The following is a 56229-nucleotide window of genomic DNA, read 5'->3' as shown; positions in this document are numbered from 1 at the left end:
CAGGGTCAGCGCGCCGTCGCCGGCGCCCACTTCGATGATGGGTCCCGTTGTGCGCGAGACGATGTCGACGATGTCGGCGATCACGCGACGGTCGCACAGGAAGTTCTGGCCGGTCTCATGCCGGCCGTGATGAGGGGAAGACACGACAACTCCGCGAGTAGCAGTGACAGCTGCTGCGGCGGCGGATGTGTCGTCGAGGAGCAGATCCGCCGCTAGGCGGTGCGCAACCTCATACCTGAGACCAACATGTCGGCGACGGTAACCAGCCCGGCGTTGGCGTTCAACTCATTTTCAGTGCCGCGGCGACGATCGGCTTCGCCCACGCCGGCGTGGCCGACAGGTCAGGCGGGCCGACGATGTCGCGGCGCACCACGTGCAGCACCAGGACTGGCTGCGGCGCTTGACCGGCGGAGGGGTCGGCCGGGGCGGAGTTGTCGTACACCCGCAGCTCGGTCAGCAGCGGCAACAGCCGCACCAGGTTCAAACGGCTGTGCCGCCACCGCCGCCGGATGTCGGCTTCGGGAATGTCGTGGCCGCCGGCGCGCACTCGCTGCTGCACGCGCTCGATGTGCGCCTCGGGGTTGGGCAGGCCGACGTAGAAGACCCGCACCTCGATGCCCTGCGATGCCGCCTGCGCCAGCAGCCCGGCCATCGTCGAGCCGCCGAGCGTCGTCTCGAACGCGAAGTCGAGCCCCTCGGCGATCGCCCGTTCGAGCAGTCGCTTGCCCTGGCGCCACGCGGCGGCGTTGGCCTGCACCTGATCGAGCCCGGGATTCGCGGCCATCAACGCCCGCGCCGTTTCGTCGGGGTTGTAGTAATCGGCGCCGGCCGCGCGAAACATCGCACCGCCGATGCTGCTCTTCCCGGCGCCGTTGACGCCGGCGAGCACATAGAGCCGCGGCAGGTCAGCCCCGCCGCTTCGGCCGCGCCGCCTTCACCGCGGCGCGGCCCAGCTGCTGCGGCGTCGCATCGAACGCGGCAGCCATGCCCGCCTTGGCCTTTGGGGTCTGCATGCGGGCCAGCAGCTCGTCGAACTCGTCGCTGAGCTCATCGAGCGCGGGCGCCCCCGCCTTCGTCAGCGCCTCGAACTCGGCGTAGGACAACAGCACCGCCTTCGGCGTGTTGTGCTTGGTGATCGCGACCGCACCGCCGAGCGCCGCCTGCTCCAGGACAGCGCCGAACTCGTTCTTGAAGCGGGTCGCGGCGACGGTCGGCACGTCGACCAGGTCGCCGTCACGGTTGCGGTACGTCAGCGTGGACATACGGCCATTCTAGCCATTTTGGCTATTTTGTCCTACGACAGCGTCGCCCGCATACACAAGGTGACGTACGGCAGCGCCAGCCCGCTGTTGTTGGCCAGGGCCGGATGCGTCGCAAGCAATTCCCGCACCTTGTCCAGCGTGCGGGTGCGCACCTCCGTCGGTGAGGTGATGCAGTAGCTGCGCGATGCAACCAGATCGATAAGCGCTTGCGGCGTCAGGTAATTCGTCCACTCGACCTGATGCTGCTCTAAACCCGTGAATGGTTCGGGCAGGGTGACCTCGTGGTCGGAGGCGTCGTCGTGGCCGATGATGCGGCCCAGCTCCTTCACCCAGCCCATTCGCTCGTCGCGGGTGTTCCACACCAGGCCCAACCGGCCGCCGGGCCGCAGCACGCGCGCCACTTCCTTGACCGCGCGGTCGCGATCGAACCAGTGCCACGCCTGTGCCACCAGCACCGCGTCCACGCTGTCGTCGGGCAGCGGAATCTCTTCTGCGGTGCCCAGCAGCGCCGGTGTATCCGGCAGCGACTGAGAGAGCACCTCGAGCATCTCCGGGATCGGATCAACCGCCACCACCGACAGCCCGCGCTCGACCAGGCGCGTGGTCAGCTTGCCGGTACCGGCGCCGAGATCGAGCACGTCGCGCGCATCCGGTGGCAGTAGCCAGTCGATGGCCTCCGGCGGATAGGACGGCCTGCCGCGCTCATATGCCGCGGCTTCCGCTCCGAACGACAATGACCGCTGCTGGCTCGAGGTCACCGCTCCGCTAACTCCAATGTCCGACGGATCAGCTTGCCGACCGCCTCCGTCTCGACCAGGAAGCCATCGTGGCCGTAGATCGAGTCGACGACGTTCAACTCGCTACAACCCGGCAACAGCTCCGCCAATTCCTCCTGCAGCCGCAGCGGGTAGAGCCGGTCCGACGTGATGCCCCCGACGATCGTCGGCACCGGACAACTCCGCAGCGCCGCCTCGATGCCGCCGCGCCCTCGGCCGACGTCATGACTCGACAGCGCCTCCGTCAGCGCGACGTAGGTGCCCGGGTCGAAGCGCGCCGCCAGCTTGGCGCCCTGATGCTCCAGGTAGCTCTGCACCGCGTAGCGGCCGCCATTGACCGGGTCCTCGTCGCCCTGCGGGGAGTTGCCGAACCGGGAGTCCAGCTCCTCCTCGCCGCGATATGTCAGGTGCGCGAACCGGCGCGCGATCTCCATCCCCAGATACGGGGCGCGGCCGGTGCCGTAGTAGTCGCCGCCCTGCCAGTCCGGATCGGATTTGATCGCGGCCACTTGCGTGCTCTGCGTGCCGATCTGATCGGCCGTGGCCCGAGCCCCGACCGCCAACACCAGCGCGGCCCGCACGCGATCGGGGTAGCCGATCATCCATTCCAGTGCTCGCGCACCGCCCAGCGATCCGCCGACCACCGCGGCCACGTCGGTGATGCCGAAAGCCTTGAGGGCGGCCACATCAGCTTCCACCTGGTCGCGCACCGTCACGAGCGGAAACCGTGAGCCCCAAGGCTTTCCGTCCGGTGCGATCGAGCTCGGGCCGGTGGACCCGCGGCAGCCGCCGAGGATGTTGGTGGCGATCGCGCACCACCGCGTGGTGTCGATCGGCGCGCCAGGGCCTGCCACGCCGTCCCACCATCCCGGTGTCGGGTGATCGGGTCCGGCGGGACCGGTGATGTGCGAGTCACCGGTCAGCGCGTGCAGCACCACCACCACGTTGTCGCGGTTGGGCGACAGCTCGCCCCACCGCTGCACCGCGATGGAGACCTCTGGCAGCACGGCGCCGTTCTCCAGCGTCAGCGGGCCGATGTCGACGACGCCGATCTCGCCTTCGGCGGGCAAGCTCAATCTGGGAGACACGTCGAAGACCGTCATCAGAACGACGCCACCGTCTGCGGATCCTGGGTTGCCGAACTGAACGGCTTGGCTGCGGCGAAGCCCTGCTCGAGGTCGGCCAGGATGTCGTCGATGCCCTCGATACCGACCGCGAGCCGCACCAGGCCGGGCGTGACGCCGGTGGCCAGCTGCTCTTCGGGGGATAGCTGCGAGTGCGTCGTCGACGCCGGATGAATGACCAGCGAGCGGACGTCGCCGATGTTGGCGACATGGCTGTGCAATGTCAGCGCGTTGACGAACGCCTTGCCCGCCTCCACGCCGCCGGCCAACTCGAACGCCAGCACCGCGCCGGTTCCCTTGGGGGCCAACTTGCGTCCCAGCTCGTACCACGGCGACGTGGGCAGACCGGCATAGTTCACCGACACCACGTCGGGATGTCCGGCCAGATACTCGGCGACGCGCTGCGCATTGGCCACGTGCCGCTCAACGCGCAGGCTCAGCGTTTCCAATCCCTGCGCGATCAAGAACGCGTTGAACGGTGAGGCCGCCGCACCCACATCGCGGAGCAGCTGCACCCGGGCCTTCAATGCGAACGCGGGCGGACCGAGTTCGGCGTACACCACGCCGTGATAGCTCGGGTCGGGTGTGGTGAAGCCGGGGAAGCGCCCGTTGGTCCAGTCGAACGTGCCGCCGTCGACGATTACGCCGGCGATCGCGGCGCCGTGACCGCCCAGGTACTTCGTCGCCGAGTGCACCACGATGTCGGCGCCGTGGCTGATCGGCTGGATCAGGTACGGGGTGGCGACGGTGTTGTCGACGATCAACGGCACCCCGGCCTCATGGGCCACCGCGGCGACGTTCGGGATGTCGAGGATGTCGTTCTGCGGGTTGGAGATCGTCTCGCCGAAGAACGCCTTGGTGTTCGGCTGCACGGCCGCGCGCCACGAGTCCAGGTCGTCGGGGTTCTCCACGAAGCTGACCTCGATGCCCAGCTTGGGCAGCGTGTAGTGGAACAGGTTGTACGTGCCGCCGTAGAGCCGGGGGCTCGAGACGATGTGGTCGCCCGCCGAGGCCAGGTTGAGGATCGCGAACGTCTCCGCAGCCTGGCCCGACGCGACGAACAACGCGGCGACGCCGCCTTCGAGCGCCGCGATGCGCTGCTCGACCACGTCCTGCGTCGGGTTCATGATCCGGGTGTAGATGTTGCCGGGCTCCGTCAGCCCGAACAGCGCGGCCGCGTGATCGGTGCTGTTGAAGGTGTACGACGTCGTCTGATAGATCGGTAGCGCCCGGGCATTGGTGGCGCTATCGGGCGTCTGACCAGCGTGGACCTGTTTGGTCTCGAACGCCCACTGTTCTGGCGTGCTCATGCGAAACGGACCTCCGTCTGTCTTCTCTGGGGGCCCGTCACAACGGACCCGCGCTTGCCGGCAGCCGTCAACGGCTACTCAACCTGGTCATCACCCGGGGCACCCCACCGCGGTTGGAGGGTTGCCGGCCAGCAAGCCGGGGCTTGACGCTGGCGCTCATGACCGACCAGCAGAATATCGCACGCCGTGGAACACATGCCACTCGGTTGTGTCGGCCAGCCCGCCACTGGCGCACGATCCACGACTAACGTGGCGGGCGACACGCGAAGAAATTCTCACCATGACGCCGGGAGACACGATGAATGCCGAGCAGCCGTCCATCATCTACACGCTGACCGACGAAGCGCCGCTGCTTGCGACGTACAGCTTTCTGCCGATCATTCGCACCTTCACCGAACCGGCCGGCATCGACATCAAGACCAGCGACATCTCGGTGGCGGCCCGGATCCTGGCCGAGTTCTCCGATTACCTGACCGACGAGCAGAAGGTGCCGGACAACCTGGGCGAGCTGGGCCGGCTGACCCAGTCGCCCGACGCCAACATCATCAAGCTGCCCAACATCAGCGCGTCGGTGCCGCAGCTGCGCGCCGCGATCTCCGAGTTGCAGGAGAAGGGTTACGCGGTTCCCGACTACCCGGCGGAGCCGAAGACCGACGAAGAAAAGGTGATCAAGGAACGCTACGGCAAGGTGCTCGGTAGCGCCGTGAATCCGGTTCTGCGGGAGGGAAATTCGGACCGCCGCGCCCCGAAGGCGGTCAAGGAGTATGCGCGCAAGCACCCGCACAGCATGGGTGAGTGGTCCCAGGCGTCGCGCACCCACGTGGCGACCATGAAGCACGGCGACTTCTACCACGGCGAGAAGTCGATGACGCTGGACCGCGCGCGCAACGTCCGGATGGAACTGAAGACCAAACAAGGCGGCGAGCCCGGCAAGATCGTAGTGCTCAAGCCCGAGGTGAAGCTGGACGAGGGCGACATCATCGAGAGCATGTACATGAGCAAAAAGGCTCTGTGCGACTTCTTCGAAGAGCAGATCCAGGACGCCTACGAGACCGGCGTGATGTTTTCGCTGCACGTCAAGGCCACGATGATGAAGGTCAGCCATCCCATCGTGTTCGGCCACTGCGTGAAGGTGTTCTACAAGGAGGCCTTCGAGAAGCACCAGAAGGTGCTCGACGAACTGGGTGTCAACGTCAACAACGGAATGTCGGACCTCTACAACAAGATCGAGGCGCTGCCGGCGACGCAACGCGAAGAGATCATCCGAGACATTCATGCGGTCCACGAACACCGCCCGGAGTTGGCCATGGTGGACTCGGCACGCGGCATCACGAACTTCCATTCGCCCAGCGACGTCATCGTGGACGCGTCGATGCCCGCGATGATCCGCGCCGGCGGCAAGATGTACGGCGCCGACGGAAAACTCAAGGACACCAAGGCCGTCAACCCCGAGTCGACCTTCTCCCGGATCTACCAGGAGATGGTGGACTTCTGTAAGACGCACGGCCAGTTCGATCCGACGACCATGGGCACCGTTCCGAACGTCGGCCTGATGGCGCAGAAGGCCGAGGAGTACGGGTCGCACGACAAGACGTTCGAGATTCCCGAGGACGGGGTCGCCGACATCGTCGACATCGACACCGGCGAGGTGCTGATGTCGCAGAACGTCGAGGAAGGCGACATCTGGCGCATGCCCGTCACCAAGGACGCCGCGATCCGCGACTGGGTGAAGCTGGCCGTCACGCGCGCGCGGGCGTCGGGAATGACCGCGCTGTTCTGGCTGGACACCGAGCGCCCGCACGAGGTCGAGCTACGCAAGAAGGTCAAGGCATACCTCAAGGAGCACGACACCGAGGGCCTGCACATCCAGATCATGCCGCAGGTCTGGGCCATGCGGTACACGCTCGAACGGCTGATCCGCGGGCAGGACACCATCGCCGTCACCGGAAACATCTTGCGCGACTACCTGACTGACCTGTTCCCGATCCTGGAACTGGGCACCAGCGCCAAGATGCTGTCGATCGTGCCGTTGATGGCCGGCGGCGGCATGTACGAAACCGGTGCGGGCGGTTCGGCGCCCAAGCATGTTCATCAGCTGGTCGAGGAGAACCATCTGCGCTGGGATTCGCTGGGCGAATTCCTCGCGCTGGGCGCCTGCTTCGAGGACTTGGGCAGAAAGACGGGCAACGATCGGGCCGAACTTCTCGGCAAGACGTTGGACGGCGCGATCGGCAAGCTGCTGGAGAACGACAAGGGCCCGTCACGCAAGACCGGTGAGCTCGACAATCGCGGCAGCCAGTTCTATCTCGCCCTGTACTGGGCGCAGGAACTCGCCGAGCAGACCGAGGACAAGGAGCTTGCCGGCCGGTTCGCCGCGCTGGCCAAGACGCTGGCCGAGAACGAGGACACCATCATCTCCGAACTCACTGGGGTACAAGGCAAGTCGGTGGACATCGGCGGCTACTACTACCCCGATCCCGAGAAGACCACGGCGGTGATGCGGCCCAGCAAGACGTTCAACGAGATCCTGGAGTCAGCACGCGCCTGACGTCGGGGTGGCGAATATGGCCAAGGTCAAGGTCGACGGTACGGTCGTAGAACTCGATGGCGACGAGATGACGCGTATCATCTGGAAGCTCATCAAAGAGACGTTCATCTACCCGTACCTCGACATCGAGCTCGACTACTACGACCTGGGCATCGAGCACCGCGACGCCACCGACGACCGGGTGACCGTCGACGCCGCCAACGCCATCAAACGCCACGGCGTCGGCGTCAAATGCGCGACCATCACCCCCGACGAGGCCCGCGTCAAGGAGTTCAACCTCAAGAAAATGTGGCTGTCGCCCAACGGGACGATCCGAAACATCTTGGGCGGCACCATCTTCCGCGCGCCGATCGTGATCAAGAATGTGCCGCGGCTGGTTCCTGGCTGGACCAAGCCAATCATCATCGGCCGTCACGCGTTCGGCGACCAGTACCGTGCCGACAATTTCAAGGTTGACAAACCCGGCACGTTCACCGTCACCTTCACGCCCGACGACGGTAGCGAGCCGATCGTGCACGAGGTCGTCAACATCCCCGAGGGCGGCGGCGTGATGATGGGGATGTACAACTTCAAAAAGTCCATTCAGGACTTCGCCCGGTCGACGTTCAACTATGGGCTGCAACAGAATTACCCCGTCTACCTGTCGACGAAGAACACCATCCTCAAGGGCTACGACGGGATGTTCAAAGACGAGTTCCAGCGCATCTTCGATGAGGAATACAAGCAACAGTTCGACGCGGCCGGGCTGACGTACGAGCATCGGCTGATCGACGACATGGTGGCCTCCTGCCTGAAGTGGGAGGGCGGCTACGTGTGGGCGTGCAAGAACTACGACGGCGACGTGCAGTCCGACCTCGTCGCGCAGGGCTACGGCTCACTGGGCCTGATGACGTCGGTGCTGATGACCCCGGACGGTAAGACCGTCGAGGCCGAGGCTGCGCACGGCACCGTGACGCGGCATTACCGGCAGTACCAGCAGGGCAAGCCGACGTCGACCAATCCGATCGCGTCGATCTTCGCGTGGACGCGCGCGCTGCAACACCGCGGCAAGCTGGACAACACGCCGGACGTCGTCGCGTTCGCCCACACCCTCGAGGAGAGCGTCATCAGCACCGTCGAGAGCGGTCAGATGACCAAGGATCTCGCGTTGCTGATCGGCGAGGAGCAGCCGTGGCAGACCAGCGAGGAGTTCCTCGACACCATCGCCGGCACCTTCAAGAAGGCGCTGGACTAGGGGGTCAGCCGATGGCGCGTTTCGGGCCGGCGTATTGATCGACGAAGTCGATGATCAACTCGCTGATCCGGCCCGGCGCCTCGAACATCGGCACGTGCCCGACGCCGTCGAGATGCGTCACCTTGGTGTTCGGCGGCAGGTGCGTGGTGAAGTGGCGGGTGAACCGCGGATGCGGCAACACCCGGTCCTTTTCACAGATGACCAGATGCGTCGGCGTGCGGCTGTCGGCCAGTTCCAGCAGGCCGGGCAGACGCAGCGCCTTCACCAGCATCTGGTAGTAGGCGGGGCAGTGGGCGACGTCGTCAAGCACGTCGCGCAGGTCCGGGTCGGACAGGCCGTCGGGTTTGGCACTGATCGGCAGGTACGCCAGCCGCCGGGTGATTGGCAGCTTCATGACCCGCTGGCCCAGCAGCATTGTCACCAGCCACAGCGGCATGCCGGCCAGGAACTTGCCGATGATCTCGAACTTGGCCGGGGCGAACTGCGTCCAGCCGCCGGCCGGTGCGATGCCGGTCAAAGTGCGGGCCCGTCCCCGTCGCTCCAACTCGAACGCAACCCAGCCGCCCAGCGAGTTGCCGACGATGTGCGCGGTGCCCCAGCCCAGCGCGTCGAGACGGCGCTCGATGTCGTCGGCCAGCGAGCCCGAGTCGAGGAACAGCGGGCCCCGCGGGCCGCCGTTGTGGCCGGCCATGGTGGGGGCGAACACCTCGTAGCGGCCGGTTTCGGCGAGCTGGGGCGCGACATACTTCCAGACGCTCTGCGAGAGGATGAACGGGTGCAGCAGCAGGATCGGTTCACCGGAGCCGAGGTGGATCGGTGCGCGTTCGGTCATGCTGCCCGACATTAAGGCGATACCGCCGGTACCGCAAGGAGCCCTGTGATCATCAGCACCATCAACGTCAACGGCATCCGGACCGCCATCAAGCAACGGTCGTCGGAGAACCGGGGTTTGTTGGCGTGGCTGGCGCAGACCGACGCCGACGTGGTGTGCCTGCAGGAGACCCGCGCGTCGGACGACCAGTTGGCTGCTGCTGTGGCGCCCGCGGTGGCCGACGGCTGGCACCTGGCTGCGGCGTGTGCGCAGCTGAGGGGTCGCAACGGGGTGGCGGTGCTCTCTCGGCGACCGATTGATGCGGTGCGCGTCGGATTTGGTGACGACGAATTTGCTTCGCACGGAAGGTATTTGGAGGTGGACGTGGCCGGGTTGACGGTGGCCAGTGTCTACGTCCACACCGGTGAGGCGGGCACCGAGCGGCAGCTGGAGAAGGAGCGGTTTCTGACCGGGCTGGCGTCGCGAATGACGGCGCTGGCTTCGGACCGCGACGCCGTCGTATGCGGCGATTGGAACATCGCCCATACGGAACACGACATCAAGAATTGGCGCGGGAACGTCAAAAAGTCCGGGTTCCTGCCCAGCGAGCGGCAGTGGCTGTCGGATCTGCTGGCGTCCGGCTGGGTCGAGGTGATGCGCGTCATGCATCCGGACCAGCCGGGGCCGTACTCCTGGTGGAGTTGGCGGGGGCGGGCATTCGACAACGATGCCGGCTGGCGCATCGACTATCAGCTGGCCAACCGGCGGTTGGCGGCGCGTGTCGTGTCCGCGCGGGTGGAGAGGCCCGAGGCGTACGCGCTGCGCTGGTCGGACCACGCCCCCGTCACCGTCAAGTACGCATGAAAAGATCGAGACATCATGAGTGACAGCACCCGAGCCCGCGTCTTCTCCGGCGCGCAACCGACCTCCGACTCGCTGCATCTGGGCAATGCGTTGGGGGCGGTCACGCACTGGGCGGAGCTGCAGGACGACTACGACGCGTTCTTCTGTGTGGTCGACCTGCACGCCATCACCATTCCGCAGGATCCGGACACGCTGCGGCGCCGCACGCTGGTGACCGCCGCGCAGTACCTGGCGCTGGGCATCGACCCCGCGCGCAGCACCGTCTTTGTGCAGAGCCACGTGCCCGCCCACACCGAATTGGCTTGGGTACTGGGCTGTTTCACCGGTTTCGGGCAGGCCTCGCGGATGACGCAGTTCAAGGACAAGTCGCAGAAGCAGGGCGCCGAGGCGACCACCGTCGGCCTGTTCACCTATCCGGTGCTGATGGCCGCCGACGTGCTGCTCTACGACACCGATCTGGTGCCCGTCGGCGAGGATCAGCGTCAGCACCTGGAGTTGGCCCGCGATGTGGCACAGCGGTTCAACGCCCGCTTCCCCGACACGTTCGTCATCCCCGAGGTGATGATCCCCAAGGCCACCGCCAAGATCTACGACCTGCAGGACCCGGTATCGAAGATGAGCAAGTCGGCGGCCACCGAGGCCGGGCTGATCAGCCTGCTCGACGACCCGAAGGCGTCGGCCAAGAAGATTCGCTCCGCGGTCACCGACAGCGAACGCGAGATCCGCTTCGATCCCGAGGCCAAGCCCGGGGTGTCGAACCTGCTGACCATCCAGTCGGCGGTCACCGGCACCGACATCGACAAACTGGTCGAGGGCTACGCCGGGCGTGGCTACGGCGATCTGAAGAAGGACACCGCCGAAGCCGTCGTCGAATTCGTCACGCCGATCAAGGCGCGAGTCGACGAGCTGCTCGCGGATCCGGCCGAACTCGAGGGCATTCTGGCGCGCGGTGCGGAGCGGGCGCGCGACGTGTCTGCCAAGACGTTGAAGCGGGTATACGACCGGTTAGGGTTCTTGCAGCAACGTTCATGAGCGCGGGAGGCTGGTATGACGGAACCGGCCAAACCAGGTCTGCTCGATCGTTTGCGGACCCGCTTCGGCTGGTTCGACCGGGTGATGCGGGCGCAGGAGCGCTACGACGATGCCAAGGGCAACTTCTACGCCGCGGGCATCACCTACTTCACGATCTTCGCGTTGTTCCCACTGCTGATGGTGGGGTTTTCCGTCGGTGGCTTCGTGCTGGCGGGGCGACCCGAGCTGATGGCCGACATCGAGTCGCGCATCCGGTCCACGGTCTCCGGTGATTTCGGCCAGCAACTCGTCAAGCTGATGGATTCGGCGATCGATTCGCGCGGCACCGTGGGAGTCATCGGGTTGGCGGTGGCGGCGTGGGCCGGGCTGGGCTGGATGGCCAACCTGCGTGAGGCGTTGAGCCAGATGTGGCTGCAACGCCATGAGCCTGTCGGGTTTGTGCGCACCAAGCTGTCCGATCTTCTGGCGCTGGTGTCGACGTTCTTGGCGTTGGTGCTCACCATCGCGCTGACGGCGCTGGGCGATCCCGATCTCATGTCCGCGGTGCTGAGATGGTTTGGGGTGCAAGACTTCTCGGCGTTGGCCGTGGTTCTGCGGATTGCGTCGCTGGTGATGTCGTTCGTGGTGTCGTGGCTGCTGTTCACGTGGATGATCGCCCGGCTGCCACGCGAGTCGGTGAGTTTCGTCAGCGCGATCCGCGCAGGGCTGCTGGCGGCGGTGGGTTTCGAGATCTTCAAGCAGGTGGCGTCGCTCTACCTGCAGAGCGTGGTGACCGGCCCGGCCGGCGCGACGTTCGGGCCGGTGCTGGGCATCATGGTGTTTGCGTACATCACCGCGCGGCTGGTGCTGTTTGCGACGGCGTGGGCTGCGACGTCGGCCGAAAACCTTGCTGCCGCACCGGTTGAACCGCCCGCGCCGGCGCAGATCACGGTGCAGGTGCGCCAACGGCCGGCCGTGTCAGGCGCCCTGGCGGGGGCTGCCATGGGAGCGCTTGGTGCGCTGGGCCTTTCGCGGCTGACCAAGCGCCGTCAGTGACTGACCAATTTCAGGCCGACGATGCAGCCGACCACCCCAAGCATCAGCAAAACCTTGACCAGTGACGCCGATTCGGCGCCGGTAGCCATCGCGTAGGCCACGGTGAGCACCGCGCCGATGCCCACCCACACCGCGTAACTCGTGCCGACGGGCAGGGTACGCATCGCGACGGCGAGCCCGATCATCGACAGGATCAGGGCAACTCCGAACACCACTGACGGCATTAGTCGGGTGAAGCCGTCGGACTTGCTCAGCGCCGTTGCCCACACCGCTTCGAGGACGCCGGACACGACGAGAATGAGCCAAGCCATCATGCACCTCCGTGGCACCGTCTTGTCGCTGTCCGGGTACGGTGCGCCTCGTCCGGGGTCATGTGCTGACAACTCCCACGGTAGCAAAGCCGTAACATCGCTGGCTGTGACGGTGGCAACCGCGTGGTGCCGGGCGATGGGCATCGATGTGCCTCTCGTGAACGCCCCGATGGGCGGCGCGGCCGGGGGAGCGCTGGCGGCCGCGGTGTCGCGGGCGGGCGGGCTCGGCATGATCGGCATGGGCAGTTCGGCGACGGCGTCTCAGCTGACGGCGGAGCTGGCGCACGTCGCCGACTTGGGGCGCCCGTTCGGGATTGGCTTGGTGCACTGGGTGATGTCGGAGCGTCCCGAACTGTTCGAGGTGGCGCTGGACGCTCGGCCGGCGCTGCTGTCGGTGAGCTTCGGCGACGACTGGGCCTGGGTATCGCGTGCGCATGATGCGCGCGTCAGGGTGGTGACGCAGGTGGCGACGGTCGATGCCGCACGACGGGCCGTCGATGCCGGCGTCGACGTGCTGGTGGCCCGCGGCCTGGAAGGAGGCGGGCACGGCGAACCCCGTGTCGGCACACTGCCGTTGCTGTGCGAAGTGCTTGACGCGGTTGACGTTCCGGTGCTCGCGGGGGGTGGGATCGCCTCTGCGCGGGGGCTGGCTGCGGTGTTGGCAGCGGGGGCGTCGGCGGCCTGGCTGGGCACCGTCTTCACCACGTGTACGGAAGCGTTGACGCCGCCCGAGGCGCGCTCGGCTGTCTTGGCCGCTGACGGGGACTCCACGATGACCACCCGGGCATTCGACATCGAGCAGGGATACCATTGGCCCCCAACGATTCCCGAACGCGTATTACGCGACTCCTCCAGAGAGCCGACGCGCGTCAACGCCGGACAGGGCGTCGGCATGGTCGTCGACACCCGTCCGGTCGCAGAGGTCATTGCACAATTGAACGACGGCGCAGGGGAACTACTGCGGCGCTGGAATCACTAACGGATCAGAACGGCGGCGGGTCATCGTCGTCGTTGCCGGGTGGGTGCGGGCCGAACAGTAAGGCTCTGTGAGCTTCTCGCGCGGCTTCGCGGGCACGTTGGTTTTGCTTGCGTTCGGCGGCGATGTACGCGGCCCGGTTTTGCGCGTAGGTGCGACGGCGTTTGGGCATCATCGCGGTGCGCTCACCACAGCGGTCATCGACTACCCCTGTGGGAAGAGCGATTTCACCCGTCGGCTTGCAGAGGCCTGGGAACAACATCGCCGAACCCGGTGTGGTGACATAGGTTTCCCCCAACGGGGAGGTCACTATGACGGTGCCGTCGCGCAATTGTTGATCGCGCCAACCGCAGAACGTTTTCATCAAATGATGTAGGCGGCAATAACATTTCAAGTTCGACGCGTGAGTCGGTCCGCCCTTGTTGTAGGGGATCGTATGGTCCAAATCGCAGTCCACGGCCGGATGCTCGCAGCCGGGCCACCGGCAGGTGATGTCGCGGCAGCGGACGAAATCGGCCAACGCCTTCGACGGGGTGTAGCCAGGTTCGGGCGGTGCATCTTCTGGATGAATCAGCGGTACCACCTTGGCCGACTTGGCCAGTTCGCTTACCAGTTCGGCTGGGAACGTCCAGTCACAGTCGATGGTCGCGGCAGGCGCGTCATCAGTGCCATCGACGGTGCCTTGATCGGCGACCACGTAGATCACCGCCGGGCTCGCCGCCGGCTTGGCCCCCGCCGCACAATCGGCGCGACCGCATTCACAGGCCAGCCGATCGCTACCGGCTGCCAGCGCGCCCATGGCGTCGGCGCGGCGCTGGGTCTTGGTGCGTGGATCCTCGCGACACACTGTGGCGGCCAACGCATCGAGGCGCTTGTCGAGGGCCTGCCCATCCAGGCTGCGCAGCCACCCGCGGATCTCGGCGACGCCGTCGCCGCTGTCCCAAATGTCGACGGCGCGCTTGCGGATCTTGTCCTTACGTCGCCGCACCGCATCGCGGTCGTGGCGGGCCACGATCTTGTCCACCCGTGCCGAGAGCTGTCCCTGTGAAAGCGATCCCCAGCGGGGCACCTTCCTCGCCAGTTCGGCATCGACGGCGGCCAGGATGTCGCGGTCGACGATCAGATCGGTGCGGTACACGATCGTGGCGAACCGGGAAAAGTCCAATTCTCCGGCGCGGAACAACCGACCCACCTGCGGTAGCCGCTCGCGTAACGCCAGCCCGTAGTCGAGTGAACTGAGCGCCAGGCCACGGCTGATGTTCAGCGCGGCGGCCACCTCGGCGGAGACGGATTCTCTGAGATTGACGATCCACTCCTCATTGCCGCCCACGTTGCGCAGCCGCAGCGCATACAACTCCGCGACGCCGTCGAACCGCGCGGCGGCCGCCCGGTTCTCCGCACGCGAAGCTTCGCAGATCCGCTCCACCAGGGCATTCGACTCAGGGGTCTCCGTCGGGCAACTGGCCTCGAACCCCTCCTCTAGCCGGGCAATCGACTCCGGCGAAGGCACCTTCGGCCGACCATGTTCGAACATATGTTCGATATTGCCACGCCCCACCGACAAGTCGTCTTGCCGCGACACTGACTAGCTGAGTGCCAGCCATTCGCCGTCGGCCATCACCGCTGTGACCTGGTGATACTGGTCCAGGACCACGAGGTTGGCCGCATATCCGACCTGCAGACTGCCCACGCTGCTGAGCCCGAGCGCACGAGCCGGGGTGGTGGCTGTCATCCGGGTCGCGGCGACGAGCGCCTCGTCCGTCGCGCCCAGGGTCTCGACGGCCGCACGGAACAGCTGATCCATGGTCGCGGTGCCGCCGGCGATGGTCGCAGTCCCGCGCACCCGCGCGATCCGGTCGACGACATCGATGTCCACCGTGCCGAGCCGGAACGAACCGTCGGGCAGGCCGGCGGCCGCCATGGCGTCGGTGATCAGTGCGACCCGGTCCGGGCCTGCGCTGTGGATGACTTGGCGGACGAGGGAGAGGTGCACATGCACGCCGTCAGCGATGAGCTCCACCGTCACCCGCGGATCTTCCAGCAGCGCCAGCGCAGGGCCGGGATCGCGGTGGTGCAGCGGCCGCATCCCGTTGAACACGTGGGTGCCGACGGTCGCACCCATTTCGATCGCCTGTCTTGTCAGGTCGTAGCTTGCGTCCGTATGACCCACGGCCACAACAACATTGGCGTCGGTCAGAAAACGGATCGCTTCCAGCGCGCCGGGCAGTTCCGGTGCCAGCGTGACCATCCGGATGGCGCCGTCGGCGGCCTCCAGCAGAGTGTCGATCTCCGCAAAGTCGGGTGCGCGCAGCAGTGCCGGGGCATGCGCGCCGCAGCGGGCCGCACTGAGCCACGGGCCTTCGAGGTGGATTCCCGCCACGGAGCCTTGGCGGGTCATCGGGGCGAGAACACGGACCTGGCGGAGCAGGTCCGGCGGTGACGCGGTGACCAGGCTGGCCATCGTCGTGGTGGCACCGTGTGCGCGGTGAAACTCCGCCGCCCGCTGCACCTCATCCGCAACCCCGTCGGTATAGGAAAAGCCGCCGCCGCCATGCACGTGCATATCGATAAACCCCGGCACCACAACACAATCCGGGAACTGGTCGTCGGCAGCAGAAGGCGGTGCGCCGGAGCCGCAATCGATGATCCGGCCCGACGCGATGGACACCCACCCCGGGCGACAAACGCGGTCGGCAACGACGACGGCTCCCGCGGCAATGACCGTCACAGCGTCTCCGTCACCTTGCGCAGCCCGCGTGGCTTGTCGGGATCCCCGCCGCGGGCGATTGCCAGATGCAGCGCAAGTTGTTGCAGTGGAAGGATTTCCAGCATCGGCGACAGCTCCTCGGGTACGCCGGGAGGCAGCGGGATTCCGCCGGCTAACGACTCCAGGGCCGATGCGTCGCCGACACCGAAGACATCGGCGTTGCGTTCGGCCAGCCGCTCGAGCACCGGCAGCATCGCCTGTCCGCCTGGGCCGTCGGGAACAATCGCCAGTACGGGCACTTGCGGATCCACCGTCGCCAACGGCCCGTGCAGCAGGTCGGCGCCCGAAAATGCTTGCGCTGAAAGGTAAGAGGTTTCCATGAGCTTCAAGGCCGCTTCGCGGGCGGTGGCGTAGGAGTAGCCGCGGGCGGTGGTGATCAGTCGTTGTGCGAAGCGATAGCGTTGCGCTACAGCGCGAACCAGCTCGTCGTAGGCCAGCACCTGCGCGCCGAGCTCGGGCAGCTCCGATGCGGCAGTTCCGTCGAGCAACAGATACAGCGCCAGCAACTCGGCGGTGTATGACTTCGTCGCGGCCACCGAGCGTTCCGGCCCGGCCAGCACGTCGATATGCAACTCGGCAGCGGCGGCCAAAGGCGACGAGGGATTGTTGGTGACGGCCACCGTCAGTGCACCCTGCTTGCCCGCGACCTCCAAGGACTGCACCAGGTCCGGTGAGCCGCCGGATTGGCTGACGGCTATGTAGAGCACGTCGCGCAGATCGGGGCGGGCGCCGTACACCGTCATCGTCGACGGGGACACCAGGCCGGCGGGCAGCCCGTGGTGGATTTCTACGAGGTACTTGGCGTACAGGGCGGCGTGATCACTGGTGCCGCGGGCCACGAGCAGGACGAATCGCGGTGCGGCCTCGGCGATTCGGGCGGCGGCGGCGCGGATGACGGCCAACCCCTCCCCGAGTAGCCGCTGCCACACCTGCGGCTGTTCGGCGATCTCGGCAGCCATCAGCTGACCGGGCGTCGATGCCACCGTGTCTCCTTATATCGTCTTATATCGTCGGACTCGTCGGGCAACGTCAGTGCCCATCTTCCCCCCGGCAGCGGTTGAATGGGTGACCATATGCGCATGCCGTTGATCGGCGCGGCCGCCGCCATCCTGTGGGCCCCGATAGCTGCGGCGCTCATCGCCGTCATCTACCGATTCCCGGTGCCGTTCGGTGGGTACGCGAGCGGACTCGACGGAGCGTTGACCGCCGCGTTGGCGTCGGTCTTCTATTTGGTGCTGGGCGGTGTCGTGGTGCTCGGCGCGTTGGGTGCGGTGGCCGGCGCGCTCCTGACCAGAAGATGGCTGACGGTACTCGCTGGGTTTGCGATCGCCGTCGTCGCCGCATTGTCGTTGGCGTTGCTGGAGTATGTCATCGGGCCGTGGTAGGCCGGAAAGCTAGATGGCGCGGCAGTTTAACGACCGGGCCGCCATGATGAGACTGAACACGATGATGGAGCCGATGACGGCTACGCCCACCCGCACCGGGAGCGCATCGGCAGAGGGCAGCACTGAGGCGGCCTGAGCGGCGGGGTCGGCCTTGGGCACCAATGATGGATCCGGCTCGATGAGCGTGCCCACCTTGGTGCCCGGCTCCGTGGCAAAGCCGTAGTCCAATAGGCGCGCGGCCTGCTGCCACGGCGCGATCGGTTGCCGCGTACCCCGCAACAGCACCGCGACCAGGCGGCGGCCGTCGCGTTCGGCGGCACCGACGAACGTCTGACCCGCATCGTCGGTGAAACCGGTCTTGCCGCCCAGCGCGCCGGGATAGTTGAACAGCAGCTGATTGTCGTTGTGCACCTCGTACGGCGGGTTGCCGTCGCGGCCTGGGAAGTCGAACTCGCGGGTGGCGACGATCTCGGAGAAGAGGGGATCCTGCCAGGCATAGCGGTAGAACAGCCCGATGTCGTATGCCGACGTGCTCATGCCGGGGCCGTCGAGACCCGACGGCGTGGCCACCCGGGTGTCACGCCCGCCGAGCTTGCCCGCCAGCACGTTGATCTTGCGCAGGGCGGTGTCCATCCCGCCGAGCTGCACCGCCAACGCGTGCGCGGCGTCGTTGCCGGAGTGCATCAGCAGGCCGTGCAGGAGATCTCTGACGGTGTAGAAGCCGCCGGGCGCGACCCCGACCTTGGTGCCCTCGGCCGCGGCGTCCTCGGGCGTGCCTGCGACGAGCCTGTTCAGCGGGAGTTCCTTGATGGCGGCCATGGCGGTCAGCACCTTGATCACGCTGGCGGGGCGATGACGGCCGTGGGGATCCTTGGCGGCGATGACGTCGCCGGTGTCCAGATCGGCGACCAGCCAGGCCTCGGCAGAGACGTCGCCGGGGACCGGCGGGGTGCCGGACGCGGTGATGACGCCGCAGCCGGAGAGTGCTTCGCCGCCAAGTGGTTTGGCGGGTACCGGCAGGGGAGACGGTGGGTCTTGGCCGGGCTTGGGGACCTCCGACGCGTCGACGGCGGGCGGAGTGGTGACCTTGTACGGGCAGGGATCCTGAGCGGCGTTAGGTTCGGCGGTTGCCACCGCCGGCGCGGCCAGCACCGCCATCGCTGCGAACAGCGCGAAACCCCGCGCCGAGATCCTCCGTAAGCTCGCCATCGTTTGCGCAGATTAGGCGATCGACAGCCAGTTTTCGCGAAGGCACGCTGTTACTAGTGTTACTAAAGTTAAACGATGTTGATCTCCGTCGGGCACGGCGCGCTTCGCAGAGAGGCGCTTACTGGGCCCCGCGGGAGGATAGCTGGTGGCGCGTCGAGCAATTCGCGGCCTACGCGGCCCACACCCGCACGCGCCGGCCGAGGGTGCGCAATTGCGCGACGGTCAGGTGTTCTGGTCGCGCTCCAATTCGTAGCGCAGCGGCCGGAACAGGCCGCGTTTGAGTAGCGCGCGCAATGGCGCCGGACCCGAAACGTATTGGCACATCTGCTCACCCGGCACTCGGGCAAGCCTCAGGAGCCGCCAACCGGGCATCCGCGCCAGCAGCTCTTCGCGGTGCATGCCGGTGCCGACCATACTGCTGAGCCCGACCATGATCAGCCGGGCACCGGGGGCGGCCACGCGCGTGACACTTTGGGCGTAGGCGTCTCGGCGGTTCGGCGGAATCATGTGGTAGCAGCCGCCGTCCATCAACAGCGTGAAATCCGTTCCGATGTCGAGTTCGTCGAGCCGTGTCACGTCACCTTGGACGAACCGCACCGCCGCTCCGCGCTCCGCGGCGCTGCGGCGTGCGACGTCGAGCGCGTAGCCGACCATGTCGACGCCGACGGTGTCCCAGCCGTGCGTGGCCAGATAGATGGCGTTGCGGCCCGTCCCGCAGCCGAGATCGAGGGCCCGGCCCGGGGTCAACTTGCCGGGCCCCTCAACGAGTTCGACGAGACGATGGTCGGGCATGGCCGACGGCTGCGCGCCGAGGCCGAGCCGATACGACAGCGAACTGGCTGCCCGCAGTGCTGACGTCAACATGGTGCGAAGGCCACCGCCGGATTGCCGATGCACCCCATCCACAACTTGCCGCCGGTCTCGACGAGGCCGGTGACCATGCCGAACTCGGGATGGTGGGTGCGCAGGCCCGTGACGGCCTGACCGGTGTCTGGATCGAAGGCGACCGCCCACACCTCGGGCTTGATCTGGGGCAGTAGGCGGTCGGGCAGCTGCCACAGCAGCTTGCGCAGTGCGGGTGCTCGAGGCGCGAGCCGCTCTGCGGCGGCGTTGACAGGGGAGACCATCGCGCACCAGATGCGGCCGTCGGGGCCGGTGGACAGGTTGTCGGGGTGGCCGGGGAGGCGTTCCACCAACGGCGTGGTGGTGCCGGCGTGCGGTCCGGCGAGCCAGTACTTCGACAGTCGACGGCCCAGTGTCTCGGCGAACACCAGCGCGGACCCGTCGGCGGTCACCGTCACGCCGTTGGCGAAGTACAGGCCGGCCAGGACGGTGAGCACGGTGCCGTCGGGGTTGCGACGGAACAAGCTGCCGCGCGGGCGGGCCTCGAGCACCGCGCCTTTGAAGTGCTCGTAAGTGAACGCGCTCGTCGACTCGGTGAAATAGATTGTGCCGGCGGCGGTTTCGGTGACGTTCGAGCAGAACTGGAGGTGTCGGCCGTCGACGGTCTCAACCAAGGGGTCGAGCTTGCCGGTGCTTGGGTCGAGGGTGAGCAGGCCGCGGGGGCTGTCGCAGATGAGCAGGCGGCCATCGTGTGCGACGGCGAGGCCGAGCGGGCGCCCGCCGGTATCGGCGACAACGGTGGGCTCGCCGTCTGGCGGAATGCGGACGATGCGGCCGTCGTCGACGCCGGTCCAGATGGTGCCGTCGGCATCGGCGACGACGTCCTCGGGGGCGTTGCCCGGGACCGGGACGACGGTGAGGTCAGCGGGTGGAAAGTCAGGCAGGGGGTCGACGGGTGGCGGCTGCCAGCGGACGGGATCGATCGGCGGCTTGCGGCGAGTAAAACCCACGCTCCGACACTAGAACTGTCGGGCGGTTGTGCGCTGGGGTTCAGACACACGTGACGGGATAGGCCCGCAGCCGTGGGTCGGTGGGAGGAGATCCAGGTGCTCAACCATGGCCTGCGCCACCAGCATTCGGTCGAACGGGTCGCGGTGGTGCCACGGCAACTTGCGCAGGGTTTCGGCATGTGCTGCGGTGAACGGCAACTCGCGAAAGCCCGCTTCACGGACCGCGTCATCCAGCCCGGTCGGTGCCTGGAGCTTTCCGAGCGAGGCGTTGATCGCGACTTCGGCGGAGGTGATCGCGGAAACGAAGAGTTCGTTGTCGGGATCCGCGATCATCGCGCGATGTTCGGGTGAGAGGCTCTTGTCGTCGGCGAGCCACCAGAGCAAGACGTGTGTGTCGAGGAGACCGCAGTTTCGGCGCACCCCCGACGTGCGTCACCGGCCCCACGGTGTGTATGGCCCGGCTCAATGTCTATGTCCCCGATGAGCTGGCCGATCGGGCGCGCGCGGCCAACCTCAATGTGTCGGCAGTGGTGCAGGCGGCGCTAGCCGGACGAACTCGATCGTGGAGCGACCAACGCGTGGCTCGACGCGCCCTACGCGAGCTCGCCAGTCAGCTCGGCGTTTCACTCCTCACGGTTGACCGCGCGCTCGTGTGCCATCGCAGAAGACCTCACTGCCTGAATCGGTGCCGCCCAAAGTCGACGACGCTAGATCCGGCGACTGGCCTCGCTCAGCACGCCGCGCAGGATTTCGTAGATCGCGTCGAACTCCTTCTGCCCGCTGATCAGCGGGGGCGCCAGCTGCACGACCGGGTCGCCGCGGTCGTCGGCGCGGCAGTACAGCCCGGCCTCCCAGATCGCCGGCGTCAGGAAGCCACGCAGCAGCCGCTCGGACTCTTCGTCGTTGAACGTCTCCTTGGTGGCCTTGTCTTTGACCAGTTCGATGCCGTAGAAGAATCCTTCGCCGCGGACGTCTCCGACGATCGGCAGGTCATACAGCTGCTCCAAGGTCGCCCGGAACGCCGGCGCCATCTCCTTGACGTGGTCGTTGAGGCCCTCGCGCTCGAAGATGTCCAGATTGGCCAGCGCCACCGCCGACGACACCGGATGCCCGCCGAACGTATAGCCGTGCGCGAACGTGGTGCTGCCGTCGTTGAACGGCTCGAACAGCTTGTCGGAGGCGATCATTGCGCCGATCGGCGAGTAGCCCGACGTCAAACCCTTTGCGCAGGTGATCATGTCGGGTACATAGCCGAAGTCGTCGCAGGCGAACATCGAGCCGATGCGGCCGAACGCACAGATCACCTCGTCGGACACCAGCAGCACGTCGTACTCGTCGCAGATCTCGCGGACCCGCTCGAAATACCCTGGCGGCGGCGGGAAGCAACCGCCCGCGTTCTGCACCGGCTCGAGGAACACCGCGGCCACGGTGTCCGGGCCCTCGAACTCGATGGCTTCGGCGATGCGGTCCGCGCAGTACTGGCCGAACGCCTTCGCGTCGGTGTGGTACGGCTCAGGCGCCCGATAGAAGTTGGTGTTGGGCACCCGGAAGCCGCCCGGTGTCAGCGGCTCGAACGGCGCCTTGAACGCGGGCAGGCCGGTGATGGCCAGCGCGCCCTGCGGCGTGCCGTGGTAGGCGATCGCGCGCGAAATCACCTTGTGCTTACCGGGTTTGCCGATCAGCTTGAAGTACTGCTTGGCCAGCTTCCACGCCGTTTCAACGGCCTCGCCGCCGCCGGTGGTGAAGAACACCCGGTTCAGATCGCCCGGTGCGTAGTTGGCGACGCGCTCGGCCAACTCGATCGCCGTCGGCGTCGCGTACGACCACAGCGGGAAGAACGCCAACTGCTCCGCCTGCTTGGCCGCGGCCTCCGCTAGCTCTTTGCGGCCATGGCCCACCTGCACCACGAACAGCCCGGACAGACCGTCGATGTAGCTGCGGCCGTGGGAATCCCAGATCGTGACGCCCTCGCCGCGGGTGATGATCGGCGGCGTGATGCCCTTGCCGTGCCGGGCGAAATGGCCCCACAAATGCCGATTGGCTTTTGCGCCCAGTTCGGTCGAAAAGTCTTGAGTGATAGTCATCTAGTACCCCAATTATATTGCTGTTTAACGAGTTTCAGGTAAACCAAGGTTTCGGTGGATATCACTCCCGGTAATGCACGGATTTGGGTGTTGAGTAGTTCGAGCAGGCTGTCGTCGTCCTCGCAGACCACCTCGACGATCGCGTCGAACGAACCGGCGGTCAGCACCACATAATCGACGGCGTCGATGGCGGCCAATTTCTCGGCCACCCGCATGGTGTCGCCGGTGCAGCGGATGCCGATCATGGCCTGGCGGGCGAAGCCCAGCTGCATCGGATCGGTGACCGCGACGATCTGCATGACCCCGGCGTCCACCATCCGCTGCACCCGCTGGCGCACCGCGGCCTCGGACAGACCCACCGCCTTGCCGATGCCGGCGTAGGAGCGGCGGCCGTCCTGCTGCAGCTTCTCGATGATCGCCTTCGACAGGTCGTCGAGCTGGAAGGCCGCGCCCGGCCGCGACGAGTTGACGCGGAACGAGACGGGCGTCAGGCCAGCCTGGGCGTCGGGGTTGGTCATGCCTGTGATTGTGCACGGAATCCGTCGTCAGCGGCAACCAAGGCCATGAAATCACGCGTTTGGAGGTGTTGTCGCTGCGGGAATGCGTAGCTAGCGTTGAGCCATGACTGTTGCTGAATCCCCGGATCGCTTCGCTCCTGCCCGCCGGGCGACTGTTTCCACCAGTGTGGCCGGCTCCTGGATCAATGGTGCTGCGGTGGCCACCAGGGGCGACGCCCACCGCGTCATCAATCCCGCGACCGACTCCGTGGTCGCCGAATACGCGTTGGCAACGCCTGCCGACATCGACGCAGCGGTGACGGCGGCCCGCACAGCGCTGCCCGGCTGGGCGACCGCGACCCCCGCCGAGCGGTCGGCGGTGCTGGCCAAACTGGCGCGGTTGGCCGATGAACATGCCGATCTGCTGGTGGCCGAGGAGGTCAGCCAGACGGGCAAGCCGGTGCGGCTGGCGTCGGAGTTCGACGTGCCGGGCAGCGTCGACAACATCGACTTCTTCGCGGGCGCGGCCCGGCATCTGGAGGGCAAGGCGACCGCGGAGTACTCGGGTGATCACACGTCGAGCATCCGGCGCGAGGCCGTCGGCGTCGTCGCCACCATCACGCCGTGGAATTACCCGCTGCAGATGGCGGTGTGGAAAGTGTTGCCCGCCTTGGCCGCCGGCTGCACCGTCGTGATCAAGCCGTGTGAGCTGACACCGTTGACGACGCTGACGCTGGCCCGGTTGGCCGGCGAGGCGGGGCTACCCGACGGGGTGTTCAACGTGGTGACCGGGCTGGGCGCCGACGTCGGCACCGCGCTGGCCGGGCACCGTGACGTCGACATGGTGACGTTCACCGGGTCGACGGCCGTGGGCCGCAAGGTGATGGCCGCCGCGGCGGTGCACGGGCACCGGGTGCAGCTCGAACTCGGTGGCAAGGCGCCGTTCGTGGTGTTCGACGACGCCGACCTCGACGCCGCGATCCAGGGTGCGGTGGCCGGCGCGCTGATCAACACCGGGCAGGACTGCACGGCGGCGACGCGGGCCATCGTCGCGCGCGATCTGTACGACGACTTCGTCGTAGGCGTCGGCGAAGTGATGGGCAAGGTCGTCGTCGGCGACCCCCAGGACCCCGACACCGACCTGGGCCCGCTCATCTCGGCAGCGCACCGCGACAAAGTGGCAGCCATGGTGGCGCGCGCACCGGGGGAGGGCGGGCGCATCGTGTGTGGCGGGAGCGCGCCGGATCTGCCGGGATCGTTCTACCGGCCGACGCTGATCGCCGACGTCTCTGAATCCTCGGAGGTCTACCGCGACGAGATCTTCGGCCCGGTGCTGACGGTGCGGTCGTTCACCGATGACGACGACGCGCTGCGGCAGGCCAACGACACCGAGTATGGATTGGCGGCGTCGGCGTGGACCCGCGACGTCTACCGCGCGCAGCGGGCGTCGCGCGAGATCAAGGCCGGCTGTGTGTGGATCAACGACCACATCCCGATCATCAGCGAGATGCCACACGGGGGGATGGGCGCGTCGGGCTTCGGTAAGGACATGAGCGACTACTCGCTCGAGGAGTACCTCACCATCAAGCATGTGATGAGCGATATCACTGGCGTGGCCGAAAAGGACTGGCATAGGACGGTTTTCGCCAAGCGCTAGACTGGCCCAATGACGGCAAGTACGGGCGTCGACGAGTTCGAGGCGCTGCGGCCACATCTGCTGGCGGTGGCGTACCGGCTCACCGGCACCGTTGCCGACGCCGAGGACATCGTCCAGGATGCGTGGCTGCGATGGGAGTCCAACCGCGATGACATCCTTGATCTGCGCGCGTGGTTGACGACGGTGGTCAGCCGGCTGGGTCTGGACCGGCTGCGCTCGGCGGCGCATCGGCGGGAGACGTATTACGGCGAGTGGCTGCCCGAGCCGGTGGTGACCGGGTTCGACGGCAACGATCCGCTGTCGGCGGTGGTGGCCGGTGAAGATGCCCGGTTCGCGGCCATGGTGGTCCTCGAGCAGCTGACGCCCGACCAGCGCGTGGCGTTCGTGCTGCACGACGGCTTCGCGGTGCCGTTCGCGGAGATTGCCGATGTGCTGGGCGTCAGCGCGGCGTCGGCGCGCCAATTGGCGTCGCGCGCCCGCCGCACGGTCGCCGCTGCGCCGCCGCCGGTGGACGACAGCACGCACAACGAAGTTGCCGGGAAATTGATGGCCGCATTGGCTGCGGGCGATATGGATGCCGTTGTGCGCCTTCTGCATCCGGACGTTACGTTCACCGGCGACTCCAACCGCAAGGCGCCGACGGCGCCGCGTGTCATCCACGGACCGGAGAAGGTGGCGCGCTTCTTGTTCGGGTTGGCCCGCCGCTACGGGCCGGGGTGGCTGGAGTCGAGTCAGCTCGCGCTGGTCAACGGCGAGCTGGGGTCGTATCAGCCGGGGCGGCCCGCACGCGATGGCTATCCGGAACTCATGCCGCGCATCACCGCGATGGCGGTGCGCGACGGAAAGATCTGCGCGCTATGGGATATCGCAAATCCGGACAAGTTCACCGGAACACCACTGAGGGCGAACATCACGCCTTGAATTGCTCTGTGGCGCCGAGCATTCCGAAGAACTGGGCGGTCAGCCAGTCGGCCAGGGTGTCGCGGCTCACCGTCGGCTCGTGCAGCCAGCGCAGTGTCGCTTCCTCGACCACCGGCATCCAGCACCACAGGGTGAGGTCGGTAAGCGCGTCGGTGTCGGTCAGTCCGGCGAGCTGTTTGATGTGATTGACGACGGCGGTGCGAACTTCGTCGATGACGTTGCCGGATTCCGGTGAGATCGCTGAGCCGTTGCGGAACAGGGCGATGATCGCGTTGCGGTGTTGTTCGGCGAATGTGATGAATTCCAAGACATTTTGGCGCGCCTGCTCGTGCGGCGTTCCGTCGGGCACCGCAGTCAGGCGGGCAATCAGTCCGTCGATGGCCACCCGCGACGCGGCAGCGAACAACTGCGCCGGATTCTCGAAGTACCGGTAGAACAGCGCGCGCGAAACATCGGCGGCCTCGGTGATGTCGTCCACCGAAACCCGTTCGTACGGCCGCGTGCTGTACAGCTCGATGGCGGCGTCGATGAGCTGCTGGCGGCGTTCCTCCGGGCGCAGGCGTCTTTTGGGCCGGGCAGCTTGACTCACGTCGTTCACCGTAATCCGGACTTGTGTCATGGCCCTTCACAGCTCGTCTGGGTTGTGATACAAACTGTCATCTTAGACTATATGTCAACTAGGGGGATGACACAGTGTCCGCAGGTATTGGCCGCCTGATCGCTCGGTTCCCCCTAGCTGTGGTGGTGCTGTGGCTCGCGGGCGCGGCCGTCGGCACCCTCGCCGTCCCGCAGCTCGAGGGCGTCGTGCACGAGCACTCTCGCAGCTTTTTTCCGGCGGATGCTTCGGCCAGTGTGGCCGCTGAGCGGATGGGCGAGATCTTCGGCGACTCCGACACCAACAACGTCAGCTATGTGGTGTTGGAAAGCAGCCACGGGTTAGGGCCCGCGGAGTCGCAGTACTACCGCGCGTTGCTTGACGCGTTGCGCGCCGACACCGCCCACGTCCGTTCGGTGTTGGATCTGTGGTCGCAGCCGTTGGCCGCACCGGTGGTGGAAAGCGAGGACCAGCGGGCGGTCTCGGTGATGCTGCGGCTGAGCGGTGAGCTCGGCAGTGCCGAGGCGACGGAGTCCGTCGCCGCTGTGCGTTCGGCGGTGTCGGAGCTGGCGGCGCCGCCGGGTCTGCGCACCTATGTCACGGGGCCCGGCGCCACACTGGTCGACGAGTTCCGGTCGATCGACCGGCAGATGGCGCTGATCACCGGCGTCACCGTCGCGATGATCGCGGTGCTGCTGTTGCTGGTTTACCGGTCCGTGCTGGCCGCGGCGATACCGCTTGCGGCGGTGGGCTTGTCGCTTGCCGTCGCCCGGCCGGTGGTCGCGGCGCTGGGCGAGTCGGGGCTCGTCGAAGTGTCGTTGTTCTCCGTCGCGCTGATGGCGGCGATGGTGCTGGGCGCCGGTACGGATTACGGCATCTTCCTGTTGGCGCGCTACCACGAGAACCGGCGGGCCGGTGTCGATTCCGCGGATGCGTTGGTTGCCGCGTACCGCGGGGTGGCGCCGGTGATCGTGGCGTCGGCGCTGACCATCGCCGCTGCGTTGGCGTGTCTGGTGTTCACCGACGTCGGCATGCTGCGTAGCGCGGGGATTCCCTGTGCGATCGGTATTTTGACGACGATGGCGGCGTCGCTGACGTTGATGCCGGCCCTCGTCGCGCTGGCCGGACGGCGCGGGCTGATCGAGCCCCGGCGATCGACGACACGGCGGCGGTGGCGGCGCGTCGGGACGGTCGTCGCGCGGTGGCCCGGCCCGGTACTGGCGGCCGCCGCAGCGGTGCTGCTGGTGTGCCTGCTGCCCCTGCTCGGAATGCGCCTGGGATTCAGCGAAATCGCAGCGCAACCGGCCAACACCGAATCCAACCTCGGCTACCAGGCGATGGATCGCCACTTCCCGCCCAACGCGCTGCTGCCCGAAATCGTAGTCGTCGAAGCAGACCACGATCTGCGAAACCCGGCGGGGCTGATCGCGATCGAGAAGGCGTCGCGACAGATCATGGCGATCCGCGGGGTGCGCTCGGTGCAGTCGGCCAGCCGCCCAGCCGGTGCGCCGCCCGAGGAAGCCAGCATGACCTATCAGGCCGGGCTGATCGGCGAGCAGCTCGACCAGACCGCGGATTCCCTGTCCCCGCAGCTCGATTCGGTGGATGCCGGCCAGCAGACGTTGTCGCGGCTGACGTCGGCGATCGACCGGCTACAGCACGGGCTGTCCGGGGGCGTGGCAGGGCTGAACGAGGTTGGCGCCGGTGCCTCCGACATGCATGGCAGCATGCAGCTGCTACGGGACAACGCCAACGCCGTCGCCGGATACCTGGACCCGCTGCGCGAATTCGTCGCACGCACACCGGATTGCCCGGCGAATCCGATCTGCGGTCCCGTGCAACGGGTGGTGAAGCCGGTCGACGAGATGCTGCGCGGTGCCAACCAGACTGCCGACGCCACTGCGAAATTCGGCGAGGGAACCGGGCAGGCATCCGCCGGGCTGGCCGACGCTACCGACGCCCTGGCCACGATGCGATCGACGGTGACCGAGCTGCGGCAACTGGTGGACACGTTGACCGCGGCGGTCGATGACTTCGTGCCTCAGATGCGGTCGCTGACCGACTATTTGACCGAGCTGCGCACCGATTTCGCGGGCAGCGGTGAGGGCGGGTTCTATCTGCCGCGCCGCACGCTGGACGATCCGCGCTACCAGACGATCCTGCCGCTGCTGTTCTCCGACGACGGCCACGCCACCCGGCTGCTCGTCTACGGCACCGGCGAGGCGTGGGGAGACGATGGGGCGAAACGGGCGGCCGCGATCGAACAAGCCGTGCGAGATGCCACCAAGGAGGGCACGTTGGCCGGTGTCACCGTGCTGGTCAACGGCGTTGGGTCGGCCACCGACGACCTGCGGGGGTTCGTCGCGCACGACTTCACGATCCTCGCGGTGGTGACGCTGCTGCTGGTGTTCCTGATCGTGGCGGTGATGCTGGGCAGTCCGGTCGCGGGCATGGTGGTGGTGGCGACCGTCGTCGTCTCCTATGGCTCGGCGCTTGGCGTGAGCACCCTGGTGTGGCAGCAGGTCCTCGGCCATGAATTGCATTGGGCGGTACCGGCAATGGCGTTCATCGCGCTGGTTGCCGTCGGCGCCGATTACAACCTGCTGCTGGCGGCGCGGCTGAAAGAAGAGGCGGCCGCGGGCATGCGAACCGGGTTGATTCGGGCCTTCGGTGGCACCGGAGGCGTCGTCACCACCGCCGGAATCGTATTCGAGCTTACCATGTTTGCGATGGTGAGCAGCGACGTGCTCACCATCGCGCAGGTGGGCGCGACCATCGGCATCGGCCTGGCCATCGACACGTTGATCGTGCGCACGTTTGTGGTGCCCGCGATCGCGGCGTTGCTGGGCCGCTGGTTCTGGTGGCCGCGCCGACTGTCACGGGTTGGCGGTGTCAGCCCAGGGCACCCGGCAGGCGTCGCCTGAACTGAAGCCCTGCTCGGTGATGCCCAGCGCGGAGTACATGCGGGCGCGCATGTTCTCGACGCCGATCTGATACGTCAGCTCGATCACGCCGTCGTCGCCGAAGCGGCTTCTCAGATCAGCCACTTGCTCGTCGGTGATGGCGTGGGGGTCCGTGGTCATGGCGTCGGCGTAGGCAATCGCGGCTCGTTCGTCGTCGGAGTACTTCGGTGAGGTCGCGTAATTGTCGATGTCTTTCAGGCGCTCGACGTCGAGGCCGTCGAGGCGCTGCAGCATGGAGCCGAAGTCCACACACCAGGAGCAGCCGACGGTGCGGGCGGTCCAAAACACCGCCAGCTCGCGAACGCTCTTGGGCAGCTTGGTGGAGCCGCGCTCGAGCAGCAGCTCGTGCACGCCGTTGGCGACAAGCAGTCGCGGGTGATGTGCGGCGACGGTGAAGGGCTCCGGGACCTCACCGAACCGCCGCTTGGCGTAGCGGTACATGGCGCGGATCCACAGCGGCGCCTGCTTGGGGGTGACGGGATCGATGCGGATTTTCTGTGTCATACCCATTAGACGAGACAGCCCGTCGATGTGTGACAGCCCCGGTGCGATTTGGGCGCGCTGGGTCGCGCTCACCGCGACTGCGCGCGCCGAAATCGCACTTAGCGGGCGAACATCAGCGCGCGCTTGACCTCTTGGATCGCCTGTGTGACCTGGATGCCACGCGGGCAGGACTCCGTGCAGTTGAACGTCGTGCGGCAGCGCCACACGCCGTCCACCTCGTTGAGGATGTCCAACCGTTCGGCGGCGGCCTCGTCGCGGCTGTCGAAGATGAACCGGTGCGCGTTGACGATTGCGGCGGGCCCGAAGTACGACCCCTCCGTCCAGTACACCGGGCAGCTCGTGGTGCAGCACGCGCACAGGATGCACTTGGTGGTGTCGTCGTAGCGGGCGCGGTCGGTCTGGCTCTGAATCCGTTCCCGCGTCGGGGGATTGCCGCTGGTGACCAGGTACGGCTTGATGGCGCGGTAGGCATCGAAGAACGGCTCCATGTTCACCACGAGGTCCTTCTCGACGGGCAGACCGCGGATCGGCTCGATGGTGATGGTGAGCTGCTTGCCCGGCTTCTTCGGAAGCATGTCGCGCATCAGCACCTTGCACGCCAACCTGTTCACCCCGTTGATCCGCATCGCGTCCGACCCGCACACCCCATGCGCGCAGGACCGCCGGAACGTCAGCGTGCCGTCCAGGTACCACTTCACGTAGTGCAGCAGGTTGAGCAGCCGGTCCGACGGCAGGCACGGCACCCGGAAGCTCTGCCAGCCGGCGGCGTCCGGATCCTCCGGGTTGAAGCGAGCGATCTTGAGCGTCACCATCACCGCGCCCTCGGGCACGGGCGGGATCGACGCGTCCTGGGTGTTGACGTCAGGTGCGATAGTCATTTTTCCTCGCGCAAGCGCTCGTCAGTAGTCATGTCAGTACTTCCGCTCCATCGGCTCGTAGCGGGTCTGCACCACGGGCTTGTAGTCCAGCCGGATATCGCTGAGCAACTCGGTGCCCTGCTTGTAGGCCATGGTGTGGCGCATGTAGTTGGTGTCGTCGCGGTTGGGGTAGTCCTCGCGGGCGTGCCCGCCGCGAGATTCCTTGCGGTTCAACGCGCCCACGACGGTGACTTCGGCCAACTCCAGCAGGAAGCCCAGCTCGATGGCTTCCAGCAGATCGCTGTTGTAGCGCTTGCCCTTGTCGTGCACCGAGATTCGGCTGTAGCGCTCCTTGAGAGCGTGGATGTCCGTCAGCGCCTGCTTCAGCGTCTCTTCGGTGCGGAACACCGCGGCGTTGTTGTCCATCGACTGCTGCAGCGCACCGCGGATGTCGGCGACGCGCTCGTTGCCGTGCTCGGACAGGATGTCTCCGACCCAGCCGACCACCATGCCCGCGGGATCCGGCGGCATCTCGACGAAGTCATGTCCCAGTGCGTAATTCGCCGCCGCGATGCCGGCACGACGGCCGAACACGTTGATGTCCAACAATGAATTCGTGCCCAACCGGTTGGCGCCGTGCACGCTCACACACGCGCATTCGCCGGCCGCGTACAACCCGGGCACGACGGACGTGTTGTCGCGCAACACCTGGCCGTGCACCGTCGTCGGGATGCCGCCCATCACGTAGTGGCACGTCGGGTAGACGGGCACCAGTTCCTTGACCGGATCCACGCCGAGGTACGTGCGGGCGAATTCGGTGATATCGGGCAGCTTGGCCTCGAGCACGTCCTCGCCGAGGTGGCGCACGTCAATGTAGACGTAGTCTTTGTTGGGGCCGGCGCCGCGGCCTTCCAGCACCTCGAGAACCATTGAGCGGGCGACGATGTCGCGGGGTGCGAGGTCGACGATCGTCGGCGCGTAGCGCTCCATGAACCGTTCGCCGTCGGCGTTGAGCAACCGGCCGCCCTCGCCGCGGACCGCCTCGGAGATCAGAATCCCAAGCCCCGCAAGGCCTGTCGGATGGAATTGGTGAAACTCCATGTCCTCCAACGGAAGACCCTTGCGGAACACGATGCCCAGCCCGTCGCCGGTCAGCGTGTGGGCGTTCGACGTCGTCTTGTACATCCGGCCCGACCCGCCGGTGGCGAACACGATCGCCTTGGCGTGGAACACGTGAATGTCGCCGGTGGCAAGCTCATACGCGATCACGCCCGTTGCGACCGGCCCGCCGGGGGTGTCGGTCAACGCGATGTCGAGTGCGTAGAACTCGTTGAAGAACTCGACGTCGTGTTTGACGCAGTTCTGGTACAGCGTCTGCAGGATCATGTGGCCGGTGCGGTCGGCGGCGTAGCACGCTCGCCGCACCGGGGCCTTGCCGTGGTCGCGGGTGTGCCCGCCGAACCGGCGCTGGTCGATGCGGCCCTCGGGGGTGCGGTTGAACGGCATCCCCATCTTCTCGAGGTCGAGCACCGCGTCGATGGCTTCCTTGCACATGATCTCGACCGCGTCCTGGTCGGCGAGGTAGTCGCCGCCCTTGACGGTGTCGAAGGTGTGCCACTCCCAGTTGTCCTCTTCGACGTTGGCCAGCGCGGCGCACATTCCGCCCTGGGCGGCGCCGGTGTGGCTACGGGTGGGGTAGAGCTTGGTCAGCACAGCGGTGCGCACCCGCGGGCCGGCCTCGACGGCCGCGCGCATGCCCGCGCCGCCGGCACCGACGATGACGACGTCGTAGCGATGTTCCTGAATCATTTACTCAACCCCCGATATTCGCGTCGAAGGTGACCAGGACGTAGGTGCCCAACACCAACGTGAATCCCGTCGCCAGCAACAACAGCGAATTCAGATAGAACTTGGTGACGTTCTTGCGGGCGTAGTCGCCGATGATGGTGCGCATGCCGTTGGCGCCGTGGATGTTGGCCAGCCACAGCAGCGCCATGTCCCAGATCTGCCAGAACGGTGAGGCCCAGCGCTCGGCGACGTAGTTGAAGTCGATGCGGTAGACGCCGTCGTCCCACATGAGCATCACGAACAGGTGCCCGAGCGCGAGAAACACCAGCGCCACGCCGGAGAACCGCATGAACAGCCAGGCGTACTTCTCGAAGTAGGGGATGCCCCTTGGGCGGCGCGGTGCGCGGGGATGGTCGAGTGCGGCGGGGCGGTCGTGTTCGCGTTCGAGCACCGGGGCGATGCGGCCCTCGCGGTGGTGGGGCGTCCAGGGGCCCGATGGCGCGCTCACAGGAACCGCTCCGCCATGTGCATGCCCATCACGCCCACCGCCGGGATCATCACCGCCAGGAAGACGCCGGCGACGATCCACAACATCAGCCGTTGATAGCGCGGGCCGTGCCGCCAGAAGTCGATCAGGATGACCCGCACGCCGTTGAGCGCGTGGTAGAGCACGGCCGCCACCAGCCCGACCTCCATCAACCCGACGATCGGGGTCTTGTAGGTCTCGATCACCTCGTTGTAGGCCTGCGGGCTCACCCGCACCAGCGCGGTGTCCAGCACGTGCACGAACAGGAAGAAGAAGATGGTCGCCCCGGTGATGCGGTGCAGCACCCAGGACCACATCCCGGGATCACCGCGATAGAGGGTGCGACGACGCGCCGGTTTCGGGAGCGGAGCCGGTACTTCCGGAGCCGCAGATGTCAGACTCGGTGTCTGAGTACTCATCGGGCCTCCAACGCCATCGGTGGGACGCTCGGGACCGGTCTGCAACCCCAGCCCCAAACCTCGGGGCGACTCTAAACCCATTTGTACTGCGCAACGAACTACGGTGTAGCCGTTCGGACGTCAAAATATGGACAACTTAGGGTCGCCTATCTAAGTAGTCGTGCGGTTGGACAGGGGCTTCGGAATGCATTCAGAATCGGCTCGACCGCACCCGGAAATCGACTGGAAGATGTTGCGGCACAAGGCAACTGAAGCCGCCACCCACGCGTACGCGCCGTATTCGGGCTTCCCGGTCGGCGCCGCCGCGCTGGTCGACGATCACCGGATGGTGGCCGGCTGCAATGTGGAAAATGTCTCATATGGCCTAGGTCTCTGTGCCGAGTGCGCTGTGGTCTGTGCCCTGCATTCCGGGGGTGGCGGCAGGCTCGTCGCACTGACATGTGTCGACGCCGCCGGCGAGCTGCTGATGCCCTGCGGCCGGTGTCGGCAAGTGCTTCTCGAACATGGTGGGCCGCAGTTGCTCATCGACCATCCGCTCGGCCCGCGACCGCTGGGTGAGCTGCTGCCCGACGCCTTCGGGCCCGACGATCTGGCCCGTCGCGAGCCCCCGCACGAGGAAATACCGTGACGCAGTTCACATTTGACGCGCGTGGCCCAATGTCGCATCCATTTGACGCTCCGACCATCATCCGGACCAAGCGCGACGGCGGCGCCCTCTCCGACGAGGCGATCGACTGGGTGATCGACGCGTACACCCACGGCCGGGTGGCCGACGAGCAGATGTCGGCGCTGTTGATGGCGATCTTCCTGCGCGGCATGACGAGTGCGGAGATTGCGCGATGGACGGCGGCGATGGTGGCTTCGGGGGAGAAGCTGGACTTCACGGATCTGCGCCGCGACGGTAGACCGCTGGCGTTGGTGGACAAGCACTCCACCGGCGGGGTGGGCGACAAGATCACCATCCCGCTGCTGCCCGTCGTAATGGCCTGCGGCGGCGCGGTGCCGCAGGCGTCGGGACGCGGCCTCGGCCACACCGGCGGCACGCTGGACAAGCTGGAGTCGATTCCGGGTTTCACCGCTGAGTTGACCAAAAGCCAGATACGCCAACAGCTTTGCGATATCGGTGCGGCCATCTTCGCCGCAGGCGAGCTGGCGCCGGCGGACCGCAAGCTCTACGCGCTGCGCGACATCACCGCCACCGTCGACTCCCTGGCGCTGATCGCCAGCTCGATCATGAGCAAGAAGATCGCCGAGGGCACCCGCGCGCTGGTGCTGGACACCAAGGTGGGCTCCGGCGCGTTTTTGAAGGCCGAGGCCGACGCGCGCGAGCTGGCCCGCACCATGGTCGGCCTTGGCGTGTCGCACGGGGTTGCGACCCGGGCGCTGCTCACGGACATGTCGGTCCCGCTGGGATGCGCGGTGGGCAACGCGATCGAGGTCGCCGAATCGCTGGACGTGCTGGCCGGGGGCGGTCCGGCCGACGTGGTCGAGCTGACGCTGGCGCTGGCCGCCGAGATGCTCGCCATGGCGGGCCTGGACGCCCGCGACCCCGCCGAGACACTGCGGGACGGCTCCGCGATGGACCGGTTCCGCCAGCTGGTGACGGCGCAGGGCGGCGACCTGGACCAGCCGCTGCCCGTCGGGGCGTCATCGGAAACCGTCACCGCCCCCCGCTCCGGCGTGATGGGTGACATCGACGCCTTGGCGGTCGGGATGGCGGTCTGGCGGCTCGGCGCGGGCCGATCCGCACCCGGCGAGCGCGTGCAGTCGGGGGCCGGGCTGCGGATTCACCGCCGGCCGGGGGAGCCCGTGGCCGCGGGCGAGCCGCTGTTCACGCTCTACACCGACACTCCGGAGCGGTTCGCCGCGGCGATGGCGGAGCTCGACGGTGCGTGGAGCGTCGGGTCCGCCGCGCCGCCGAGGCGGCCGTTGATCATCGATCGGATAACCGAGCGGTGAACTGACCCCTTTTCACTGGACTTCGGCGCCTCGGGCGTGCGCAAGATGGACATATGACGACGCCGTTGACCCTGGAATCGATCCGTCATGCACCCAAGGCGCTGCTGCATGATCACCTCGACGGCGGGCTGCGCCCGGCCACCGTGCTGGAGCTGGCCGAACAGTGCGGGTACGACGAGCTGCCCGCCGCCGACGCCGAGGAGCTGACCACCTGGTTCCGCACCGCCGCGCACAGCGGATCGCTGGTGCGCTATTTGGCGCCCTTCGCGCACACCGTCGGGGTGATGCAGACACCGGAGGCGCTGCACCGGGTGGCCTACGAATGCGTCGAAGACCTCGCCGAGGACAACGTCGTCTACGCCGAGGTGCGGTTCGCGCCGGAGCTGCACATCGACGGCGGATTGTCGCTCGACGCGGTCGTCGACGCCGTGCTGGCCGGCTTTGCCGACGGGGAGAAGGCCGCGAGCAGCGAGGGCCGCACCATCACGGTGCGTTGCCTGGTGACGGCGATGCGTCACGCGGCGCGCTCACGGGAGATCGCCGAATTGGCCATCCGGTTCCGCGATCAGGGCGTGGTGGGCTTCGACATCGCCGGCGCCGAAGCGGGCTACCCGCCGAGCCGGCACCTGGACGCGTTCGAGTACATGCGAAACAACAACGCGCGCTTCACAATCCACGCGGGCGAGGCGTTCGGGCTGCCGTCCATCCACGAGGCCATCGCCTACTGTGGCGCCGACCGCCTCGGCCACGGGGTGCGGATCGTCGACGACATCTCCGTGGAACCGGACGGATCGGTGAAACTGGGACGGCTGGCGGCGCTGTTGCGGGACAAGCGAATTCCGTTCGAGCTGTGTCCGAGCTCCAACGTGCAGACCGGCGCGGTCAACAGCATCGCCGAGCATCCGTTCGACCTGCTGGCGCGGTCACGATTCCGCGTCACCGTCAACACCGACAACCGGCTGATGAGCGATACCACGATGAGCCAGGAAATGCTGCGCCTCGTCGAGGCATTCGGCTACGGCTGGAGCGATCTCGAGCGGTTCACCATCAACGCGATGAAGTCGGCGTTCATCCCGTTCGACGAGCGACTGGCCATCATCGATGACGTGATCAAGCCGCGCTACGCCGTGCTGGTGGGCTGAGGTTCTACTCGGGCCGCAACCGCGACTCGACGAACGCCTCCAACGCCTCCCACTGCTCGACGGCCTTCGCATACGGCGGGCTGGGCCGGCGCACGTTGTCCGGATCGAGCGCATGGGCGACGAATCTGCCCAGCGCGCTGTCCTCGTCCAGCGCCTCGGTGACCTTGCTCTCGTCTTCGGCGTAAACGCCGACGTCCCTGAGCAATTCGACGGCAAGCTCGAGCTGTTCGCGGTCGATGGCGTCGGGGCCGTCGGCGATGTCGTCGGCGATGCCGCTCAACACGTAGACGTTCTCTTCGGTGACGTCGATCTCCAGCGAGCCGTCCGTCGCCGCGGTGCGGATGTCATCGTAGGTGGCCAGATCGGACAGGTCGTGGTCGTGTTCGTCGGCGAGGTAGCGCGCCAGTGCCCGCTCCGAGCCGAACACGCTGATCCGGCCGTTGCGACCCAGGAACACCGGCTGGTCGTCGAGGTAGCAGCGCAGCGTGAACCATGTTCCGCCGCTGGTCATTATCCGCACCGGGTCGATGCCCACCTTGAGCCAGAAGTCCTCGTCACTGCCCAGCACCGAGCCCGTGGCGTGGTCCTCCAATTCCTCGGCTTCTTCTGCCTCCTCGTGCTCTTCGTCGGACTCGAACTCGGCCGTCTCGGCCGCGGTCTCGTCCTCGTCCTCGTCGGGCTCGGGTGCCGGCTCGTCGAGTTCGGCTTGCGCTTTCTCCGACGCGGCGTCGTCGACGTCGGGGGTGCTGACGATGCCGTCGAGGGCGTCCACCACGTTGTCCCAGGCGCGCCCGATCACCGCTTCGATTTCGGCCCAGCGCTTGCGGCCCGCGCGCCCCGTGAACGCGTCGATGCCGCCGCCGAGCGTGCCCAGCACCGGATTGCCGTTGAAGAACTTGGTCACCGCGGGAAGTTCGCAGACCGATCCGAGCGCCGACACGATCGCCAACGTTCGGTGCAGTGTTTGCACCGAATCCTCGGAGGGTTTCTCGGCGACGATCTCGGGCACGCCCACGATGTCGTACTGCCGGTCCTGCGCCGGGTCGAGCTTGTGCGCGTTCGCCTCGGTCAGCGACTCCCACGCCGGGTGGTCGGTGAGGTCGTTGTCCTTGTTGGTCCGCACGAACGCCACGAGGTCGGCGACCGACTCGAAGGCGTACAGGTCGTCGTCCTTGCCCAGAAACGCCTCCCACTCGTCGCCGGCATCGCGCCAGCGTGGAGCCCACAGTGTGTAGAGGTCGCCCTTGGTCAGCCCGAGCCGAACCGGCACGATGTCAGCAGCCATGCGGCACAGCCTAACGACGCGCTCTGTGCACCCCGGACGGTCACCGGCCAAACTTGTCGATCAGGTCCGCCACGACGGCGTCGACGTCGCGGTCGGCGAGGTCGTCGAGGGCCCGGTCCAGCGCGGCGGCCCGCGCCCTGGCGCGGGCCATGACGTCGTCGAACCGGCGGACTTGTGCATCGAGGTCCACACGGTGTTCGACGCCGGGCGACGCTGTCGGGTTCCGGGTTGCGACACGGTCACGGATGAGCACCTAAACGACATCAGAGGCCACAACCGCCACATTCATCACTATCGTCACATCAGCCAGTGGCTGGCGTCAACGCGACGTCTTGCCCAGGGGAAGGGTGTGACATGTCGCCGCGTCCACGAATCGCATCGGCGTCGGCAGCCGTGATCGGATTGAGTATCGCGCTTGTCGCGGCGCCGTCGGCGGCCGCAGAGCCGTGCACCGGTGCCGCTGCCGCGATCCGACCGCCGGCCACGGCGCCGGCGCCGACACCGCCTCTGCCCGGCAACGGCCGGCCGCGAGGGCACCGCCCGTCCGGGGCCAACGAACGCGCGCCGCTACCCAAGCTGGGGCAGCTGCCGTTGGCGATCCTCAACGCGCTCAGCCCACGCTCAGCTCGCGTGCAGCAGCAAGTTGGGGTGGCGCCGCAGCCCACCCCGCCCGTGCCGAATGCCGCTCAGCAGAACCCGAATCCAGCCCCGGCCCCGCCCGCACCGGGACCGCCGCCGGGCACGTCGCTGGTCGGCTGGGTGACCGGACCCGATAGCCCCAACGACACCGTCAAACGGTTCGCCATCACCGGGACCGACCTCGGAATCATGTGGGACAACGGCGATCCCGCCGCGCGCCAGGTGCTGATGGCCTTTGGCGACACCTACGGCTATTGCAGCGTGCGCGGTCAGCAATGGCGCTACAACGCGTTGTTCCGCAGCCAGGACGGTGCGCTGGCCAAGACGATCAGCGTTCCGAACGGGGCTGTGGGCAACAGCTATTCGGGATCACCGGTGTGGGCGCCGGGGCTGTCCAAGCAGATCATCAACAGCATCAAGTGGGCGCCGACGGAGAAGGGAATCATTCCGACAGCGGGCATTTCCGTTGGGCGGACGCAGTACCTGAACTTCATGTCGATCAAGAACTGGGACAGCGACGGCCGATGGTCGACGAACTTCTCGGCGATCGCGGTGTCGAAGGACAACGGCGAGAACTGGGGTGTGTATCCCGGCACCATCCGCACGCCCGCGCCCAACGACGTCGCACGGGTGTCCTATGTGCGGGGGAACGAGAACTTCCAGCAGGGGGCGTTTCTTCGGCCCGGGCCCGGCGACCCGTATCTCTACACATTCGGGACACCGTCCGGGCGCGGCGGCGCGGCGTACGTGGCGCGGGTGCCACAAGCCTACGTACCGGATCTCACCAAATACGAGTACTGGAACTCCGCGCAGAATGCCTGGGTGCCAAGGGATCCCGGTGCGGCGACGCCGGTAGTCCCAGGGCCGGTGGGGGAAATGTCGGCCCAGTACAACACACACCTCAAGCAATACCTGATGCTGTACTGCAACGGCGCCAACGACGTGGTGGCGCGCACCGCGCCGGCGCCGCAAGGGCCGTGGAGTCCCGAGCAGGTGGTGGTGACGTCGGCGCAGTTCCCCGGCGGGATCTACGCGCCGTACCTGCATCCGTGGTCGACGGGCCGTGAGCTCTACTACAACCTGTCCCTGTGGTCGGCATACAACGTCATGCTGATGAAAACGGTGCTGCCATAGCCTCAGTGGGCCGCCAGAATCCCTGAAAACCTTGGCCTGCGTTGGTGGTTCGGATCGGCGAGAGCTGTACGGGATCTCCCGCCTCGATCATCATCCCGTTGCCGACGATCATCGCGACATGGCCGTCCCACACCGCGAGGTCGCCCGGCCGCAGCTGGTTGGACGACACCGCGGCGCCGATGTCCTGCTCCTGCGCGAGTCGCGGAATGTTCAGTCCCGCTTCGTGATACGCCCACTGCGTCAGCCCGCTGCAGTCCAGCCCGACGCCGGGTGTGGTGCCGCCCCAGTGATAGGGCACGCCCAGTTGTGTGAGGGCGTGACGGACAGCGCTGGCCGCCACCGCATTCGGCGCCATCGCGGTGCTGCCGTCGGGCAGGCGCACAGCCACACCCTCGCCGAAGGTCTCCGGGTCGAGGCGGGGCACGGCGGCTTCTTGCAGGTCCGGCGCTGACGCCGCGAGCTTGCGCAGGCCCGCGGCGGAGCCGAGGCCTGACATGGCGCCCATCGGTGCACCGCTGAAACCGGCCGGTGCGGTGGACGCAGGCATGCTCGGTGCCGTGGGGCCGGCCACCGCCGACGCGTAACCGTCGAGTTCGGATTGGAGTTCGTCGACGACGGCGATGGCCTCCCGCAGCGACTGCTGGGCCTCTGCGACGAGCTCCTCCGCGGTGCCGGGCTCGTCCAGGTAGGGCTCCAGGGCCGCCGCGCGCGCCTCGAAGCGCTCGACGATGGCCCGCAACCGCTGTTTGGCCCGTGCCACCGCCGACGCGGCGGCCTCGGCCGCGCTGCCCAGTTGATCCGCTTTGGCCGCGAGCGCGTCGACCGCCGCGACCGTCGTCGCCGCGAAGTCGTCCGCGCCGTCCGCGCCGGCGCCCGCCCACTGGGTGCTCGCCTGCGTCCAGCTCCGGCCGATCGCGCTCGAGACGTCGCCCAGCGCGTCGCGGACGCCGGCCAGGACGGCGGCGGGCTCACCGCTCGGATCGCCGAACCAGCCGGGGCCGACGAGCGACTGCACCTCCCGGATCGGCGCCGACAACGCGGCGACCAGCGCGCTGGGCACCTCAGACCTGCAGCCGCGTCGCGGTGCGGCCCTCGGCGTCGTCGTAGGCGGTGGCCGATCCGTCCGCGGTGGCGGAGCCTGCCGTGACCCGCTCGGCCAGCGTGGCGACGGCACGCGACTGCTCGGCTATTGCGGCTGACAGTGCGGCGAGGAACCGGGCGCCCACGGGCCCGAAGGTGTCGACCGCCCCGGTGGACGGCACCGCGGACAACGTCGCCGCGACGGCGGCAAGGTCGGCGGCGTGCGAGCGACAGGCGAGGCCGAGCGCGCGGATGGCATCAGTATCGGCGAGCATGCGGTTAGGACGTCCGCCGAGGCCGTTCGGTTCCATTAGGGTTCGGCCCATGGATGTGCGCGTCGTCGACCACCCGTTGGCCGCCGCGCGGCTGACCACCCTGCGCGACGAGCGCACCGACAACGCGGTGTTCCGCGCGGCGCTGCGCGACCTGACGTTGATGTTGGTGTACGAGGCCACCCGCGACGCCGCCGTGGAGACGGTTGGAGTGCGCACCCCGCTGGCCGAGACCACGGGCTGCCGACTGGCCAACCCGCCGCTGTTGGTGCCGGTTTTGCGCGCCGGTCTGGGCATGGTCGATCAGGCGCACGTGCTGATCCCCGAAGCGCGGGTGGGATTCGTCGGCGTGGCGCGCGACGAGGAAACACACCAGCCCACACCGTATTTGGAGTCATTGCCCGACGATTTGAGTGGTCAGCCGGTGATGGTGCTGGACCCGATGCTGGCGACGGGCGGTTCGATGGCGCACACCATCCGCCTGTTGCAGGCCCGCAATGCCGTTGACATCACAGCGATTTGCGTGGTTGTCGCCCCGGAAGGGCTAGCCGCGATCGAGAAGGTGGCGCCGAATCTGCGGTTGTTCACCGCGGCCATCGATGAGCGGCTCAATGAAATCGCCTACATCGTGCCGGGCCTGGGTGATGCCGGCGACCGGCAGTTCGGGCCACGCTAGCGCCATCGCCTCCGCGAGACTGTAGTTGTCGTGGTCGTTACTGGAAAAACCTCTCGATAACTACAGTCTCGACGGCGGTCCACCATGAGGCCGCGTTAGAACCGCTGCGCAACATCAACCAGGTCGTCCTGCAATGCCCGCGCCCGCAAGCGGGAGGCCGCCAGGTCGTCGCTGGGCGCACACCGAACCTCAAGGTAAGACTTGAGCTTTGGCTCAGTGCCCGACGGGCGCACCACCACACGCACCGAGGTATCCGCGTCGCCGCCGGTAAATATCAACGCATCGGTGTGCCGCGATCCGCGCTCGCTCAGCAGGTCGGTGACCGCGATCTCGAATCCGCCGAGCCGGTCGGGCGGGGTATCGCGCAACCGCGCCATGATGGCGGCGGCCTCCTCCGCTGACGCGACGGGTCGCGTCACCGCTGACGTCAAATGCACGCCGTGCACTCGCGCCAGGTCGTCCAGTGCATCCAGCACTGTGCGGCCGTGGTCGCGCAGCGCCGCAACCAGATCGCACGCGAGCACCGCCGCGCTGATGCCATCCTTGTCCCGCACCGCGGCCGGGTCGACGCAATGCCCGATGGCTTCCTCGTAGGCGTAGGCCAGCGTGCAGCCGGGCAGGTCGGCGTCGGCGCGGGACAACCACTTGAACCCGGTCAACGTCTCGACGTGGCGGGCGCCGTGCGCCGCGGCGATACTGGCCAGCATCCGCGACGACACCACCGTGCTGGCCACCACCGTCGCCTCGGTCACCGGGCCGGGCTCGATCTGGGACAGAATGTAATCGCCCAGCAGCCAACCTGTTTCGTCACCGGAGAGCATCCGCCAGCCGTCGGCTGTCGGTACACCGACTGCGCACCGGTCGCCGTCGGGGTCCAGCGCGATGGCGATCTCGGCGTCCACCTCGGCGGCCAACGCAAGCAGCGCGTCGACGGCGCCCGGCTCCTCCGGGTTCGGGAACGGCACGGTCGGGAAGTCCGGATCGGGCGCGAACTGACTCTCCACCACGTGGATGTCTTTCAGCCCGGCGCGGACAAACGCGTCGAGCATGTATTCGCCGCCGACGCCGTGCAACGCGGTGAACGCCACCCGCACCGACCTCGAGGTGCGCCGCACATGCGCCGCGCGGTCGATGTAGTGCTGGATCTCGGTGATGCCGCCGACCTCCACTGGCGCCCTGGCGATTTCGTCGGCGTGCGGTGCCTTCTCGATGGCCGCCTCGATCTCGGCGTCGGTCGGCGGAATGATCTGCATACCGCCGTCGAAGTACACCTTGTAGCCGTTGTCCGACGCCGGGTTGTGCGATGCGGTGATCTGAATGCCCGCAGCGGCGTTGAGATGTCGAACCGTGAACGCGACCACCGGCGTCGGCACCGCCGCCAGCATCAGCATGACCTGAAACCCTTCGGCGGCAAGGACTTCAGCGGCGGCCAGGGCGAAGTCGTCCGAACGGTGACGCGCGTCGCGGCCGATTACCACCTGAGAACCGCCAAGGTGTCTGTCCTTCAGCACTTTCGCGACCGCCCACGTCGTGCGCAGGACGACGGCCAGGTTCATCCCGTTGGGTCCGCCGCGCAGGGGCCCGCGCAAACCCGCCGTCCCGAAAGTCAATGACTGTGCGAACCGCTCTTCGAGCTCCGCGTCGCTACACGCCGCCAATTCGGCAGCGGTCTGGGGGTCGGGGTCATGGGCAATCCACTCCTGCGCGGCCGCCGAAATGTCGGTCCGCGTATCCGTCATACGGCTAGTGTGCCCGCTTTGCCGTCGGTGTAAGCCAGCTTGCGCAACACCGGCGCGGCCAGCACGAGGAGCCCGAACTCCAGCTCGGAGAGGTTCTCTCGCATGGTGTTGTAGAGCCATTCGTCGCGTTCGGCGCGGTCCGCTTCGAGCAGCGCCACGCCCGCCGCGGTGAGCTCGATGAGCTGGCGGCGGCGATCGGCCTCGTCGGGCCGGCGAGAGATGAGTCCGCGGCGGACCAAGTCGTTGATGCTGTCGGTCAGCGACTGCACCCGCACGTGCAGCCGCGCGCCCAGCTCGGCCGGCGTCGTGACCCCGGTTCGGCTGACTTCGCCGAGCAGCTCCATCTGGGTGAGCGTGAGGCCGTGGTCCGGGCGATGCCGACGCATCTGCCTGGCCACCGCCATGATCGACTCCCGCAATTCTGTGGCTGGCGTCATAGCCAAGTTATACCTTGGTAAATCTGCGCTGTCACGCACCTAACACCAAGTTGCAATCATGAATTGATAAGGGCACACTTTGTATATCGAGAACGTGAGGAGCGGTTTGCGGCGAATGGGCAGGTGGGCACTACTGATCGCGGTGACGGTCGTCGTCACCATCCCACTCACCCGGGTCGGCGTCCCGTCCGCCGCGCTGTTCGCCGGATTGCTTGTCGGCATCGTGCTCGCCTTGTTGTCGTTGGCGCCCAAAGGCATTCCCCATCCGATCGGTACCACGGCGCAAGGGATGCTGGGTGTCTATATCGGCACGATGGTGCAACCCGACGCGGTCGATGCCCTCGGCGCGGAATGGCCGATCGTGGTGGCCGTCGCCGTCGGTACCTTGCTGATCAGCATCGTGGCCGGCGCGCTGCTCGGCTTGCACCGTGACGTCACCCCGCTCACCGGGTCGCTGGCGCTGGTGGCCGGCGGTGCTTCGGGCTTGGTGTCGATCGCCCGCGAACTCGGCGGCGACGACCGGGTGGTGTCGGTGGTGCAGTACCTGCGGGTGGCGCTGGTGACCGCGTCACTGCCCCTGGTGGCCGCGGTCGTCTACCACGCGGACCGTGCCCACGATGCCGTGGCGACTCCCGAAACAGTCACGGCGCCTTGGTATCTCAGCATCGCGATCATGGTCGGCCTGATCGCGATCGGGGCCGCCGGCGGTCGGCTGATCCGGTTGCCGGGCGCCGGCCTGCTCGGGCCGCTGGCGCTGACCGTGGCGCTCGAGCTCACCGGGCTTTCGTTCGGGTTGGCCGTGCCGGTGGTGCTGGTGCAGATCGCCTACATGGTGATCGGTTGGCAGGCCGGCGTGGTGTTCACCCGCGAAGCGGTGCAGGTGATCTGGCGGATCATGCCCGCGGCCCTGGCGTTGATCGCCGCGCTGACCGTCGCGATCGGCGGCCTCGGCGCACTGTTGGCCCACTTCGCCGGGCTGACGCCGCTGGAGGGCTACCTCGCCACCACACCCGGGGGCGTCTACGCCGTGCTGGCGATGGCCGTGGAAACCGGATCCAACGTCACCTTCGTCATCGCCGCCCAGGTGCTGCGCGTCCTGTTGATGTTGTTCGCAGCGCCGCTGGTGGCCCGCGTCGTGCTGCGGTTGACCGGTCAGAGCCGCGCGATCACCGAACCCAGCAGGGAACCCATCCGCGTCGCCGACTGACGGCCCGCCTCCAGCACTTCCTCGTGGCTCAACGGCTCATCGGTCATGCCCGCGGCCAGATTGGTCACCAGCGAGACGGCCAGCACCTGGGCACCGGCCGCGCGGGCCGCGATGGTCTCGTGAACCGTCGACATCCCGACCAGATCGGCGCCCAGCACCCGCAGCATCCTGATCTCGGCCGGCGTCTCGTACTGCGGGCCACCCAGCCCGGCGTAAACGCCCTCGGCCAGTGACGGGTCGACCTCCCGGGCCAGTGCCCGCAATCGCGGGGAGTAGGCGTCGACCATGTCCACGAACTGCGCCCCGACCAGCGGTGACCGCGCCGTGAGGTTCAGGTGGTCGGCGACCAGCACGGGCTGGCCGACGCGGTAGTCCTCCCGCAGCCCGCCCGCCGCATTCGTCAGTACGACGGTGTGCACGCCCGTCGCGCAGGCGGCGCGGACCGGGTGCACGACATGGCTCAGGTCGTGGCCCTCATACGCGTGGATCCGGCCGACGAGCACCAGCACCCGATGATCGCCGATGCGCATCGACAGCACTTGGTGGCCGTGACCTTCCGCGGTGGGTGGGATGAAGCCCGGCAGTTCGGCCATCGGAATGACCGCGACCGCGTCGCCCAGCTCGTCGACCGCAGGCGCCCATCCCGAGCCCAGCACCACCGCGACGTCATGAGCGGCGACGCCGGTGCGGTCGCGGATCGCGGCTGCGGCGACGTCGGCATCGGTCACAAGTCGGCAGCCTAACGGCCAGTGAGATACTGCGAGGATGCCCACCGTCACCGCGTCGTCCTGCGTCGAGGACGCAGTCAACCGGCGCCGTGGCGATTTGATCGAACTGTCGCACGCGATTCACGCCGAACCCGAATTGGCGTTTCACGAATACCGCAGCTGCGCCAAGACCCAGGCGCTGGTCGCCGAGTACGGTTTCGAGATGACCGCCGCGGCCGGCGGGCTTCAGACCGCGTTTCGCGCCTCGTTCGGCAGCGGGCCGTTGGTCATCGGGATTTGCGCCGAGTACGACGCGCTGCCGGACATCGGTCACGCGTGCGGGCACAACATCATCGCGGCCTCCGCGGTGGGCACCGCGCTGGCGCTAGCCGAGGTGGCCGACGAGCTCGGGCTGACGGTGGTGCTGCTGGGCACGCCCGCCGAAGAGTCCGGCGGCGGAAAAGTGTTGCTGCTCAAGGCCGGAGCGTTCGACGACATCGCCGCGACGGTGATGCTGCATCCCGGGCCGGCCGACATCGCCGCGGCCCGCTCGCTGGCGCTGTCCGAGGTGAGTGTCACCTACACGGGCCAGGAATCGCACGCCGCCGTCGCGCCGTATCTGGGTGTGAACGCCGCCGACGCCGTCACCGTCGCGCAGGTGGCCGTCGGGCTCTTGCGCCAGCAGCTGGCTCCCGGGCAGATGGTGCACGGCATCGTCACCGACGGCGGGCGGGCCACCAACGTCATCCCGGCCCGCGCCGAGCTGCGCTACACGATGCGCGCGGCCGACTCGTCGTCGCTGCGCGAGCTGGAGTCGAAGATGGCGGGCTGCTTCGCGGCGGGGGCGGTGGCCACGGGCTGCTCGCACGAGGTCGCCGAGACCGCGCCGCCGTATGCCGAGTTGGTGCCCGATCGCTGGCTGGCCTCGGTGTTCCGCGACGAGATGCGACGCTGCGGCCGCGACCCGATGCCCGAGGACCTCGAGTCGACGCTGCCGCTGGGCAGCACCGACATGGGCAACGTCACCCAGGTGATGCCCGGCATCCATCCGATCGTCGGCGTCGACGCGGGCGGCGCGTCCATCCATCAGCCGGCGTTCACCGCGGCCGCCGCGGGCCCGAGCGCCGATGCGGCCGTCGTCGAGGGCGCGATCATGTTGGCGCGCACGGTGGTACGCCTGGCCGAGACGCCCGCCGAGCGCGATCGGGTGCTCGAGCTGCATGCGCGCAGGGGGGCATCGTGAGCCTCATCGACGCCGCCGATTCCTGGCTGGACGCGCACTACGACGACCTGGTGGCGTGGCGGCGGCACATCCACGCGCATCCCGAGCTGGGGCGTCAGGAATTCGCGACGACGCAGTTCGTCGCCTCACACTTGGCCGACGCCGGCCTCAACCCCAAGGTGCTGCCGGGTGGCACGGGTCTGACCTGCGATTTCGGCCCCTCACATGGGCCGCGGATCGCGCTGCGCGCCGATATGGACGCGCTCCCGATGGCCGAGCGCACCGGCGCGCCATACGCCTCGGTGGTGCCCAATGTCGCGCACGCCTGCGGCCACGACGCGCACACGGCGATGCTGCTGGGCACGGCGCTGGCGCTGTCCGCGGTGCCCGAGCTGCCGGTCGGGGTGCGGCTGATCTTCCAGGCGGCCGAGGAACTGATGCCGGGCGGCGCGATCGATGCGATCGCGGCGGGCGCGCTGACCGGGGTGTCGCGGATCTTCGCGCTGCACTGCGACCCGCGGCTGGCCGTGGGCAAGGTGGCGGTGCGGCCGGGGCCCATCACCTCGGCGGCCGATCAGGTCGAGGTGACGCTGCATTCGCACGGCGGGCACACGTCGCGGCCGCATCTGACCGGTGATCTGGTGTACGGGCTCGGCACACTGATCACCGGGGTGCCCGGGGTGTTGTCGCGCCGCATCGACCCGCGCAACTCGACGGTGATGGTGTGGGGCGCGGTCAACGCGGGGGTGGCGGCCAATGCGATACCGCAAACCGGGACGGTCGCCGGCACCATCCGCACCGCCAGCCGCGACACCTGGTTGACATTGGAATCCATTGTGCGGGAGGCAGTTTCGTCGCTGTTGGCGCCGCTGGGCATCGAGCACAGCGTGCAGTACCGCCGCGGGGTGCCGCCGGTGGTCAATGAAGAGGTGTCGACGCGGATTCTCACCCATGCGATCGAGGCCGTCGGCCCCGACGTGCTGGCCGACACTCGCCAGTCCGGCGGCGGCGAGGACTTCTCCTGGTATCTCGAGGAGGTGCCCGGAGCGATGGCGCGCCTGGGTGTATGGACCGGCCGCGGGCCGCAAAAAGATTTGCACCAGCCGACTTTCGACATCGACGAGCGCGCATTGGCCGTCGGCGTGCGCGTCCTGGTCAACATCATCGACCAGGCCTCCTGATGCCCCCCGGAACGGGGGCCTAGGTGGTGCCGGGGCCGATGTTGCGGGCTGGGCGGGTGCGCAGATCGTGCACGTAATCCGGTGGCGCACCGGCGATCTCGGCCGCGTCGGCCATGACACCGAGGTAGCGCGCCGACGGTAGCCCGCCTTCCCAGGCGTCCACCACATACAGCCACGCCAGCACGGGATCGGTTGTGGTGTCCGACGATATGCGATCCACCCGACATCGGATCTTCTTGTGGATGCCGAGCTCTGAACCCTCCCAGCGGTCGAGGTTCTGCTCGTCGGCCGGTGTCACGTCGTAGAGCACGACGAACACCTTGGAATCCGGATCCTCGACGACGGTGGCCAGCGCGCCCTCCCAGCCGATGTCCTCACCGCCGAACGTAAGCCGCCACCCGTGCAGCCATCCGGTACCCGCCATCGGAGAATGGGGAGCCCGCTCCAGCATCTGCTCTGGATCCATGTTCGATCCGTACGCGGCGTATAGCGGCACGGGGGAAAGCCTAAAGCCTTCGGCGCGCTTGGCAGCGGGAAGCTACGTTAAGCGGGTGCCAACCCGCATTGTGATCATCGGCGGCGGGCCCGCCGGATATGAAGCGGCATTGGTCGCGGCGGCCCGCGGCCCCGAAATCGCAGAGGTGACCGTCGTGGACAGCGACGGCATCGGCGGCGCCTGCGTGCTGTGGGATTGCGTGCCGTCGAAGACGTTCATCGCGTCCACCGGCGTGCGCACCGAACTGCGCCGCGCGCCCGACCTCGGCTACGCCTTGGAGTTCGAGGACGCCAAGATCTCGCTGCCGAAGATCAACGAGCGGGTCAAGACGCTGGCGGCCGCGCAGTCCAAAGACATCGCCGACCGGCTGCGCAGCGAGGGCGTCACGTTGATCGCCGGCCGCGGTGAATTGGTCGACGACGTCCCCGGCATGGCCACCCACACCGTCAAGGTCACCGCGCACGACGGCACCATCAACGAACTCAAGGCCGACGTGGTGCTGATCGCCACCGGCGCGAGCCCGCGGGTGCTGCCCAACGCCGAGCCCGACGGTGAACGCATCCTCAACTGGCGCCAGCTCTACGACCTCGAGAAGCTGCCCGAACACCTCGTCGTCGTGGGCTCGGGCGTCACCGGCGCCGAATTCGTCAACGCCTACACCGAACTCGGCGTCAAAGTCACTGTGGTCGCCAGCCGCGACCAGATCCTGCCGCACGAGGACTCCGACGCCGCGGCAGTGCTGGAGGATGCGCTCGCCGAGCGTGGCGTGACGTTGGTCAAGAACGCCCGCGCCGATTCGGTGACCCGCACCGACGGCGGGGTGTTGGTCACCATGACCGACGGTCGCACCGTCGAGGCCAGCCACGCGCTGATGACCGTCGGTTCGGTGCCCAACACCAGCGGCCTGGGCCTGGAGAAGGTCGGCATCGAGCTCGGGCCCGGCGATTACCTCACCGTCGACCGCGTGTCGCGCACCTCGGTCCCCGGGATCTACGCCGCCGGCGACTGCACGGGCTTGATGCTGCTGGCCTCGGTGGCGGCCATGCAGGGCCGCATCGCGATGTATCACGCGCTCGGTGAGGCGCTGGCCCCGATCCGGCTGCGCACCGTCGCGGCGGCGGTGTTCACCCGCCCCGAGATCGCCGCGGTCGGTGTGCCGCAAACCAAGATCGACGACGGCTCCGTGCCCGCCCGCACGATCATGCTGCCGCTGAACACCAATGCCCGCGCCAAAATGTCGGGACTGCGTCGCGGCTTCGTCAAGATCTTCTGCCGCCCGGCCACCGGCGTGGTGATCGGCGGTGTGGTGGTCGCCCCGATCGCTTCGGAGCTGATCCTGCCGATCGCGATGGCCGTGCAGGACGGGCTGCCGGTCGACGAGCTTGCCGAGTCGTTCTCGGTCTACCCGTCGCTGACCGGCTCGATCACCGAGGCGGGCCGCCGCCTCATGGCACACGACGATTTGGACTAGCGCGACGGGCGGGGCAAACACAGTAGCCTGGGGACGAGAGCGCCATACCGACGAGTAACAAGGACGATTCGACGTGAGCGACGCGTTTGCGGGCAACGGGCAGACCTTGCTGAGCCCGCAGCAGCGGGAAGAGGCGTGGGAGCGGCTCGGCAGCGAGCAGTTCGACGTCGTCGTCATCGGCGGCGGCGTGGTGGGGGCCGGGGCCGCCCTGGACGCGGCGACGCGCGGGCTGAAGGTGGCGCTCGTGGAGGCCCGTGACTTCGCCTCGGGCACGTCGAGTCGCAGCTCGAAGATGTTCCACGGCGGGCTGCGCTATCTGGAGCAGCTGGAGTTCGGGTTGGTCCGCGAGGCGCTCTACGAGCGCGAGTTGTCATTGACGACGCTGGCGCCGCACCTGGTCAAACCGCTGCCGTTTCTGTTTCCCCTGACGAAGCGGTGGTGGGAACGCCCGTATGTGGCGGCGGGCATCTTCCTCTACGACCAGCTGGGCGGCGCGAAATCCGTTCCGGGGCAAAAGCATTTGACGAAGGCGGGCGCGCTGCGGCTGGCGCCGGGGCTCAAGCGCAGTTCGCTGATCGGCGGTATCCGCTACTACGACACCGTGGTCGACGATGCGCGCCACACCATGACGGTGGCACGCACCGCAGCGCACTACGGGGCCGTGGTGCGGTCCTCGACGCAGGTGGTGGCGCTGCTGCGGGAAGGCGACCGGGTGATCGGCGTGGAGGTACGCGACTCCGAGAACGGTGCGACGACGGAGGTGCGCGGCCACGTCGTCGTCAACGCGACGGGCGTGTGGACCGACGAAATCCAGGCATTGTCGAAGCAGCGCGGGCGATTTCGGGTGCGGGCCTCCAAGGGTGTGCACATCGTGGTGCCGCGCGACCGCATCGTCAGCGAGGTCGCGATCATCCTGCGCACGGAGAAGTCGGTGCTGTTCGTGATCCCGTGGGGCACACACTGGATCATCGGCACCACCGACACCGACTGGAATCTCGATCTGGCCCACCCGGCCGCCACCAAGGCCGACATCGACTACATCCTCGAACACGTCAATACGGTGCTGGCCACGCCGTTGACCCACGATGACATCGACGGCGTGTATGCGGGGCTGCGTCCGTTGCTGGCAGGGGAGAGCGAAGAGACGTCCAAGCTTTCGCGCGAGCACGCCGTCGCGGTGCCCGCCCCCGGTCTGGTGGCCATCGCGGGCGGCAAGTACACCACCTACCGCGTGATGGGCGCCGACGCGATCGACGCGGCCGCCGAATACATCCCGGCCAGGGTCGCGCCGTCGATCACCAAGAAGGTGCCGCTGATGGGCGCCGACGGCTACTTCGCGCTGATCAACCAAACCGAAAGCGTCGGTGCGCATTACGGGCTGCATCCCTACCGGGTGCGCCACCTGCTGGACCGCTACGGGTCGATGATCGGCGAGGTGCTGCAGATGGCCGAGGGGCGTCCCGAATTGCTCACCCCGATCACCGCGGCCCCGGTGTACCTGAAGGTCGAGGCGTGGTACGCCGCGGCGGCCGAGGGTGCGCTGCACCTCGAGGACATCCTGGCCCGGCGGATGCGGATCTCCATCGAATACCCCCACCGCGGTGTCGATTGCGCCCGCGAGGTCGCCGAAGTGGTTGCGCCGGTGTTGGGTTGGAGCGCCGAGGACATCGACCGCGAAGTCGCCACCTACTGTGCGCGCGTCGACGCCGAGATCCGCTCGCAGCAGCAGCCGGACGACGAGTCCGCCGACGCGCTGCGGCAGGCCGCGCCCGAAGCGCGCGCGCAAATCCTCGAGCCGGTGCCGCTCAATTGAGAGTCCCGCCGCTGCCTGTGCGTGACGGCCTCGGTCCGGCGCGGGTGCGGTTGCACGGCGGAAACGTGCTCGACGAGTTGGAGAGGCGCTTCGGTGCGGGCGCGAAAGTGCTTGCCGGAGAGGTTGTTCAGGCCGACGGCGCGGTGGTGGACGCGGCGACGACGCTGGCACCGGGCAGCCACGTGTATTTGTACCGCGAGCTGCGCGATGAGGTGCCGGTGCCGTTCGAGGTCGACGTGTTGTATCGCGACGACGACCTCGTCGTGGTCGACAAACCGCATTTCCTGGCCACCATGCCGCGCGGCCGCCACGTGGCGCAGACGGCGCTGGTGCGGCTGCGCCGCGAGCTTGACCTGCCCGAGCTATCACCCGCGCACCGCCTGGACCGGCTCACCGCCGGCGTTCTGATGTTCACCACGCGCCGTGAACTGCGCGGCCGTTACCAGCGGCTCTTCGCCGACGGGCTGGTGCGCAAGGAATACCTGGCGCGGGCGGCGGTGGCTCCGTCCGTGGATTTGCCGACGGTGGTGCGCAGCCGAATCGTCAAGCGCCGCGGGCAGTTACAGGCCGTAGAGGAGGCCGGCGAGCCGAACGCGGAGACGTATGTCGAACACGTCGACGGGGATCTGTACCGGCTGACGCCCTACACCGGCCGCACCCATCAGCTGCGCGTGCACATGGCGTCAATCGGGCTGCCGATCATTGGAGATCCGTTGTATCCCAAGGTGATTGAGGTTGCGACCGACGACTTCACCCAGCCGTTGCAGCTGCTGGCGTACCGCATCGAATTCGACGACCCGATCAGCGGGGCGCCACGTCGGTTCGTCAGCCGGCGCATGCTCTGACTCAGCGAGCGGAATTGCCGAAACTGACGCGGTTGCCGGCGAAGCGGGGCAGGATGACCGGCATGCGCACGATCTGGCTGTCCGCGGCGGCGCTGCTCGTCGGCGCCCTGGTTCCGGTGGCGTCGGCTCAGGCCACGGTCTGCGGCTCCGTCGGCGGCAGGCACGTGGACGTCAGCGGCTGTGCCGACCCGCTCTACGAGCTCAACGACGTGCTGGCCCCACCGCCGCCCCCGCCACCCGGCGAGCCTCCGCCACCGCCACCGCCGCCGGCCTACGTGCCTGCTGCGCCGCCCAACATCAGCGTGTGCGCCAACGTCGGGCGGCGGGTCAGCATCAGCGGCTGCATCTGATCTACTGACGGGCGTGGACCGCAAAGCCTTTGACCAACTCTTCGACATGACCGACCGCACCGTCATCGTGACGGGCGGCACCAGGGGCATCGGCCTGGCACTCGCCGAGGGTTACCTGCTCGCCGGCGCCAACGTGGTGGTGGCCAGCCGCAAACCCGATGCCTGCGAGCAGGCCGCTGCACATCTGCGCGGACTCGGCGGGCGGGCCATTGGCGTGCCCACGCACCTCGGCAACATCGACGACCTCGCGGCGCTGGTGCAGCGCACGGTCGACGAGTTCGGCGGCATCGACGTGGTGGTGAACAACGCCGCCAACGCGCTTGCCCAGCCGCTGGGGCAGATGACGCCGGAGGCGCTGACCAAGTCCTACGACGTGAACCTGCGCGGGCCGGTGTTTCTGGTGCAACATGCCCTGCCGTACCTGAAGGAAAGCCCGGCGGCCGCGGTGCTGAACATGGTGAGCGTCGGCGCGTTCAACTTCGCGCCCTCCTTGTCGATCTACGCCTCCGGCAAGGCGGCGTTGATGTCGTTCACCCGGTCGATGGCCGCGGAGTTCGTGCCCTTCGGCATTCGGGTGAACGCGCTGGCGCCCGGACCCGTCGACACCGACATGATGCGCAAGAACCCACAGGAGGCCATCAATGCGATGGTCGGCGGCACGCTGATGCGCCGGCTGGCGTCACCGGACGAAATGGTCGGCGCCGCATTGCTTTTGACGTCCAATGCGGGTAGCTACATCACCGGTCAGGTGATCATTGTCGACGGCGGCGGAACGCCTCGCTGAACGCCGCCATCTCGCCGCTGCTCGACGCCAGGATCTGGCTGCGGTTCTCCACGTGCAACGCCGTCTCCAGGCAGCCGGCGTCGAGGTTGGCCCACAGCACCTGTTTGGTGGACTCCACGCCGAATTTGCCGTAACCGCATAGCGTTTCGGCGGTCTGCAGAGCCTCGTCGACGACATGGTCTGAGATCCGGGAGATCAGACCCAGGCGCAGCGCCTCCTCGGCGTCGACGGTCCGCGCGGTCAGGATCAGGTCGAACGCCGGGCCCGCGCCGATGATCCGCGGCAGCGTGTAGCTGACGCCGATGTCGCATCCGCCGATGCCGAGTTTGATGAATTGGGTGCAGAACCGGGCGGATTCGCTGGCGAAGCGGATGTCGCAGGCCGCTGCGAGCGCGAACCCGCCGCCGTAGGCGGGTCCGTTGACCGCCGCGATCACCGGCTGGCGCAGTCGATGCAGCTTGACGGTGAGGTTGGCGATCCGCTCCTGCCAGCGCATACCGGATCGCGGAAACTCCGTGCCGCCGCCTGCTTCCGACGGGTTGGGGGCGGTCAGATCCAGACCCGAGCAGAACCCGCGGCCCGCGCCGGTGAGCACGACGACTCGGCAGTCGTTGTCGGCCGCGATCTCGTCGAGCGTCGCGTGTAGATGCTCGACAAGTTCGAAGGACAGTGCGTTGAGTTTCTCGGGCCGGTTGAGGGTGACGACGGCGATGTCGGGGCGGGGATACGCGAGTTCCAGGGGGGTCATGCTGCGACACCTTAATGGCGAGCAGAAAAGTGGCCGGGAACTTTTCGTCAGGTTCATACGACTACTGGACGAGCAATCAACACGAGGAGATTTGACATATGCGATCGACCAGGTGCCGTCGTGGCGCACAGTTATTGATCGGCGCGGGCGTATTGGCCGGCGGCCTACTGCTATGGCCGCCCGCGACTGTAGCGTCTGCCCACCCCGGGCATGACCATGGCGGTTCCAGCGACAGTGACGGTTCGAAGTCCGGTGGCGGCAAAAGCAATTCGGGCAGTAAGAAGAAGCCGAAGAGTAACTGCCCTGGGGGTGCGCCTCGCCTAGCCGTGTCGAACACCTGCTCGGTCGCCTCCTAGATCCAACCCACTCAACGAAAGGTGAAGCATGACCATCGGAAGACACCGTCGTCGATCCTCGCGGGTGGTCCGAACCCGTCACATCCTCGGCGGCGCCGTGGCAGGAGCGGTGCTGGCGGTGGGCTCGCTGGCCGCCGGGTTCGCCTTCGCACACGGCCACAGCACCGAATCCGGCGACGCGGTGGGGCGGCCCGGCCTGGACAACCCGGCGCCGGGCGTGCGGGCAGTGCAGGCAATCGGCGATCGGATCTACAACCAGAAAACGCCAGTGAACCGCGCGCTGGACAACTCGGCGTTCGGTTCGCTTTATCACGAAGAGTTCGGCACCCCGAACTACGACGATCCCACCCACGGCGACAACGGGGAGTTCCCGAGCTTGCTCAACGACGGGAATCTGTGGGCGGGAGTTCCGCGCTCGACCTACGACCTGGCGCAAGAACTCGGTGCGCCGCTGCCCAACGAAGAGGATCTGCCGGGCACCGCCATCCGCCGATTGAGTGGCGTGCCGAAGTCGAGCGACCCGGGCGAACCGCACCCGCACGCCGCGTCGGCCTCATCGCTGAAATGCAGCAAGGTGGCGGGCGGAACCGCGTTGCGCGCGCAAGGATCCTGCTAGGCGGGCGCAATCGGAACGATTCGCTCGGGCACACCCGCGGCCCGGTGGATCACCCGGTCAGATCGCCTTCTCGGGTCGCATTGAGCAGATCCTCCCGGGCGCGCGCAACCCGGGACCGAATGGTGCCGACCGGGCACCCGCACACCTGCGCGGCCTCGGCATAGGACAACCCCAGCACCTGCGTCAACAACAATGCGTGTTTGCGATCGGTCTCCAGCCCGTCCAGCAGCACACGGATCTCCACGATGTCTTCGAATCCACGTGCAGGGCGACGGCTTTCGAGCAGCTTGTCCACGTCCACGCTGTAATGCGCGCGAGGACGGCGCTGGCGGTGGCGAATCTGGTCGACCACCACTCGCCGGGCGATGGACAACAACCAGGTGCGCGCCGACGACCGGCCGGTGAAGCGGGGTAGTGCGGAGATGGCCCGCAGAAACGTTTCCTGGGTCAGATCGTCGGCCGACGTGGGATCGCCCAGGTACGCCACCGACCGCCAGACATCTTGTTGGGTGGCGCGGATGAACTGCTCGAGCGCCGCGGGATCGCCGCGTCCCGCCGACAATGCGAGCCAGGTAGTTTGGTCGTCGTCGCTGCGGGGTGCCACGGGCAGAGACACTATGCGATGGCGGACTGCCGCCAAGCAGTGAGGTAATGACCAAAGACATGACACTGACGACCGCGGCCATTCCCGACGAGCGGCTTATCGTTCGCCGGATCCAGCTCGACGTGACCGGCATGTCGTGCGCGTCGTGCGCCGGTCGG

General features: G+C 67.5%; 56 protein-coding genes, 2 pseudogenes and 2 riboswitches (1 of these 60 only partly in view). Of the genes and pseudogenes, 25 read left to right on the top strand and 33 right to left on the bottom strand.

All coding sequences use genetic code 11. From position 1 onward, the window contains the following. From erm to CWS39_RS07115, 6 genes are all read right to left on the bottom strand, one after another. Positions 1 to 144, bottom strand: partial view of a 23S ribosomal RNA methyltransferase Erm gene (gene erm, locus CWS39_RS07140; protein WP_102142216.1) — the 5' portion only. 630 nt of this gene lie to the left of the window's left edge; only the first 144 of its 774 coding nucleotides appear in the window; its start codon is at positions 142 to 144; its stop codon lies beyond the left edge, outside the window. Between the two features lie 136 nt (positions 145 to 280). Beyond that, the gene (locus CWS39_RS07135; protein WP_102142215.1) at positions 281 to 889 is read right to left on the bottom strand and encodes an ATPase; all 609 of its coding nucleotides are present in this window, start codon (positions 887 to 889) and stop codon (positions 281 to 283) included. A gap of 16 nt (positions 890 to 905) precedes the next feature. Further along, on the bottom strand, positions 906 to 1262 hold the full coding sequence (locus CWS39_RS07130) for a type II toxin-antitoxin system Phd/YefM family antitoxin (RefSeq protein WP_102142214.1): 357 nt from the start codon (positions 1260 to 1262) through the stop codon (positions 906 to 908). A 32-nt stretch (positions 1263 to 1294) separates the two neighbouring features. Beyond that, positions 1295 to 2020 carry a class I SAM-dependent methyltransferase gene (locus CWS39_RS07125; RefSeq protein WP_102142213.1) on the bottom strand — a complete coding sequence of 242 codons (726 nt, stop codon included), beginning with the start codon at positions 2018 to 2020 and terminating at the stop codon, positions 1295 to 1297. Further along, positions 2017 to 3141 carry a homoserine O-acetyltransferase MetX gene (gene metX / locus CWS39_RS07120; protein ID WP_102142212.1) on the bottom strand — a complete coding sequence of 375 codons (1125 nt, stop codon included), beginning with the start codon at positions 3139 to 3141 and terminating at the stop codon, positions 2017 to 2019. The genes CWS39_RS07125 and metX overlap by 4 nt, the downstream gene beginning before the upstream one ends. Beyond that, positions 3141 to 4472 (bottom strand): bifunctional o-acetylhomoserine/o-acetylserine sulfhydrylase, encoded by a 1332-nt coding sequence (locus CWS39_RS07115; RefSeq protein ID WP_102142211.1) that lies wholly within the window; start codon positions 4470 to 4472, stop codon positions 3141 to 3143. The genes metX and CWS39_RS07115 overlap by 1 nt, the downstream gene beginning before the upstream one ends. A gap of 45 nt (positions 4473 to 4517) precedes the next feature. After that, a riboswitch (SAM riboswitch) is annotated at positions 4518 to 4636 on the bottom strand. A 134-nt stretch (positions 4637 to 4770) separates the two neighbouring features. Here CWS39_RS07115 and CWS39_RS07110 point away from each other — a divergent pair. Both CWS39_RS07110 and CWS39_RS07105 read left to right on the top strand, forming a co-directional pair. Next, positions 4771 to 7020, top strand: coding sequence for an NADP-dependent isocitrate dehydrogenase (locus CWS39_RS07110; RefSeq protein WP_102142312.1), 2250 nt, complete (start codon positions 4771 to 4773; stop codon positions 7018 to 7020). A 16-nt stretch (positions 7021 to 7036) separates the two neighbouring features. Then, positions 7037 to 8254: an NADP-dependent isocitrate dehydrogenase gene (locus tag CWS39_RS07105; protein ID WP_431306092.1), complete on the top strand. Its 1218-nt coding sequence runs from the start codon at positions 7037 to 7039 to the stop codon at positions 8252 to 8254. 4 nt (positions 8255 to 8258) lie between these two features. Here the strand turns inward: CWS39_RS07105 and CWS39_RS07100 are convergent, their stop codons facing one another. Continuing rightward, on the bottom strand, positions 8259 to 9086 hold the full coding sequence (locus CWS39_RS07100; RefSeq protein WP_102142311.1) for an alpha/beta fold hydrolase: 828 nt from the start codon (positions 9084 to 9086) through the stop codon (positions 8259 to 8261). 45 nt (positions 9087 to 9131) lie between these two features. Between CWS39_RS07100 and CWS39_RS07095 the strand changes: the two genes are divergently transcribed. From CWS39_RS07095 to yhjD, 3 genes are read left to right on the top strand one after another with little or no spacing between them, the layout of a single operon-like run. Continuing rightward, a complete protein-coding gene (locus CWS39_RS07095; RefSeq protein WP_102142209.1) occupies positions 9132 to 9929 on the top strand; it encodes an exodeoxyribonuclease III in 798 nt (265 codons plus the stop codon). A 15-nt stretch (positions 9930 to 9944) separates the two neighbouring features. Beyond that, positions 9945 to 10961, top strand: a complete 1017-nt coding sequence (trpS, locus tag CWS39_RS07090) for a tryptophan--tRNA ligase (RefSeq protein WP_102142208.1) — start codon at positions 9945 to 9947, stop codon at positions 10959 to 10961. A 15-nt stretch (positions 10962 to 10976) separates the two neighbouring features. After that, positions 10977 to 11996, top strand: coding sequence for an inner membrane protein YhjD (gene yhjD, locus CWS39_RS07085; protein ID WP_102142207.1), 1020 nt, complete (start codon positions 10977 to 10979; stop codon positions 11994 to 11996). Here yhjD and CWS39_RS07080 read toward each other — a convergent pair. After that, positions 11990 to 12307, bottom strand: coding sequence for a DMT family transporter (locus CWS39_RS07080; RefSeq protein WP_102142310.1), 318 nt, complete (start codon positions 12305 to 12307; stop codon positions 11990 to 11992). The genes yhjD and CWS39_RS07080 overlap by 7 nt on opposite strands. Positions 12308 to 12318: 11 nt before the next feature. Next, positions 12319 to 12382, bottom strand: a riboswitch (guanidine-III (ykkC-III) riboswitch). A 61-nt stretch (positions 12383 to 12443) separates the two neighbouring features. Between CWS39_RS07080 and CWS39_RS07075 the strand changes: the two genes are divergently transcribed. Further along, on the top strand, positions 12444 to 13286 hold the full coding sequence (locus CWS39_RS07075; protein WP_102142206.1) for a nitronate monooxygenase: 843 nt from the start codon (positions 12444 to 12446) through the stop codon (positions 13284 to 13286). 4 nt (positions 13287 to 13290) lie between these two features. Here CWS39_RS07075 and CWS39_RS07070 read toward each other — a convergent pair whose 3' ends face one another. The 3 genes from CWS39_RS07070 to CWS39_RS07060 are packed head-to-tail and all read right to left on the bottom strand — an operon-like array spanning position 13291 to position 17009. Next, on the bottom strand, positions 13291 to 14817 hold the full coding sequence (locus CWS39_RS07070) for an HNH endonuclease signature motif containing protein (RefSeq protein WP_102142205.1): 1527 nt from the start codon (positions 14815 to 14817) through the stop codon (positions 13291 to 13293). Positions 14818 to 14868: 51 nt separating this feature from the next. Continuing rightward, positions 14869 to 16011, bottom strand: a complete 1143-nt coding sequence (nagA, locus tag CWS39_RS07065) for an N-acetylglucosamine-6-phosphate deacetylase (protein WP_102142204.1) — start codon at positions 16009 to 16011, stop codon at positions 14869 to 14871. Beyond that, a complete protein-coding gene (locus CWS39_RS07060; RefSeq protein ID WP_102142203.1) occupies positions 16008 to 17009 on the bottom strand; it encodes an SIS domain-containing protein in 1002 nt (333 codons plus the stop codon). The genes nagA and CWS39_RS07060 overlap by 4 nt, the downstream gene beginning before the upstream one ends. A gap of 114 nt (positions 17010 to 17123) precedes the next feature. On the opposite strand from CWS39_RS07060, the gene CWS39_RS07055 reads away from it, so the two are divergent. Further along, positions 17124 to 17435 (top strand): hypothetical protein, encoded by a 312-nt coding sequence (locus tag CWS39_RS07055; RefSeq protein WP_102142202.1) that lies wholly within the window; start codon positions 17124 to 17126, stop codon positions 17433 to 17435. 9 nt (positions 17436 to 17444) lie between these two features. On the opposite strand, the gene CWS39_RS07050 is transcribed toward CWS39_RS07055, so the two are convergent. The 4 genes from CWS39_RS07050 to CWS39_RS07030 form a co-directional block, all read right to left on the bottom strand. Continuing rightward, positions 17445 to 18644 carry a D-alanyl-D-alanine carboxypeptidase family protein gene (locus CWS39_RS07050; RefSeq protein WP_102142201.1) on the bottom strand — a complete coding sequence of 400 codons (1200 nt, stop codon included), beginning with the start codon at positions 18642 to 18644 and terminating at the stop codon, positions 17445 to 17447. A 222-nt stretch (positions 18645 to 18866) separates the two neighbouring features. Next, entirely contained in the window at positions 18867 to 19508 is a 642-nt protein-coding gene (locus tag CWS39_RS07040) for a class I SAM-dependent methyltransferase (RefSeq protein ID WP_102142199.1), read from the bottom strand. Next, the gene (locus tag CWS39_RS07035) at positions 19502 to 20497 is read right to left on the bottom strand and encodes an SMP-30/gluconolactonase/LRE family protein (RefSeq protein WP_102142198.1); all 996 of its coding nucleotides are present in this window, start codon (positions 20495 to 20497) and stop codon (positions 19502 to 19504) included. The genes CWS39_RS07040 and CWS39_RS07035 overlap by 7 nt, the downstream gene beginning before the upstream one ends. Positions 20498 to 20506: 9 nt before the next feature. Continuing rightward, entirely contained in the window at positions 20507 to 20881 is a 375-nt protein-coding gene (locus CWS39_RS07030) for a type II toxin-antitoxin system VapC family toxin (protein WP_233213388.1), read from the bottom strand. Positions 20882 to 20949: 68 nt separating this feature from the next. Here CWS39_RS07030 and CWS39_RS30155 point away from each other — a divergent pair. After that, positions 20950 to 21085 (top strand): annotated as a pseudogene (locus CWS39_RS30155) (type II toxin-antitoxin system CcdA family antitoxin); the annotation flags it as partial. A gap of 119 nt (positions 21086 to 21204) precedes the next feature. Here the strand turns inward: CWS39_RS30155 and CWS39_RS07020 are convergent. Together CWS39_RS07020 and CWS39_RS07015 are read right to left on the bottom strand one after the other, a co-directional pair. Continuing rightward, positions 21205 to 22581 (bottom strand): aspartate aminotransferase family protein, encoded by a 1377-nt coding sequence (locus tag CWS39_RS07020; RefSeq protein ID WP_102142196.1) that lies wholly within the window; start codon positions 22579 to 22581, stop codon positions 21205 to 21207. Then, positions 22578 to 23099, bottom strand: a complete 522-nt coding sequence (locus tag CWS39_RS07015; RefSeq protein WP_102142195.1) for an Lrp/AsnC family transcriptional regulator — start codon at positions 23097 to 23099, stop codon at positions 22578 to 22580. The genes CWS39_RS07020 and CWS39_RS07015 overlap by 4 nt, the downstream gene beginning before the upstream one ends. A gap of 103 nt (positions 23100 to 23202) precedes the next feature. Here CWS39_RS07015 and CWS39_RS07010 point away from each other — a divergent pair, with 103 nt between their 5' ends. Both CWS39_RS07010 and CWS39_RS07005 read left to right on the top strand, forming a co-directional pair. Continuing rightward, entirely contained in the window at positions 23203 to 24735 is a 1533-nt protein-coding gene (locus CWS39_RS07010; protein ID WP_102142194.1) for a gamma-aminobutyraldehyde dehydrogenase, read from the top strand. A 9-nt stretch (positions 24736 to 24744) separates the two neighbouring features. Continuing rightward, complete coding sequence (locus CWS39_RS07005; protein ID WP_102142193.1) at positions 24745 to 25656, top strand: sigma-70 family RNA polymerase sigma factor; 912 nt, start codon at positions 24745 to 24747, stop codon at positions 25654 to 25656. Here CWS39_RS07005 and CWS39_RS07000 read toward each other — a convergent pair. Beyond that, a complete protein-coding gene (locus CWS39_RS07000; RefSeq protein WP_158240325.1) occupies positions 25646 to 26245 on the bottom strand; it encodes a TetR/AcrR family transcriptional regulator in 600 nt (199 codons plus the stop codon). The genes CWS39_RS07005 and CWS39_RS07000 overlap by 11 nt on opposite strands. A 104-nt stretch (positions 26246 to 26349) precedes the next feature. Here CWS39_RS07000 and CWS39_RS06995 point away from each other — a divergent pair, with 104 nt between their 5' ends. Beyond that, positions 26350 to 29175 (top strand): MMPL/RND family transporter, encoded by a 2826-nt coding sequence (locus tag CWS39_RS06995; protein WP_102142191.1) that lies wholly within the window; start codon positions 26350 to 26352, stop codon positions 29173 to 29175. Here CWS39_RS06995 and CWS39_RS06990 read toward each other — a convergent pair. From CWS39_RS06990 to sdhC, 5 genes and pseudogenes are all read right to left on the bottom strand, one after another. Continuing rightward, a pseudogene (locus CWS39_RS06990) lies at positions 29128 to 29730 on the bottom strand (carboxymuconolactone decarboxylase family protein); the annotation flags it as partial. The gene CWS39_RS06995 and the pseudogene CWS39_RS06990 overlap by 48 nt on opposite strands. An 86-nt stretch (positions 29731 to 29816) precedes the next feature. Continuing rightward, a complete protein-coding gene (locus CWS39_RS06985; protein ID WP_102142189.1) occupies positions 29817 to 30596 on the bottom strand; it encodes a succinate dehydrogenase iron-sulfur subunit in 780 nt (259 codons plus the stop codon). A gap of 33 nt (positions 30597 to 30629) precedes the next feature. Further along, on the bottom strand, positions 30630 to 32384 hold the full coding sequence (gene sdhA, locus CWS39_RS06980) for a succinate dehydrogenase flavoprotein subunit (RefSeq protein WP_102142188.1): 1755 nt from the start codon (positions 32382 to 32384) through the stop codon (positions 30630 to 30632). Positions 32385 to 32388: 4 nt separating this feature from the next. Then, entirely contained in the window at positions 32389 to 32871 is a 483-nt protein-coding gene (locus tag CWS39_RS06975) for a succinate dehydrogenase hydrophobic membrane anchor subunit (RefSeq protein WP_102142187.1), read from the bottom strand. Next, positions 32868 to 33206, bottom strand: a complete 339-nt coding sequence (gene sdhC, locus CWS39_RS06970) for a succinate dehydrogenase, cytochrome b556 subunit (protein WP_233213399.1) — start codon at positions 33204 to 33206, stop codon at positions 32868 to 32870. The genes CWS39_RS06975 and sdhC overlap by 4 nt, the downstream gene beginning before the upstream one ends. A 286-nt stretch (positions 33207 to 33492) precedes the next feature. On the opposite strand from sdhC, the gene CWS39_RS06965 reads away from it, so the two are divergent. The 3 genes from CWS39_RS06965 to CWS39_RS06955 are packed head-to-tail and all read left to right on the top strand — an operon-like array spanning position 33493 to position 36409. Next, a complete protein-coding gene (locus tag CWS39_RS06965; RefSeq protein ID WP_102142185.1) occupies positions 33493 to 33936 on the top strand; it encodes a cytidine deaminase in 444 nt (147 codons plus the stop codon). A gap of 29 nt (positions 33937 to 33965) precedes the next feature. Next, positions 33966 to 35267: a thymidine phosphorylase gene (locus tag CWS39_RS06960; RefSeq protein WP_102142184.1), complete on the top strand. Its 1302-nt coding sequence runs from the start codon at positions 33966 to 33968 to the stop codon at positions 35265 to 35267. A gap of 53 nt (positions 35268 to 35320) precedes the next feature. After that, positions 35321 to 36409, top strand: a complete 1089-nt coding sequence (locus CWS39_RS06955) for an adenosine deaminase (protein WP_102142183.1) — start codon at positions 35321 to 35323, stop codon at positions 36407 to 36409. 4 nt (positions 36410 to 36413) lie between these two features. On the opposite strand, the gene satS is transcribed toward CWS39_RS06955, so the two are convergent. Both satS and CWS39_RS28840 read right to left on the bottom strand, forming a co-directional pair. Then, entirely contained in the window at positions 36414 to 37694 is a 1281-nt protein-coding gene (gene satS / locus CWS39_RS06950) for a protein export chaperone SatS (RefSeq protein WP_102142182.1), read from the bottom strand. Between the two features lie 40 nt (positions 37695 to 37734). After that, a complete protein-coding gene (locus tag CWS39_RS28840) occupies positions 37735 to 37884 on the bottom strand; it encodes a hypothetical protein (RefSeq protein WP_158240324.1) in 150 nt (49 codons plus the stop codon). 164 nt (positions 37885 to 38048) lie between these two features. On the opposite strand from CWS39_RS28840, the gene CWS39_RS06940 reads away from it, so the two are divergent. After that, on the top strand, positions 38049 to 39467 hold the full coding sequence (locus CWS39_RS06940; RefSeq protein WP_102142180.1) for a glycoside hydrolase family 183 protein: 1419 nt from the start codon (positions 38049 to 38051) through the stop codon (positions 39465 to 39467). Here the strand turns inward: CWS39_RS06940 and CWS39_RS06935 are convergent. Further along, the gene (locus CWS39_RS06935) at positions 39439 to 40527 is read right to left on the bottom strand and encodes a C40 family peptidase (RefSeq protein WP_102142179.1); all 1089 of its coding nucleotides are present in this window, start codon (positions 40525 to 40527) and stop codon (positions 39439 to 39441) included. The two genes, CWS39_RS06940 and CWS39_RS06935, sit on opposite strands and share 29 nt — an antisense overlap. 1 nt (position 40528) lies before the next feature. Beyond that, positions 40529 to 40822, bottom strand: a complete 294-nt coding sequence (locus tag CWS39_RS06930) for a hypothetical protein (protein ID WP_102142309.1) — start codon at positions 40820 to 40822, stop codon at positions 40529 to 40531. Between the two features lie 49 nt (positions 40823 to 40871). Here CWS39_RS06930 and upp point away from each other — a divergent pair, with 49 nt between their 5' ends. Next, positions 40872 to 41495, top strand: a complete 624-nt coding sequence (upp, locus tag CWS39_RS06925) for a uracil phosphoribosyltransferase (RefSeq protein WP_102142178.1) — start codon at positions 40872 to 40874, stop codon at positions 41493 to 41495. Positions 41496 to 41590: 95 nt separating this feature from the next. Here the strand turns inward: upp and CWS39_RS06920 are convergent, their stop codons facing one another. Continuing rightward, on the bottom strand, positions 41591 to 43234 hold the full coding sequence (locus CWS39_RS06920; RefSeq protein WP_102142177.1) for a phospho-sugar mutase: 1644 nt from the start codon (positions 43232 to 43234) through the stop codon (positions 41591 to 41593). Beyond that, the gene (locus tag CWS39_RS06915; RefSeq protein ID WP_102142176.1) at positions 43231 to 43671 is read right to left on the bottom strand and encodes a MarR family winged helix-turn-helix transcriptional regulator; all 441 of its coding nucleotides are present in this window, start codon (positions 43669 to 43671) and stop codon (positions 43231 to 43233) included. The genes CWS39_RS06920 and CWS39_RS06915 overlap by 4 nt, the downstream gene beginning before the upstream one ends. A gap of 115 nt (positions 43672 to 43786) precedes the next feature. On the opposite strand from CWS39_RS06915, the gene CWS39_RS06910 reads away from it, so the two are divergent. Beyond that, complete coding sequence (locus CWS39_RS06910) at positions 43787 to 44878, top strand: AbrB family transcriptional regulator (RefSeq protein WP_102142175.1); 1092 nt, start codon at positions 43787 to 43789, stop codon at positions 44876 to 44878. Here the strand turns inward: CWS39_RS06910 and CWS39_RS06905 are convergent. Further along, positions 44824 to 45606, bottom strand: coding sequence for a purine-nucleoside phosphorylase (locus tag CWS39_RS06905; protein ID WP_102142174.1), 783 nt, complete (start codon positions 45604 to 45606; stop codon positions 44824 to 44826). The genes CWS39_RS06910 and CWS39_RS06905 overlap by 55 nt on opposite strands. Positions 45607 to 45643: 37 nt before the next feature. On the opposite strand from CWS39_RS06905, the gene CWS39_RS06900 reads away from it, so the two are divergent. Both CWS39_RS06900 and CWS39_RS06895 read left to right on the top strand, forming a co-directional pair. Continuing rightward, positions 45644 to 46828, top strand: a complete 1185-nt coding sequence (locus CWS39_RS06900; RefSeq protein WP_102142173.1) for a M20 family metallopeptidase — start codon at positions 45644 to 45646, stop codon at positions 46826 to 46828. After that, positions 46825 to 47988 carry an amidohydrolase gene (locus CWS39_RS06895; protein WP_102142172.1) on the top strand — a complete coding sequence of 388 codons (1164 nt, stop codon included), beginning with the start codon at positions 46825 to 46827 and terminating at the stop codon, positions 47986 to 47988. The genes CWS39_RS06900 and CWS39_RS06895 overlap by 4 nt, the downstream gene beginning before the upstream one ends. Positions 47989 to 48007: 19 nt before the next feature. On the opposite strand, the gene CWS39_RS06890 is transcribed toward CWS39_RS06895, so the two are convergent. Beyond that, entirely contained in the window at positions 48008 to 48484 is a 477-nt protein-coding gene (locus CWS39_RS06890) for a gamma-glutamylcyclotransferase family protein (protein ID WP_102142171.1), read from the bottom strand. A gap of 55 nt (positions 48485 to 48539) precedes the next feature. Between CWS39_RS06890 and CWS39_RS06885 the strand changes: the two genes are divergently transcribed. The 5 genes from CWS39_RS06885 to CWS39_RS06865 all read left to right on the top strand — a co-directional run bounded on the left by CWS39_RS06885 (position 48540) and on the right by CWS39_RS06865 (position 53747). After that, positions 48540 to 49955, top strand: coding sequence for an NAD(P)H-quinone dehydrogenase (locus CWS39_RS06885; RefSeq protein ID WP_102142170.1), 1416 nt, complete (start codon positions 48540 to 48542; stop codon positions 49953 to 49955). A gap of 73 nt (positions 49956 to 50028) precedes the next feature. Continuing rightward, positions 50029 to 51768 carry a glycerol-3-phosphate dehydrogenase/oxidase gene (locus CWS39_RS06880; protein WP_102142169.1) on the top strand — a complete coding sequence of 580 codons (1740 nt, stop codon included), beginning with the start codon at positions 50029 to 50031 and terminating at the stop codon, positions 51766 to 51768. Between the two features lie 17 nt (positions 51769 to 51785). Continuing rightward, positions 51786 to 52613: a pseudouridine synthase gene (locus tag CWS39_RS06875; RefSeq protein WP_102142168.1), complete on the top strand. Its 828-nt coding sequence runs from the start codon at positions 51786 to 51788 to the stop codon at positions 52611 to 52613. Between the two features lie 62 nt (positions 52614 to 52675). After that, on the top strand, positions 52676 to 52963 hold the full coding sequence (locus CWS39_RS06870; RefSeq protein WP_102142308.1) for an RNA-binding protein: 288 nt from the start codon (positions 52676 to 52678) through the stop codon (positions 52961 to 52963). A gap of 13 nt (positions 52964 to 52976) precedes the next feature. Further along, positions 52977 to 53747 carry an SDR family NAD(P)-dependent oxidoreductase gene (locus CWS39_RS06865; RefSeq protein ID WP_102142167.1) on the top strand — a complete coding sequence of 257 codons (771 nt, stop codon included), beginning with the start codon at positions 52977 to 52979 and terminating at the stop codon, positions 53745 to 53747. Here the strand turns inward: CWS39_RS06865 and CWS39_RS06860 are convergent. Next, positions 53716 to 54495, bottom strand: a complete 780-nt coding sequence (locus tag CWS39_RS06860; protein ID WP_102142166.1) for an enoyl-CoA hydratase/isomerase family protein — start codon at positions 54493 to 54495, stop codon at positions 53716 to 53718. The genes CWS39_RS06865 and CWS39_RS06860 overlap by 32 nt on opposite strands. A gap of 384 nt (positions 54496 to 54879) precedes the next feature. On the opposite strand from CWS39_RS06860, the gene CWS39_RS06855 reads away from it, so the two are divergent. Beyond that, entirely contained in the window at positions 54880 to 55467 is a 588-nt protein-coding gene (locus CWS39_RS06855; protein WP_142386810.1) for a hypothetical protein, read from the top strand. A gap of 49 nt (positions 55468 to 55516) precedes the next feature. On the opposite strand, the gene sigC is transcribed toward CWS39_RS06855, so the two are convergent. Next, the gene (sigC, locus tag CWS39_RS06850; protein ID WP_102142164.1) at positions 55517 to 56071 is read right to left on the bottom strand and encodes an RNA polymerase sigma factor SigC; all 555 of its coding nucleotides are present in this window, start codon (positions 56069 to 56071) and stop codon (positions 55517 to 55519) included. Between the last annotated feature and the right edge of the window lie 158 nt (positions 56072 to 56229).

The organism is Mycobacterium hubeiense (genome assembly GCF_002838065.1).
Classification (GTDB): Bacteria; Actinomycetota; Actinomycetes; order Mycobacteriales; family Mycobacteriaceae; genus Mycobacterium; species Mycobacterium hubeiense.
Note: the sequence above shows the minus strand (reverse complement) of the source record. Positions and strands in the feature narration are given on the sequence as shown.

Bases quoted from the DNA above. Each gene is read 5' to 3' on its own strand.
- CWS39_RS07075 (WP_102142206.1), top strand. From the start codon at position 12,444: ATGGGCATCGATGTGCCTCTCGTGAACGCCCCGATGGGCGGCGCGGCC.
- CWS39_RS06915 (WP_102142176.1), bottom strand. From the start codon at position 43,671: ATGACGCCAGCCACAGAATTGCGGGAGTCGATCATGGCGGTGGCCAGG.
- CWS39_RS07055 (WP_102142202.1), top strand. From the start codon at position 17,124: ATGCGCATGCCGTTGATCGGCGCGGCCGCCGCCATCCTGTGGGCCCCG.
- CWS39_RS07070 (WP_102142205.1), bottom strand. From the start codon at position 14,817: ATGTTCGAACATGGTCGGCCGAAGGTGCCTTCGCCGGAGTCGATTGCC.
- CWS39_RS06860 (WP_102142166.1), bottom strand. From the start codon at position 54,495: ATGACCCCCCTGGAACTCGCGTATCCCCGCCCCGACATCGCCGTCGTC.
- CWS39_RS07050 (WP_102142201.1), bottom strand. From the start codon at position 18,644: ATGGCGAGCTTACGGAGGATCTCGGCGCGGGGTTTCGCGCTGTTCGCA.
- sdhC (WP_233213399.1), bottom strand. From the start codon at position 33,206: ATGTGGTCCTGGGTGCTGCACCGCATCACCGGGGCGACCATCTTCTTC.
- trpS (WP_102142208.1), top strand. From the start codon at position 9,945: ATGAGTGACAGCACCCGAGCCCGCGTCTTCTCCGGCGCGCAACCGACC.
- satS (WP_102142182.1), bottom strand. From the start codon at position 37,694: ATGGCTGCTGACATCGTGCCGGTTCGGCTCGGGCTGACCAAGGGCGAC.
- CWS39_RS06940 (WP_102142180.1), top strand. From the start codon at position 38,049: ATGTCGCCGCGTCCACGAATCGCATCGGCGTCGGCAGCCGTGATCGGA.
- CWS39_RS06985 (WP_102142189.1), bottom strand. From the start codon at position 30,596: ATGACTATCGCACCTGACGTCAACACCCAGGACGCGTCGATCCCGCCC.
- CWS39_RS06910 (WP_102142175.1), top strand. From the start codon at position 43,787: ATGGGCAGGTGGGCACTACTGATCGCGGTGACGGTCGTCGTCACCATC.
- CWS39_RS07130 (WP_102142214.1), bottom strand. From the start codon at position 1,262: ATGTCCACGCTGACGTACCGCAACCGTGACGGCGACCTGGTCGACGTG.
- CWS39_RS07100 (WP_102142311.1), bottom strand. From the start codon at position 9,086: ATGACCGAACGCGCACCGATCCACCTCGGCTCCGGTGAACCGATCCTG.
- CWS39_RS06965 (WP_102142185.1), top strand. From the start codon at position 33,493: ATGCATTCAGAATCGGCTCGACCGCACCCGGAAATCGACTGGAAGATG.
- CWS39_RS06955 (WP_102142183.1), top strand. From the start codon at position 35,321: ATGACGACGCCGTTGACCCTGGAATCGATCCGTCATGCACCCAAGGCG.
- CWS39_RS06900 (WP_102142173.1), top strand. From the start codon at position 45,644: ATGCCCACCGTCACCGCGTCGTCCTGCGTCGAGGACGCAGTCAACCGG.
- CWS39_RS06870 (WP_102142308.1), top strand. From the start codon at position 52,676: ATGCGCACGATCTGGCTGTCCGCGGCGGCGCTGCTCGTCGGCGCCCTG.
- metX (WP_102142212.1), bottom strand. From the start codon at position 3,141: ATGACGGTCTTCGACGTGTCTCCCAGATTGAGCTTGCCCGCCGAAGGC.
- CWS39_RS07110 (WP_102142312.1), top strand. From the start codon at position 4,771: ATGAATGCCGAGCAGCCGTCCATCATCTACACGCTGACCGACGAAGCG.
- CWS39_RS06855 (WP_142386810.1), top strand. From the start codon at position 54,880: ATGACCATCGGAAGACACCGTCGTCGATCCTCGCGGGTGGTCCGAACC.
- CWS39_RS07020 (WP_102142196.1), bottom strand. From the start codon at position 22,581: ATGACTATCACTCAAGACTTTTCGACCGAACTGGGCGCAAAAGCCAAT.
- CWS39_RS07040 (WP_102142199.1), bottom strand. From the start codon at position 19,508: ATGTTGACGTCAGCACTGCGGGCAGCCAGTTCGCTGTCGTATCGGCTC.
- CWS39_RS07060 (WP_102142203.1), bottom strand. From the start codon at position 17,009: ATGGCTGCCGAGATCGCCGAACAGCCGCAGGTGTGGCAGCGGCTACTC.
- upp (WP_102142178.1), top strand. From the start codon at position 40,872: ATGGATGTGCGCGTCGTCGACCACCCGTTGGCCGCCGCGCGGCTGACC.
- CWS39_RS06960 (WP_102142184.1), top strand. From the start codon at position 33,966: ATGTCGCATCCATTTGACGCTCCGACCATCATCCGGACCAAGCGCGAC.
- CWS39_RS06930 (WP_102142309.1), bottom strand. From the start codon at position 40,822: ATGCTCGCCGATACTGATGCCATCCGCGCGCTCGGCCTCGCCTGTCGC.
- CWS39_RS07010 (WP_102142194.1), top strand. From the start codon at position 23,203: ATGACTGTTGCTGAATCCCCGGATCGCTTCGCTCCTGCCCGCCGGGCG.
- CWS39_RS07115 (WP_102142211.1), bottom strand. From the start codon at position 4,472: ATGAGCACGCCAGAACAGTGGGCGTTCGAGACCAAACAGGTCCACGCT.
- CWS39_RS07080 (WP_102142310.1), bottom strand. From the start codon at position 12,307: ATGGCTTGGCTCATTCTCGTCGTGTCCGGCGTCCTCGAAGCGGTGTGG.
- CWS39_RS07005 (WP_102142193.1), top strand. From the start codon at position 24,745: ATGACGGCAAGTACGGGCGTCGACGAGTTCGAGGCGCTGCGGCCACAT.
- CWS39_RS07105 (WP_431306092.1), top strand. From the start codon at position 7,037: ATGGCCAAGGTCAAGGTCGACGGTACGGTCGTAGAACTCGATGGCGAC.
- CWS39_RS06920 (WP_102142177.1), bottom strand. From the start codon at position 43,234: ATGACGGATACGCGGACCGACATTTCGGCGGCCGCGCAGGAGTGGATT.
- CWS39_RS07015 (WP_102142195.1), bottom strand. From the start codon at position 23,099: ATGACCAACCCCGACGCCCAGGCTGGCCTGACGCCCGTCTCGTTCCGC.
- yhjD (WP_102142207.1), top strand. From the start codon at position 10,977: ATGACGGAACCGGCCAAACCAGGTCTGCTCGATCGTTTGCGGACCCGC.
- sdhA (WP_102142188.1), bottom strand. From the start codon at position 32,384: ATGATTCAGGAACATCGCTACGACGTCGTCATCGTCGGTGCCGGCGGC.